Here is a 56,999-nt window from a genome sequence, read left to right as displayed (position 1 = left end):
TTGATGGTGCCCGCCAGCCCCAGCCGCTCGGTCACCGCCGCCACCGCGTTGAGCACGGTGAACGTGTCGGGCCTGCCCACCACATCCAGGTCGTGGATCCGCCCGCGGTGCTCGCGCAGCCGCAACCCCTCGGCCAGGAAGAAGAAGTCGAACAGGCCGCGTTCGGCGGTGCGCGCCAGATGCTCGAAGGACGCGAACTCGACCTGCGATCTCGACGCCGGGTCGGCCCAGACGGTGGTGTTGTTGACGCCGGGGAAATGCGCGGCGAGGTGGACTTGCTTGCGTGGTTTCGAGGTCACAGCGCTGCTCCTGTCGTGGCGTATCGGTTGAGTGGGCGGGGGAGACCGAGCCGGTCGCGGAGGGTAGGCGCCGGACTCGCCTCGGTGATTTCGCCGGCGTCGACGAGCTGCCCCGGTTCGGCCTCGGCGCGGTGGGCGGTGAGAGCGGTCAGCGTGGCGCGCAGGGCAATCGGTCGCAGGACAACTCCGTCGATGCCCGACCGAGTGATCTCCGCGAGCACGTCATCGAGTCCGGCGGCCGTGCCGACATGGTGGAGCCGATCGGTATCGAGGTGCGGCTGCGCGGCCCAACCGTCGAGTTCTGCTACCTCGGAGTGCGCGTCGACTGCCGAATCGGTCAGGTGCACAGGGAGATCCAGCAGGATCTGCACAGTGTCGGGGTCGCGGCCCGTGGCAGCGATGGCGGCGCGCAACACGGTGCGGCGTTCGGTGGCCGTGGGGAGATCGGTGGCGGTGATGCGGATGATGTCGGCGCGGCGGACCGCGACCTCGGCCGACTCGGGGTCGTCGGCGCGGACGGTCACGATCGGTTGGCCCTGGGGCGAGCGCGGGGTGATCGATGGGCCCCTGACCGAGAAGTTGTCGCCGGTGAAGTCGATGTAGTGCAGGCGGTCGCGGTCGATGAACCGGCCGGTGGGCACGTCACGGATCTCGGCGTCGTCCTCCCAGCTGTCCCACAGCCGGGTCACCACCTCGACCGCTTCGTCGGCCTCGTGCCACAGCGACTCGCGATCCTGAACATCCTTGCGGCCGAAGGCCTTCGCCTCGACTTCGGCCGTCGACACCGTCACCTCCCAGCCCGCGCGGCCCAGGCTCGCGAAGTCGAGCGCGGTCACGGCCTTGGACGCGTGGAACGGTTCGGTGTGGGTGACCGGTACCTGGGGGATCAGGCCGATCCGGCTGGTCAGCGGGGCGGTGCGGGCGGCGATCGCGACGGCGTCGAGCCTGCCTCGGGTCACGGCGGTGCCACCGGCCTGGATGCCGAACGAGTCGGGCAGGAACACGGCGTCGAACCCGAGCGTCTCGGCGGTCGCTATCACGGCCGTCCAGTAGCCGGCGGTGAACAGGTCTTCGGCGCCGGAATCGGCGCGCCGCCAGGACGCGGGATGCGTTCCGGTGCCGACCGTTTCGATGCCGAGGAACAGTCCGGTCTTGCTCATCGGGTGAGGTCCTTTCCGTCGAGGGGATCGATCCGGGTTCCCGGGGCGGGGATCGCCGCGAGTAGCTCCCTGGTGTAGGGGTGCTGCGGATCGGTGAACAGGGTTGCGGTAGCGCCGGTTTCGACGATGCGACCGTGGCGCATCACCGCGACGCGGTCGCTGATCCGGCGCACCACGGCCAGGTCGTGGGAGATGAACAGGTAGCCGAGGGCGAGTTCGGTCTGCAGGGTGTCGAGCAGGTCGAGGATCTGCGCCTGCACCGAGGCGTCGAGCGCGGAGACCGGTTCGTCGAGAACGAGCAGGTCGGGGCGCAGGGCCAGCGCGCGGGCGATCGCCACCCGTTGTCGCTGTCCACCCGACAGCTCGGCGGGTCTGCGCTTGGTGAAATCGGCTGGTAGCGCGACTTGTTCGAGGAGCTCGGCGACCCGTTTCGTGCGATCGCCGACGCCATAGGCGCGCAAGGGTTCGGCGATGATGTCGGCGACTTCCCAGCGCGGATCCAGCGATGAGTACGGGTTCTGGTACACCACCTGGAACCGTTTGCGCAGGGCGCGCAGCCGATTTCGGCGGACACTGGTGAGGTTGTGACCGTCGAAGGTGACTGTTCCGCTGTCCGCCTCGGTGAGCCGCAGTGCGATCCGGGCCGTCGTCGACTTGCCCGAACCGGATTCACCGACCAGAGCAAGCGTTTCGCCACGATCGAGACTGAACTCGACATCATCGACGGCGGTGATGCTTCCCGCTCCCGCATGGAATCGCCTGTGCAGCGCACGAACCGACAGCAGAGGTGTTTCCGCTCTGGGACGACGGGGCCGGAACTCGGTGGGCGACAACGCCGGAGACGCGGCCAGCAGCCGCTGGGTATAGGGCTGTGACGGACTGGTCAATACCTTTGCGGTGGACCCGGATTCGACAACCCGGCCCTGTTCTAGCACGACCAGCCGATCCGCCCGTTCGGCGGCCACGGCCAGGTCATGGGTGATCAGCAGCACCGCTGTGCCGCGCGCCGCGATCCGCTCGGCCAGCCGATCGAGTACCTGCCGGGCAACCGTCGCATCGAGCGCACTCGTCGGCTCGTCCGCGATGATCAACTCCGGACCGCATGCCAGCGCGATCGCGATCAGCACCCGCTGCCGCTGCCCGCCGGACAGCTCGTGCGGATACTGCCGTGCCCGCAGTTCCGGCTGATCCAGCCCGACTTCCTCGAGCAGATCCAGGGCCCGCAGTGCCGCTCCCCGCCGATCGGCCAGCCGGTGCACCAGCAGCGCCTCCGCCACCTGATCACCCACCCGCAGCACCGGATTGAGCGAAAGGCCAGGATCCTGCGGCACGAACCCCACCCGCGCACCCCGCAACCGCCGCAGCGCCTTCTCGTCGTCCGGATCGACCCGCTCACCGGCGAATTCGACCGTGCCCGACACGATCCGCGCCGAATCCCCGAGCAACCCGATCACCGCGTGCGCCAAGGTCGACTTCCCCGACCCCGACTCACCGACGAGTGCGACTACCTCTCCGCGTGCCACCTCGATCGACACGCCACGCAGCGCGGCAACAGATCCCGCGCCGGTTCGATACGCGATCCGCAGATCTTGCACCTGGAGCAAGGGCCGGTCCGCCTGTGTCGGACCTTCCGTCTGGTCGCTCATCGTGTTTCGGTCCTTCCCGCGAAGCGGCCCAGACGCTGGGCCGACAGCACCACGGCGACGATGACGAGGCCCGGCAGTGTGGTCAGCCACCAGGCGGAAGCGAGGAAGTTGCGGCCCTCCGAGATCAGCGAACCCCATTCGGGGGTAGGCGGTTTGGTGCCGTAGCCGAGGAAGCTGAGCGAGGACACCGCCAGCACGGCCATGCCGAATTCGACCGCGGCCAAGGCCAGGACGGGCTGGAACGCATTGGGGAGTACGTGCCGGACGAGCACCGCGTACCAGCGCACGCCGGACGCGTGCGCCGCCTCGACATAGGGCGCGTGCCGCACCCGCAGCACCTCCGAGCGCATCACCCTGGCGAAGTTCGCGATCAACGAGACACCCACGGCGACAGCCACATTGCGGGTGCCGAAGCCGAGCGCGGTGACCAGCGCCAGCGCGAGCAACAGTGACGGAATGGACAGCAGCACATCGACGACCCGCATGATCGCGGAGTCGACAATGCCGCCCGAAGCGCCGGACAGCAGCCCGAGTGCCGACCCGACCACCAACGCGATCCCGACCGCGGTCAGCGTGGCGGTGAGCGAGAGCCCCGCACCGTGCACCATCCGCGTGTACAGGTCGCGCCCGAGATTGTCGGTGCCGAACCAGTGTGCCGCGCTGGGTGCCTGGAACTTCTCCGCGGGTACCCCGGTCAGCGGATGACCGGACGCGAAGAGCGACGGCGCCACGGCCCAGCCGACCGCGACGGCCAGCACTACACCCGCCACCACCAGACCGAGGTGCGCGCGGGCCCACCGGGCAGTTCGGGAGGCTCGGTGCACACGCGGAACGGCGTGACCGCCTGCCGCTTCAGGCCGTTCGGTCAATACTGAGCGGCGCACGAGGATGTCAACCACGTTCACTCCTTTCGGTGTCGGTGTCGGAGCCCGTCTGGTCCGGGTCGCGGGGCTTTCCGGCGACGGCCACGGCTTCGGCGGGAGTACCGGCGACCGGACGACTGCGCCGCGTGCCGGTGATGCGTGGGTCGAGCAGCGGGTACAGCAGGTCGACCGCCAGATTCACGGCCACGAAGATCAGGGCAGAGAGCAGCACCACGCCCTGGACGACGGGGATGTCCTGATTGAGCACGGAGGTCTGGGTGAGTCGGCCCACGCCCGCACGGGCGAACACCGACTCCACCACCACCGACCCCGCGAGCATGGTGCCCACCAGCACACCGGCGATCGTGAAGGCGGGCACGCTCGCCAGGCGGGCGATGTGGCGGCGCTGCACCCACCACCGGGATGCGCCCTTGGCCAGTGCCACTTCGGTGAAAGGCTGACGCCAAGTCTGTTCCAGCCCGGCCGCGAGAACCTGGGCGAGCACCGCCCCGATCGGCAAGGCCAGGGTCAGCGCGGGCAGCAGGGTCCCGCGCAACCCGGTTCCGCCGAAGGCGGGGAACCAGTGCAGCCGAAAAGAGAACAGCTGCAACAGGAGTAGACCGGTCCAGAACGTCGGTACCGAAACACCCAGTGGCGGAAGTGCACTCAGGGTATTGCGCAGCCACGGTCGACGCGTGTAGGTCGCGGCGAAGGCGAGCGCCGTGCCACCGATCACGGCGAAAAGCAGTGCGAGAGCGGCCAGTCCGAGCGTGGGTGGTAGCGCGTCACCGAGGGCTTCGGTGACGGGTTGACCGGTGTTGATGGAGCGGCCGAGATCGCCGGTGAGGGCATTCCCGAGCGCGGTCACATACTGCTCCCACAGCGGCTTGTCCAACCCGTAGCGAGCCTGCAGTTCGGCGATCGCCGCCTGGTCGACAGGCGTACCGGCACCGGCGGTGTCGGCCGCCATCGACACCGGATCCGCGGGCAGCAGGTACAGCACGACGAACGAGATCGTGAACGCCGCCCACAGCACCCAGATCGCTTGCAGCACCCGCGAACCCAGGTACCGCGGTAGGTCGCCTACCACCACCTGCCCCCGCTGACGGACCAGCCCGCTCATCTCAGTGCCCGCTCAACCAGGTGTCGAAGAACTGCAGTCGCGCCGAGGCCTCGAACTTCAGGTCCTGGGTGTGCGCGGCCGCACCGATCGCTTGGGACAGCTCGATCGTGGGGATGTAGAGCCCGTTGTCGAGCACCTGCCGTTGCGCGGCTTCGAGCAGCTTCACCCGGGCCGCCGGATCGTTGGTGGCGAGCTGACTGTCCAGGGTCTGATCGAGCTCGGGAATCGGGCCACGTGCGTTGATGTTGCGACCGGCGAGGCCGAAGGACGTGCGCAGGATATCGCCGTCGGCGCGGGTGGAATTGCCGTAACCGGCGTCGATGTCCTTCGCGTTCTGCCGGGCGATGGCCTCCGGGGTGGACACGAGATCGAGTTTCAGCTCCACACCGACCTGGCGCAGTTGCTGCTGCGCCAGTTCCAGAATCGCCTGATTGCCCGCGAACACCTGGCTGAAGGTCACCGCGAAGCTCAGTCGCTCACCGCCTTTGGCCCGGATGCCGTCCGGGCCCGGCAGCCAACCCGCCTGCTCGAGAATCGACTTCGCCTTGGCCGGGTCGTAGGCGAGCCTGGCCGACTGATCCAGATATGCCGGGGTCGCCGACGCCAGGCTCGAGGTCGCCGGCTTGAACTGGGGACCGAGCACGGTCTCGACGAGCTGCTTGCGATCGATCGCGGGCAGCAGTGCCTGCCGGACCGCGGGATCACGCAGTGGGCCGCGAGTCACGTTGAGGGTCAAGCCGAACGGGGTGCCGGGATTCGATGTCGACAGGATCCGCCCGCCGACGGCCTCGATCTGTGGAGCGTCCTGGGGCAGCGCGTCGCTGACGGCATCCAGCTGGCCGGAGGCCAGGCTGCCGGTGCGCACACCCGATTCGGGGACGACGGTGAACTCGATCCGATCCAGGTACGCCTCGCCCTGATGGCCGAAAACGGCCGAGCCCCAGTTGTATCCGGCGCGCTTGTCCAGCGTCACCGAGGTGTCCTGCTTGTAGGAGGCGTAGGTGAACGGCCCGCTGCCGATGTTGTCACCCGCGCATCTGGCCTCGGCCGGTTTGGCATTGGTGGACTGCGCCAGGATGCCGAGCTGCGCGGTCGAGGACGCTTGCAGGAACTGGGCGTTCGGCGCACTGAATTCGACACGGGCGGTGAGCTTGTCGACCGCAGTCGTTCCGACGTAGCCGGTCAGGTAGCTGGCTCCCAGCTGCGCCTTGGCGGCACCGAGCTTGACGACCGCGTCGAAGGTATCGCGCACCGAGTCTGCCGTGAGCGCGGTGCCGTCGCTGAAGGTGACGCCATCGGCCAGCTTGAAGGTGAACACCTTGGCGTCGGGACTGACCTCCCAGCTCTTGGCCAGCCACGGGGTGATCGCACCGGTCTTCGGGTCCTGATCGGTCAGCGAGTCGACGATCTGGCGGGCCACATAGATGGTCTGGTTGGTGCCCGACTGCGCCGGATCCGAGCAGGTCGGCGCCCCGGACAGCCCGTAGCGCAACGTGCCGCCTGGCTGCGGCGGACCGGCCTGACCACCGGAGCCCCCGGTGTCACCGGCGCACGCGACAACTGTGGTGGCGGCGGCGAGTACACCCGCGAGAGCAGCAAGACGATGTCGGATCACGAGGTAACTCCAGAGAATTGACGGCCGGCGGCCAGGGGACGACTCGGAATGCGGCGGCGCAGCTCGGGCGCCACCTCGGCCTGGAACAGCTCGAGGCTGCCCAGGTAGTCGGATTCGGTGCGGCCGTCACGTTCGGCGGACAGGTGGATGACCTCGTGCCCGAACTGCTCGTGATAGCGGCCGACCTTGTCGATCACCTGCTCCGGGCTGCCGACCAGCGCCGACGAGCGGGCGATGAAGTCTTCGACGGTCTCGAACACGACCGGATTGCCGACCTTGCGCTGCAATGAGGTGCGCGCCTCGTAGAGCGGGCGAAACACCTCGACGGCCTCTTGCGAGGTCCGCGCGACGTGGAAGCCCGCGGTCCCCGCCCCGACCAGCGCATCGGCCGGGTCGTGACCGTAGTGCGCCCACCGCTCGCGGTAGTGCCGGATCAGCTCGGCGTACGGCTCGATCGGGTTGGTGACGTTCGCCGAGAACACCGGATCACCGTGGCGCGCGGCCAGTTCCACCGACTCCTTGCTCGTCGCGCTGCCATGCCAGATCCGCAACCGGGGCTGTAGCGGTCGGGGCAATGCCTTGGCGGCGGCGAGCGAGGGGCGGAACTGCCCCGACCACGTCACTTCCTCGCTGTCCCACAGCGCCCGAAACAGTTCGTACCCTTCACGATTGCGCTCCCACTGGTCATCGGTGGTGACGTGATAGAGCTGCGCCTGTGCCGCGCCGTTGCCCTTGCCGATGATCAGTTCGAGCCTGCCCTCGGACAGGTTGTCCAGGGTGGAATAGTCCTCGAACGCGCGCACCGGATCGAGCAGGCTCAAGGTGGTGACCGCGGTGAACAGGCTGATCCGCGAGGTGAGGGCCGCGATATGGCTCAGCACCACCGGGGGAGCGGCCGAGAGGAACGGATCCTCGTGGCGCTCACCGACAGCGAACCCGTCATAGCCGAATTCCTCGGCGCGCCTGGCCTGTTCGATCACCTCGTGCAGGCGATCGCGGGTCGTGGGAACCACGCCGGTGACCGGATCGGGTACCCGGGTGATCAGCGTCATCAGCAGGAACTTCATGAGCGGACTCCTAGCTTCTCGAATGACCTCATGCGGCAGGCTTCTTCGGCAGACCGGGTGGGTTGATCCGCGACTCGGTGACCTTCTCCGAATCCAGGCCCCAGCGATCGAGGACCTTCTGGTAACTGCCGTCCGCGATGGCATCGACCAGCGCCTTGTGCACGGCGGCATTGAGGCCGCTGTTCTTCTTGGTGAGCACCGCGATCTCGCCCTGCAGTGCCTCACCGGCGCCGGAGAAGGTGGCGATGAGCTTGGTCTCGCCGGTCGTCGTCGAGTGGTAGACGCCGGTGGGGTTCGGGCCGATGTAGCCGTCGAGACGTTTCGAGGCGAGCGCGAGGTAGTAGTCGGTGACCTGCTGGTAGTAGGCGATGTCGATCGGCGCCAGCCCTTCGGCGACGTTCTGTTCGTTCCACTTCACCAGCAGCTGTTCCTGGTTGGTGCCCGCGCCCACGCCGATTCGCTTGCCCACCAGGCTCTTTCGGTCGGTGAAGACGAGCGGGCTGTCCTCGGGCACCTCGAGCGCGACATTGTCCTTGCGGTAGGTCGCGAAGTCGTACTTCTCCTTGCGCTCCTCGGTGACGGTGACATTGGAGATGAACGCGTCCACCTCACCGGAATCGACGCGCACGAAGTTCTGCGACCAATCCGCCACCTGTGCGACCAGCTTCAGGCCGAGTTTGTCGGCCACCAGACTGGCGAAGTCGATTTCGGATCCGACGACGGTCTTGTCGTCGGTGGCATAGAACCGCAGCGGGGGCGCGGAACTGCCCGATCCGGTCACCAGGAGGGTGCCGCGATCGCGAATCGCCTGCGGCACCTCGGCGGCGATCGCGTCGACCTTCGCCACCCGCACCCGGCCCTCCTGGGTGGGCGAGAGGTCGAAGGTGACCGAACCCGCCTGGACGGTCTCGGCGGATTCCGGATCGGCGGTGCAGCCGGTGGTCAGCAGCGTGGCCGCCGAGATGATGCCGATCAGCGTGGAAAGCTTCATCAGTGTCGAAACCTGTTCGTGGGAAGGGATACTCAGCGCACGCGCGACAGGAATGCCTGCGTGCGTGGATGTTCGGGGCGATCGAGGACAGTGGCGGCGTCGCCTTGCTCGACGATCTGTCCTTCGTCGAGGAACACCACCGTGTCGGCGACCTCACGGGCGAACCCGATCTCGTGGGTGACGATCACCAGGGCGGTACCGCCGTGCGCGAGATCGCGGATCACCGCGAGCACCTCGCCGACCAGTTCCGGGTCGAGCGCGGAGGTGGGTTCGTCGAACAGGATCAGGCGCGGCTTCAAGGCCAGCGCCCGTGCGATGGCGACGCGCTGCTGCTGGCCGCCGGAGAGCCGGCGCGGGTAGGCGTCGGCGAAATCGGTCATGCCGACCCGGTCCAAGAGCTGTTTCGCCTCGGCGATCACCTCGGCGCGCGGGCGGCGCTGGGACGAAACCGGGGCGAGCACGATGTTGTCGAGCACCGTGAGATGCGGGAACAGGTTGAACTGCTGGAACACGAAACCGATGTGGCTGCGCTGGGCGCGCACCGCGTGGTCGGGCAGCGGGCGCAGGGTGTTGCCGCGCTGGCGGTAGCCGATCAGCTCACCGCCGATGTGCACCGTGCCCGCGTCCTGCGCCTCGAGATGGTTGAGCACCCGAAGCAACGTCGACTTACCCGACCCGGACGGGCCGATCAGCGCGACCACTTCGCCCGTGCGCACCGCCAGGTCGACGCCACGCAGCACCTCGGTACCGCTGTAGGACTTGCGAATTCCTCGTGCCTGCACCGCTGCGGTCATCGGGTGGCTCCTCGGGGTGCGGCGGCGATCTCGGTGACCTTGGCGCGGACCCGCTGCCACGGTGTCGGCGGCAGCTCACGCTGGGCGCCCTTGGCGTAATGCCGTTCGATGTAGAACTGGACGATCGACAGCGCGGTGGTGAGCACGATGTACCAGGCCGTGGCCACCATGAGCAGCGGCACCACCCGGCCGTTGCGGCCGAAGATCACCTGCACCTGGTAGAACAGCTCGGCGATCGCCATCACCGACACGATCGAGGTGCCCTTGAACAGGCTGATCACCTCATTGGCCGCGTTCGGCAGGATCGAGCGCATGGCCTGCGGCAACACGATGGTGCGGAACTGCCGCCAGCGCGGAATGCCCAGCGCGGCAGCCGCTTCCAGCTGGCCGCCGTCGACGGCGAGCAGGCCCGCCCGGATGAGCTCGGCCGAGTACGCCGCCTGATGCAGAGCCAGGCCGATCACTGCCGCGGTGAAACCACTGATGACACCGTTGACTTCGAAATCGAAGAACGCAGGTCCGAACGGAATACCGACGGAAAGGCGGGGATACAGGTAGGCGATGTTGAACCAGAACAGCAACTGCACGATCAGCGGGATCGAACGGAACGCCCAGACGTAGGTCCAGGCGATCACGCGCAGCACGGGATTGTTCGACACCCGCCCGATCGCCAGCAGGGTGCCGATCGCGAAACCGAGGACGGTGCCCCACAGGGTCAGCTCGATGGTCACCCGGAGCGCGGCCAGTACCGACTTCGCGGTGAAGTACTGGGCGAAAGTGCCCCAGTCCCAGCCCGGATTGGTGATCAGACCGTGTGCGAACTGGGCCACCACCACCAGCGCGACCGCCGCGACGACCCACCGCCACGGGTGCCACGATCCGGCGATCCTGGGAAGATCGGTCGCTGTGTCGGCGGATGCCGGTTCAGCGGGGGGAGCGTCGCCGGGCGGTGCGGGCGCGGTCTCGGCGCCGGATACGGCGGACGCGGTCATGGGAGTCCTTCGGAAAACACAAAATCTCCTCCATCGAACCCGGCAGAAGCACCCACACCCCGAAAGCGGGCGGGTTGCTGCGACGTCATCGAGCCAGGTCTCTCGGTCGCTCTGGATGGTTGCGCCCCGGCGCTGCGGCCTGAGCTGAATCAGCATGTGGCACATGCACGAGTGCGCGCAACGATAGAAATCAACGTGAGCGCAGAGGTTGGAACCGACCCGGGGCGCAGTCATAATTGCCCCGGTTCGGCGTGGTCGGTCGCCCGTGGGCGGACACCGGCCCTCGGCAGGGGTTCGCTGCGAGATTGCGACGCGCCGAACGGCCGGTTACTTCACCTGTCCGGATTCACCCACCGCACGCGGTAGCGTCGGCCTTCTCTGCGTCGATGAGGAGTTCGTCGTGATCAAGCCGCGTCGTTCCACCGCACTGACCTCGCTGACGGCCTGCGCCGCCGCGTTACTGCTGGCCGCGCCACCGGCCGCCGCCGAACCGGCCGCGCCGGTGACGCCCGCCGTCACCCGGGACGCGCCGAACGTCACGCCTGCCGCGGGCCCGGGCGATCTCCTCGGCGCCTACCAAACCGTCGTCGAGACGCTGAAGGCCATGGGTATCCAACCCTTCCTCTACCCCACGGTCGCCGCGAACTGCACCGGTGACGGCACGGGCCTTGTTCCCGCCGTCGCGGGCGCGGTACCGGGTCCGTGGCCGGCGAACACCCTCCCGATCCCCGGCGTCGACCTCGCGGCCGTGAAATCGGGCCAGACCCTGTTCACCTTCCTGCCCTACGGCCTCGCCCCCGACACCGCCGCCACGAAGACCTCCGGCATGCAGGTGGCCTGGCTCAATATCAGCACCGGCCGCGGCGGCATGGCCTCGATGGGCCCGATCGCCGACATCGTGCGCGCCATGGTCCCGCCCGAGGTCCCCGCCGAACTGCGCCCCCTCGCCGAAACCGCCATCCGCGACTTCCTCTTCGCCGCCATCCCCGTCGGCGGCGTCCGCGCCGTCCCCGTCGACACCGGCCGCGGCACCGTCCTGGCTGCCGTCTTCGGCACCACCGACAACGCAGGCCGCTCCTGCTTCTTCTTCCCGACCATCGGCATCACCGAGGTCGCCTGAAGCTCGCCGGTCAGCGTTAGGCTCAGCGGTATGAGCGAAGCCTACGACTGGTCGTGGCTGCGGAACGACGGTCGAGGTCGTCTCACCCGGTACGGTCACCGCCGATTGCGTCGACAAGCGAGCCGAGTACGCAAAGCTCGGCATCGCCCAGTACTGGATCGTCCGGATGGTCAACGACGACGGACTGGTCTCCTCCATCGAACAACTGCGTCTCACCTCTGACGGCAGATACGTCACCGAGCGAATCGGCCTACGCGGCCAGGACCCAGTCATCGCAGTCACCGCAATCGACCCGGTCAAGGTCGAAATCCCCTGGGCAGACCTGGATCTGGACATCGAGTAAGCGCTAGCTTCGACGGAAGCCGTCGGTGAGGCGCGGAGTCCCCACGGAAGTGATCACGTCGACGCAGGTGTCGACGAACTTGTTCTCGAGGGTTGCGTCCAATAGTGCATCGGCGAGATCCATCCGCGACGTATACCGGCCTGGAATGCTCGAGGGCGCCAGGGTGTAGTCGGTGATCGTGGCGCCGTCGAAGAGTCCGGAGGCGCGGACGATGGTCCAGTCGAGCCCACTGTTTCGGACGGCTACCTCCATGCGTCCCATATCGGCATACGCAGTCCGACCCAGCGCGAGCATGGCGGGGAGAAGCGCCGTTCGGAAAAGGAAAGTTTCGCCCGGAGCTGCTGTGCCGGCGACACAGACCGAGCTGACGCAGGCCAGCCGCCGAACGCTGTGTAGCGCCATTGCCCGCACGATGTTTCCGACACCTTCGGTAAAGATCGATACGGGCTTGAGGGTGTAATTTCCCCCGAGAACCGAGATCACGGCATCTTGCCCGGCTATCGTAGCCGCGACCGAGTCGCTGTCTCTCGCGTCCGTACGCACGACTTGCAACAGAGGATCCGAAATGGGGAAATCGTCGGGGCGGCGCACTGCGGCGGTGACCTGCTGACCCCTGCCTACCGCCTGACGAACTACATTGAGACCGGTTGGACCGCTGGCACCGAATACGACAATTTTCATTGCTGCCCCTGATATGTCGTGCGTATTCCACTGTGAGATTTATTGCGATGCAGTCGAGCCCGGTTCGGCATTGCCTACGGAGTACCCCGTTAGCAGGGGAACGACCAGTGCATCGATGATTCGCTCGTAGTATGTGCCGTCTACCGGCTCGCCCGAATCGAGTAGCCGGTAGAAAATCATCGCGGGCACCACATCCGCGATCAGCGCCGTGTCCGCACTGTCGGCAATCTCCCCGCGAGCGCGTGCGTTTTCGACAATGGCGGCATAGGCCGCGCGGCGCGGTTCGGCGATGACCTGCTCCACGGTTTCGCGCAGCTGCGGATCGCGGTTGATGGAGGCCGCGATCGCGGACAGAATCGCATCGCGCGGGCCGTCGCGGTCGAGATACATCGCGCCTACGGCGAGCAGATCGGATCGCAGACTGCCGGTATCGGGCAGTGGCTCAGTCCAGGCCAGCATCCGGACCGCGTCACGGACCAGCTCCGACTTGTCCTTCCAGCGTCGGTAGACGGTGGCGCGGCTCGCGCCTGCTCGTGCCGCGACGGAATCCATTGTCAGCCGGTCATAGCCGACCTCGGGAAGGATCTCACTGACGGCAGCCAGTAGTGCGACGTCGCGCTCGGGATCCCGGGGGCGACCGCCGGATTTCGGCCTGGTGGCATCGTCGGGTGGTAACACGTGGCGAGCATAACCCTTGTCTGTTTACGAAACAACTGTGTGCTGTATCGCATTTGTCAAAACGAAACGGTCGTCTACTGTTTCGGAAGTGGTCATACCGAGGGGAGCGTCATGAATGCTGGTCAGGGCGGGAGAATCGAAGGTGTCGAGTTGACTCGGCGCCGACTGTTAGCTGTCGGAGGGGGGCTCCTTGCCGCGGCGTGTACGACGAACGGCTCCGAGCCGACTACAACCGCCGACGACACCGGGCTACGTGCCGCCGTTCGGGGTCGCGTGCTCCTGCCAGGCGATGCGGGCTTCGAACAAGCCCGCACGCCATGGAATCTGGCCGTCGACCAGTCTGTCCGCGCCGTCGTCGAACTCGCCGACGCAGACGACGCGCCTGCGCTCATCCGATATGCGCGAGAGGTACGCCGGGCACTCACGGTGCAGCCGAACGGCCACAACCCGTCGTTTGCCGCGGACGGCACAATCCTGGTGCGCACCACTCGGCTGAACGAAGTTCGGATCGATCCCGCCACCCGAACCGCACGCGTGGGCGTCGGCGTCAACTGGGGTCAGGTACAGGCAGCAGCCAGTCAGCACGGGCTGACCGGCGTGGCGGGCAGTTCACCGGTGGTCGGAGTTGCCGGTTACACCCTTGGTGGCGGATTGAGTTGGTTCGCAAGGCGATTCGGGTGGGCATCCGATAGTGTCACCGCCTTCGACATCGTCGACGCCGATGGCCGAGCACGGCGAGTCACCTCGTCGTCGGATCCAGATCTGTTCTGGGCGCTGCGGGGCGGCGGTGGTGACTACGCCCTCGTTACGACGCTCGAGTTCACGCTGCACCCCGTGTCCGCCCTCTACGGCGGAAAGATGCTCTGGCCCATCGATCGCGCGCCGCGAGTGATGGCGGCCTTTCGGGAGATCACGGCGACGGCGCCCGACGAACTGACTCTCTGGTTCAGCCTGCTGCGCATGGACGGCGCCCCGCCGATGGTCGGCATCGACACCACCTATCTCGGTGACGCGACCTCGGGACAGGCCCTGCTGGGAGCGTTCGACGGCATCGACGGACGCATCGTCGACAACCGCAGACTCATGGCGCCAGCCGAGCTGGGCTCCATCGTCGGCGAACCCACCGATCCGAGTCCGATCCGCTCGCACGCTGAGTTGCTGAACGGGCTCACCGACGCCGATGTGCAAGCGCTGCTGACCACCTCCATGAACCCACTCGGGGCCATTCAGGTTCGCCACCTCGGCGGGGCGATCGCGCGGTCCTCCGACAGTCCACCAGGTGCCGTGACCGCCCCCTACTACTCGAGCTTCATCGGTGGTCAGCCGACACCGGAAGCAGGTGCGGCGACCGAGAATCGGATCCAGCAGTATCTCGGGGCGCTCGACCGGTCACGGGGCCGCCGAACGCCGCTGACGCTACTGAACCCCTCACAAGCGGCCATCGACGCCTTCGATCCCGGCACTCTGCATCGACTGCGCGCCATCAAGAGCAATGTGGATCCGAAAGGCTTGTTCCGCAGCAACTTTCCCGTTTCGGCCCCGGCCGCCGGGCGCTGAGCGTTGTAGCGCGTTTACGTCCCTGTCGGCCACGCGTCGCCGGACGCACTGAGTTGGACCGACATTCGAACCGAAACAGGGAGAATCGTGGTATCCCACCGTCAACCAGAAACGGCTGCTCCGCCGCATATCGACTCGATACAGGCCGACCCACGACGCTGGATCGCCTTCGCGACAACACTGGCGGCCGGCTTCATGGACCTACTCGATGTCACCATCGTCAACGTCGCGGTGCCGACCATTCAGGAAGATCTCGGTGCCCAGTACGCCCAGATCGAATGGATCATCGCCGCCTACGTGCTCGCCTTCGCCGCGATCCTGATCACCGGTGGGCGGCTTGGCGACCTGTACGGCCGTAAGCGAATCTTCATGGTCGGAATGGTGTTTTTCACGGTGGCGTCGGCGGCGTGTGGACTGAGCTCCGGCCCGACCATGTTGATTGCTTCCCGGTTCCTCCAGGGACTGGCGGCGGGTCTGATGGTGCCGCAGATTCTCGCGATTCTTCGCGAATCATTCCCCGAACGGGAACGTGCCAAGGCGATCGCGGTGTACAGCGCTGTGTGTGGGTCGGCGACGGCGGTCGGTCTGGCATTGGGCGCTCTGCTGGTGGAATGGGATCTGTTCGGCCTCAGCTGGCGGCCGATCTTCCTGGTCAATATCCCGATCGGCATCATCACGCTGATCGCCGCCTGGCGGTGGATGAAGGAGTCCCGATCGGTGTCCGCACCGCGCCTGGACCTGGTCGGCGTCGCGCTGGTCACCGCGGCCATCCTGCTGCTGACCTATCCGCTCACCGAGGGGCGCCGCCTCGGCTGGCCTGCATGGACTTTCGCCATGATGGCGGCATCGGCGGTGGCGCTGGTGCTGCTGATCAGCTACGAACGGAGACGCCGACGCATCGATGGGTCGCCGCTGATCGACCTCAGCCTCTTCCAGTCGCGTCCATTCACGCTCGGTCTTATCAGCTGGCTGTTGTTCTGGATCTGTTTCGGCGGGTTCTTCCTGGTATGGACGCTCCTCATGCAGGCGGGGCTGGGCTGGTCGCCCCTGCACGCGGGGCTCACCTCGCTGTTCTTCGCGGTCGCTACCGGGGTCGGTGCGGGTACTTCGGCCAGTGTGTTGGCACCCCGGTTCGGTAGACGTGTCCTGGTCACCGGTGGACTCGTCACCGGTGCCGGATTCGTCGGCTATGGCGCTCTGGTTCAGCACTATGGCGAGGCGACGACGACGTGGCAGATGATGATTCCGCTGGTCTTGATCGGCATCGGATTCGGATTCGTGGTCGCGCCGACCATCGACCTGGTGCTCGGCCAGGTACCCACCCGCGCCGCCGGAGCAGCCTCCGGATTGCTCAACACCGGACAGCAACTCGGAGTCGCGCTCGGTGTCGCGCTCGTCGGGATCGTCTTCTTCACCCAACTGGATCACGATTCCGCGCGGGGTGCCGATGAGGTGGCGGCACGAGTGCAGACCGAACTCGCGGCAACAGGTCTGCCCGGCCCGGTGCAGACCGAGATAGCCGCCGGATTCCGAGCCTGCGTCCGCGATCGATCGGCACAGGTCGATCCCACCGAAGAACCGGAAAGCTGCCGGGAAGCCGCAGCGGCCGATCCCTCCGTGACCCGCGTGCTCACCGAGGCCGGTGATCACGCCAAGGCGATCAACTTCGCCAATACCTTCCGCTACACGCTCTGGTATGGCGCGGGCATCATGCTCCTGCTGTCCTTTGGCTTCCTCGCGCTGCCGAGGAACGCGAAACTTGTCCACGACGGACTCGAAATTGTTGGTGCGACAACGGAGTTGAAGGAGTCAGCGAAGTGGTAGAAGCGCGGGCGCAGCAGACAATGCCATGCCATCCAGAGGACTTTCTCGAATTCGCGATGGACGTGGAACGATACGCCGAGGTCGATGACAAAATCGGCCGATTCGACTGGGTTCGCCGCGAGGGAAATCTCGTTGAATTCAAGTTCCGCCCGGAGATGCCGGGACTTCCCGGTCCTGCGCCGAAAATGATCGCGCAGGGACGGCTCACCCCCGGTAAGCGCGTGGATGTGGGACTCGCGCCGTTGCCGGACAGCCGACTTTGGCACGGATTGATGAAGTTCACTGCGAGCTTCGTCTGTGAACCCGTCGAAAACGGCACCCTGGTGACCAGAACAATGACGGCAGAGCTCATTCCGGCGCTCCGTTGGCTGGTCGATCCAATCCTGTGCCGCAACCTTCCCGGCAATATCGAGACCGAGATCGCGCGGGCCAAAGCCTATATCGAACGGCACGCTGGTCGCGTTTGACTGCGCGCAGGATTCCGGTCACCGCGCAACCACTCGCCATCGGCAACCCGAACTCGAACCGCGAAGTCAGGACGGGCGAGGCGGGTCGAATTCGGTCCGCAGGACTAATAGTCACAGGAGACAGCTGAATGTTCGAAATACAACTTCCAGCCGGTGTCATCGAATACGAGGACGCCGGTGGGGTGTGGCCGCGCTGGTCGGGGACGACTGCCACGGTCGACGGGGATCGCCGCGGCGTCGACGGGGAGTGCTGCTGGTCAGGCGCGGCGGGCGATGGTGTCGTCGGGTGTCACCAAAGGTCGCTGTTTCCAGCGCAATCGGCCGGTGCGGTGGCGGTGGTGGGAGCGGGTCCACAGGGTGAGGTAGTGGGCTATCCCTACCGGGTGGGCCAGTGCTGAGGCGAGGTCTGTGCAGGTAGGTGCCCGGCGGGTTTCGGTGGCGCGGGCGGTGAGTCGGCTCGTGACGGCGGCCAGGTAACCGAGAAGGCCTGCACGGCGGGTGCGGCCCCGGCCGAACAGGGCGGCCAGCGGAGGGATCCAATAGGCAAGGGCGGCAAGGATTCCGATGGCGGCGCCGGTGTCGAGACGGCCGCCGTAGGCCGACCACAGCCAACGCGTGTAGCCGTCGGTGAGTTCGGCTGTGCCGGTATACATTCGGGTTCTCGCGGCCGGGCCCGCGGTCACCAAGGCGGTGCGGTGGCCCGCTCGGCGCACGGCGCGCGCCAGGTCGAGATCTTCGGTGGCGCTGGCCGCGACGGCCGCGTGACCGCCACCCGCGCGGTAGGCCGCGGCGTCGACGGCGAGGAACTGTCCGCACGCGACGGCGGTGGACGGGCGCAGGCTGTGATTGGCGGGGCCGACCGGCAGGGTCGAGGCCCACGACCAGGCGAGCAGTGGCTGGACGAGGTGCTCGGTGGTCGAACCTGCTTCCTGCACCGGCCAGGCCGAGACCAAACCCGCTCCACGCCTGCGTAATTCGGCTACCGCCGCGGCCACGGCGTAGGGCGCGAGGCGAACATCGGCGTCGACGAAGACCACGGCGGCCGCGTCGGTGCGGGCGGCCAGGCGCGCGCACGCGGCGGCCTTGCCGGTCCAGCCGGGGGCGGGGTGCGCGGCGGAGCGCAGCACGGTGAAGCGCTCGTCGCCGGCGATCGCGGCCAGTGCGGCTTCGTAGGTGCCGTCGGTGGAGGCGTCGTCGAGGATCAGCACGTTCATGCGGGGGACGCCGGTTTGGGCGCGAAGGTCGGCGATCAGCGCGGGCAGGCGCGCAGCTTCATCGCGGGCGGGAACACACACCGTGACCGGTTCGATCACGCCCGCGACTCCGCGCGGCAGCGTACGCAAGGTGACCAGGTTGTAGACGGCGATGCTCGCGCCGAGCGCGGCCAGACCGGTGCCCGCCCAGGTCAGGTAGCGGGCCGCCGCGCTCATATCAGCGGCCCAGTCTGCGACTGGAGATCTCGCGCCACATCTCCGAGGGGGAGAAGCCGCCGCGCGGCGCGTTCGGCGGGCCGGGGTTGCGATCACGGAACGCCAGTCCCGCGATCAGCGCGGCCACCGCGAGGGTGATGCCGCCGACGATGCCCGCCCAGCCCGCGAACGAACGGGTGTTGGGGTCGGCGTACTTCACCTCGGCACGCAGGGTCGACACCTCGCCCGCGGGCAGCTTCCACGACACGGTGTTCTCGCTGTCGGTGGTCTCGCGGGTGCCGTTGGTCTTGGCGACGCGGGCCGGGAACGCTACGGAGAACTGCACGTCCGAACCCTGCGGCGGCAGCGATTCCAGATCAACCCGTCCGGTGAGACTCACCAGATCGCCATTGCGCTGGAATTCGAGCGTGAACATGCCCTGCGTCTGATCCGACAGCCCACCGAGCTGGCCGACCTCGCCGAAGGACAGATCGTCGAAGAACACCTGGGTGCCGATGTACCCGTCCTGGTTGTAGTTCTCCACCCGCACCTTCGCCGCCAGCTGCTCCGGCGCCTTCAGCTGCGGCCCCTTGTCCTCGGGCCCCGTCGGCACCACCGCGGCGACGATCCGCCCCGACACCCGGTCGTTCGACGACACCCCCATCGACACCTGCACCCGCAGGCACCCGGCCAGCGCGGGCACGAGCAGTGCCAGCAGGACGGCAACGGCCGCTACGCGCCGCGCGGGCACGAAACGACGCGGCGAAGGAACGGGCATGTCGGCGACGGGACTCGGCTGCACGGTTGACATCGTGCCAGGCTCGAGCCCGAGAGCCCACACGACGGGCCCACCGCGCACCGCGCACCGCGCCGATCAGGCCTTTTTCGCCCCGAATCGGGGTGTGTCGCGGCGGGGTCGGCGGCTCAGAACGCACGTCGCCCGCAGAAACAGAGGGATCCCGAGTAATCCCAGACCGGCGAAACCCCAGATCGCCGATGCCGGGAGGCCGAGGAACACCGCGTGCGCGAGGGTCGAGCCGAGCCAGGTCCACCCGAATACCGCGACCGGAACCGCCACCGAGGGGTCACCTGGTGGCGCGAGGAGCCGATCGAGCAGGGTGAGCAGCACCGCCATGATCACCGCGACGAGCGCCCAACCCAGGTAGTTCGTGTACGGGATCTCGGGCAGGCCGGGAAGCCCGGCGTCGGTGACCGACCAGGTCCACTGGCCGTCGGCGACCATCTGCGGATCGAGGAACAGATCCCAGCCGACCGCACCGAGGGCGAACAGTCCGACGCGCCGGGCGTTCGAGACGCTGGACGGGTCGGCCCGCTGCCCATCGGCGAGGATGCCCGCGACGACCCAGATCGGGTACAGCCCGCCGGTCCACGCCAACGGCACCGCCAGCGGGACATCGGCGAGCGCGGGCCCGAGCCGATCGACGGCATAGGCGTAGCTCCCGAAGGGAAACCCGGTCGCGGTGCCGACGATCTCGGCGGTGAGTCCCAGCCCGGACACGATGACGAAGAATCCGCAGGCCCAGCGCAATCCGCGAGTCGTCGCCGCGTGCGCCACAGCGGTCGCGGCCGACAGCACCACCACGACAACGGTGATCCGATCGCGCGTCACGCCGGCACTCAACGGGTAGGCGATCTGCACGAGCACCAGCGCCAGCGCGGTGACAGCGGGAATCGCCCGGCGGGGATCGACACTAAACCAGTCGCGCAGGCGGGCCGACGGGTCCGCCTTCATCGCTTGTACGGCAGGGTGAAGCGGCGCTTACGACGATCACCCAGGACCAGCTGAGCCGCGCTGCGACCGCTGGCCCCGGACACCCCACCGCCGGGGTGGGTGGACGCGCCGGTCAGATACAAGCCTGGAGCGCCCGGGACTCGCTGGCCCGACAACTCGGGCAGCGGACGCCACAGCATCATCTGATCGAGCGACATCTCGACATGCATCACATTGCCGCCGCGCAGACCCATCTCACGCTCGAGATCGACCGGCGTCTGCACGAATCGCTGACGCACCGACGAGGTGAAACCCGGTGCGTACCCTTCGACCTCGGCGACGATCCGATCCGCCTCTGCCTCGGCGTGCGCTGCCCAGTCGCTGCCATCGGCGAGTTCATAGGGATGCCACTGCGCCCACAGCGATAACTGATGTTCGCCGGCGGGTGCGATGGACGGGTCGAGCGCGCTGAAACTCATCGCGAGCACGACCGGGCGCGGCGGCAGCGAACCGGCGAGCGCGGCACCGTGTGCCAGCCGGAGCTGCCTGCGGTCCGAGACGAGGAACTGCAGACCACGGGCGGATTCGGTGGGGGAGACGCCGGGATATTCGGGTAGCCGATCGGTCGCCAGGCGCACCACCATGCCGATGCCGGGGCCGACCCGGATGCGGCGCTGCCAGTCGTCGAGGACAGCGGGGTCGAAATCGCCCGCGCGCAACAGGTCGAGGGTCGACAGAATATGAGAGCCCGCGATCACCGTGTCGGCGCGCAGCGTCCGGCCCGACTCGGTCGTCACCAGCCAACCGCTGCCGGATCGGCGCAGCGCGCTGACAGCGTCACCGGTGTGCAGCTCACCGCCGTCGGCACGCAGGCGTGCGATCAACGCCGCGCTGAGCGCCCCACTTCCGCCCACCGCGCGCCCGGGCGGCAAGGTGTGCATGAGCGCGGCGAACCCGGCCATCGGCGCCGTCCCCGGTTCCGACATCGGCGGACCCGACTGCGCGCCGAACCACGCCAGCGAGGCCTTGAGCCGTTCGTCGTCGAACCAGAAGTCCAGCAGCGCGTCACCGGACTGCAAGAACTCCCGCGACAACGCGGATCCACCGGCCCGCGCGTCCAGCCCCCAGAACGAGCGAACGAGTCTGCCCGGCGTCGGCGGCCCACCGAACGACCGCATCACCCGTGCGCTGCGCTCGCCCCACACCCCGACGAATCGGCGATATGCGTCAGCGTCCTTGACGCCACAGGCCGCCTCGATCGACGCGCAGGTCTCGCCGAGATCACGGTGGAACACGATCGGTGGGCGCACGCCGTCGGACGGCGTGAACCCCCATGGATCGCAGTCGAGATAGCGCAACCCGAACCGCTCGAGCTCGAGGTCCTCGATGATCCCGGTGTGCCGGATCATGATGTGCGCGGAAGATCCGCGATCGACGAGATGGCCAGGGAACCGCTCGACCGTCGACACCGCGCCACCGGGTACCTCGTCGCGCTCGAGTACCTGTACCCGCTGCCCGGCCCGCGCCAGATAGCAGGCCGCGACCAGTGCGTTGTGGCCGGATCCGACCACTACCGTCGTCACAGGTGCGCGGGGGGCATCGGCAGCCTGCGCCCGAGGATGGCGAACGGGCGGGTATCGCCCGCGAAGACGAAATTGCGGATCACATCGGTGAATCCGGCCCGCCGATACAACTTCCAGGCCCGGTTCGCCTCCTCCGGGACCTCCGGCGTCGACAGCAGCACGGCCGCCTCGGCGCGGTCGGCCAGCAATCGCTCGAGCAGCCGCGCCCCGATCCCACGCCCCTGCGCGGCCGGGTGGACGTGCAGCTCGGTGAGTTCGAAGTAGTCGGCGAGCAGGTCGCGGGCGGCGGCATCGGGCCACCCGCAGCGGCGCATCCCGGTCTGCACCTGCTGATGCCACCACTGGCGCGGCGCGCCGCTGTAGCCGTAGGCGATGGCCACGATCGGCGCGGTGCGCAGGTCGACGCCGCCCGAATCGTCGGGCAGCACCGCGGCGACCGCACGCCAGCCCGTCCTGGTGGTGTGTTCGGTCCACATCGGGGCGCGGTGGTGTTCGGTGCCACGGGGGTAATCCATGGCGGCGACATAGACCGACAGGGCGTCGTGCAGGCGTGCGCGCAGGGCGGCGACGCTGAGGTCGACGACGACGGGTGCGGGGGTGTGATTCGGCTTGACGGCTGTCATGGCTCTCGTCGGTGGCGCGCGGACGCGGAAAGTTGTCGGTGGGTGTCCCTATATTCAATCTCAATTCAAACGTTCGAATGTTAGTTCGATCAGTGCGAGGGGCGAAAGGGGCAGCAGATGGCTGGTCACAACGATGGTCGAGCGCACGCGGGCCACGATGGGCGCGCCGGCGGACTACTACGCCAGGCCGATGCTCTGCTCACCGATTCCGCCTGGGAGCACGAACCGGGCGAGCGGTTCCGCACCGCTTATCTGGCCGCGCTGCGTGGCGCGGGCTCGATGATCGCGCTCACCGGCGCCGACCGGGCACCGCGAGCACGGTCGCGCAGCGCCTGGGTGTTACTGAGACGCGCCAGCCCCGAGTTCGTGATGTGGGCCGATTACTTCGAGGCGCACTCGCAATTACGGGCCGCGCTGGAGGCCGGATTGGACCGCGCGATCACCGACACACAAGCAGATGAGTTCTGCTCACGGGTGGGCGCATTCCTCTACGACGTCGACGATGCGCTGGTAGCCGCGGCCAAGAGCCTCCCGCAGCCGAGTCGTGGCCGCGACATGACCGCTTAGTTATGACCGAGTAGGTGGTACGCCACCGATCGAACTCGTATTATGGGGAGCAGATAGCCGCCAAGGTCGGCTACCCGTCGCCTACCCGGAGGCGACCAGCCACGCCTAGTGCCGGGGGAGGTACCGTGCCACTCTCCGAGCACGAGCAGCGCATGCTCGAACAGATCGAGAGCGCTCTCTATGCTGAGGATCCGAAGTTCGCCTCGTCCGTCCGCGGCGGACGTCTTCGCTCCACGTCGAGTCGACGCAGACTCCAGGCAGCGGCGTTGTTCGCCGTCGGCCTGTTTCTGCTCGTCGCCGGCATCGCCGCCCCGTTCAAGCCGGGCGGTTTCCCGATCATCAGTCTCGTCGGATTCATCGCCATGTTCGGCGCTGGTGTCCTGCTGATGATCGGCAACTCGCGTCGCACCGCCCGACCGGATGCGACCGAGTCTCCCGCGGCGGGCAGCGGCCCGACGACGGGACCCACCGCCCGAGGCGGTCGCCAGCGCAAGTCCGGCGGCTTCTCCGAGCGCATGGAAGACCGATTCCGACGACGGTTCGAGCAGGAATAGCTCAGACCTAGCCGACTACGTTGGCGGCGCCACACCCACCACCGGGTGTGGCGCCGCCTTCGTGCGTCTATGGCCCGCTGACGCCGAAGCGCGTGGCCAGGGAAGTTCCCCCACCTTCCCCACCGCTCCCCACACTTCCCCCACGAGGCCACCCGCCCGACGGCGCACCTGCGATGTTTGCTGAACGTTGTCGGAACGAGGGGTTGCCGACCCGCGCGGGTTGCCCGAACACGGGATAACCGCGAATCTCAGTGATAGCTGGGATGACCTGCGGAATTGTGTTGGCGGGGAGCAGGATCACTCAGGGTTTCGATTGAAAGTGGGGGAAAGTGGGGTAATGTGGGTCGCGCACTACAGGAGAGGCCGTACGGCGAGGTGAATCCAGTAGGGAGGTGGCCGGGATGTTCCTCGGTACCTACACCCCCCGGCTGGACGACAAAGGGCGGCTGACGTTGCCTGCGAAGTTTCGAGACGATCTGGCGGGAGGGTTGATGGTCACGAAAGGCCAAGACCACAGCCTGGCCGTGTATCCCAAAGACGAGTTCACCGCGCTCGCGCGGCGAGCCGCGTCGGCGTCCCGAAGCAACCCGCAGGCAAGGGCTTTCGTTCGAGCGCTGGCGGCGGGCACCGACGAGCAACGTCCGGATGCACAGGGCCGGATCACGCTGTCGCCGGACCATCGGCGCTACGCGAACCTCTCGCGGGATTGCGTGGTGATCGGTTCGGTCGACTTCCTCGAAATATGGGATAAGCAGGCGTGGGAGACCTACCTCGAAGAACACGAGGAGGACTACGCGCAAGCCGGAGACGAGTCGCTGGGCGGAATCTTCTGACCCGGAGCACGCGAGTGCTGCGAGGCCTCTGCCCGGGCGTGGACCCTGACGTACTTCCCCGACGCCAGGTGCCTTGCCCCGGTCAGAGACCTCGAAGCATTCACAGCACCAACTCGTTCGACATGCACTTATTCGAAAGCACTGTGTGGCAAGGCGACCCGTCTGCGACGCGAGGCAGTATCCCGGGAGGTCGAGGTGAACCATGACGCCGAGAACCCCCGTCATGTGCCGGTTCTGCTCGAGCGCGCCGACGATCTGCTCGGCCCCGCGCTGAGCGAACCGGGCGCCGTCTACATCGACGCGACCCTCGGATTGGGCGGGCACGCCGAGCATTTCCTGCGCACGTACCCGCAAGCGCGTCTGGTCGGTCTCGACCGCGACACCACCGCGTTGCGGATGGCGGGCGAGCGCCTGGCGCCCTACGCCGACCGGATCACGCTGGTGCACACCCGCTACGACGGGATCCCGGCGGCGCTGGCCGAAGCGGGACTGGACGAAACCGGTTCCGTCTCAGCGATCCTCATGGACCTCGGGGTGTCGTCGATGCAGCTCGACGAGGCCGAGCGCGGCTTCGCCTACTCCGTCGACGCGCCGCTGGACATGCGGATGGACCCCACCACCGGGATCACCGCCGCCGACGTGCTCAACACCTACAGCCACGGCGATCTGGCCCGGGTGCTGAAAACCTATGGCGACGAACGGTTCGCGGGCAAGATCGCCTCGGAGGTGCTGCGCAGGCGGGCGGTCAAGCCGTTCACCACCAGCGCCGAACTCGTCGAGGTGCTCTACGCGACCATTCCGGCCGCGGCGCGCCGCACCGGCGGACATCCGGCCAAGCGCTCGTTCCAGGCGCTGCGGGTGGAGGTCAACGGTGAGCTCGACTCGCTGCGGGCGGCATTACCCGCGGCACTGGATTCACTGCGTGTGGGCGGACGGATCTGCGTCATGTCGTACCAGTCGCTCGAAGACCGGCTGGTCAAACACGAACTCGCGCCACGGATCGTATCCCGGTCGCCGATGGACCTGCCGGTCGAACTGCCCGGCATGGGACCGGAATTCCGGATGCTGACCCGTGGAGCGGAAAAAGCGACCGAGTCCGAGATCGAGGTCAATCCGCGATCCGCGCCGGTGCGGATGCGCGCGGCCGAACGAATCGCGGAGAGGTCAGGGAGGACACAGGAGGGGACACGATGAGCGTGCGGACGAGCACAGTCGCGGTGCCGAGCAAGACGGCCCGGCGCGTCGAGGCGGCCGAACGAGTGAAGTCCGGTGCGGCACAGCGGGCCTATGCCCGCAAGCGCACCAGGGAGCAGCTGCTCGACGGCATCGAACTGCCCGAACCGTCCTCGACGATGGCGGGGCGGATCCCGTTCGTCACCGCGATCATCGGACTGCTCGGCTGCGGCCTCGCCCTGACCCTGTTGCTCACCACCCGCGCCGCCGAGGACAGCTACCAGCTCGGTGACGCCAGGACGGTCAACCGCAAGCTCGCCGACGAGCGGGCCGCGCTGCAGCGCGAGGTCGCCGCCGCCGATTCCGCCCCCGAACTGGCCGCACGCGCACGCGAACTCGGCATGATCCCCGCGAAGGATCCGGCCCGGCTGGTGATCGGTGTCGACGGCGAGGTCACCGTGATCGGCAACCCGACTCCCGCGCAGGGTGCGCCGGTGCCGCCGCTGAACGGCCCGCCGACCACCACGCCGAACAGTCCGGCGCCGGGGCATGCCCAGGCGCAGGGCGAGCGTGTGGTGCCGGTCCAGCCGGGTGCGGCCGCGGCGAGCCCCGCCGCGCCCAACGGTGCTACGGCGAACGTGCTCGCGGCTCCCGTCACCACGACGGCCCCTGCCGTGAATTCGCCTCAAACCCCGGCCCCTGCCCCGGCACCGATCGCTCCGGTTACCGTGCCCGATCGGGTCGACGTCGCAGGTCAGGGTGAACCGCTGGCCTCCGCCGACACGCCACCGCCCGCACCGGGTGTCGTCGCCGACCCGGCGATCGCCGCGGATGCGCCGTTACCCGCTCCGGGTGCCGTCGCGCCGGGTCCCGGACTACGAGCGCCGGCGGCCGGATCGCCGAGCGAACAGCCGCAGGTGGTCGAATCGCAAGATGGTCCTCGATGAAGCAGAGCGGGCCCGCGTCGCAGCAGCGACGCGGGCCGGGCTCGTCGAGGGCCCCCCGCGCCCGCGCGCGCGCGCCGCGCGCCCCCCGAAACCTTCCCCGTGCACCCACACGGCGCCGCCACGTCGCGGGGCACGCTCCGACCTTAGTCGAGTCAGCAGCTCGATCATGAGAGCCGCGTCAGCCCCCAGCGGGGGCGCACGCAGCGTCGGTTTCAGACCAACAAGCCCTGGGCGTGAGGGGCGGAAAGGTGATCCGCTGAACTCGCCGACAGGCGCCGCGAGACAGGCTACTCGCGGGTTCTCGACAGGCCTCGGAGTTCAAAAACGTGGGGTTTCTGTGGGAATTGGCCAAAAAACGTCAAATCTCCGAAAATGCGAAACCCCCTCCGACCCAGGTCAGAGGGGGTTTTCACTGTCGGGCTGACAGGATTTGAACCTGCGACCACTTGACCCCCAGTCAAGTGCGCTACCAAGCTGCGCCACAGCCCGTTCTTGCCCCCGTCTCTGGGTGCTCGAAAAGATTACCTCACCTCTCGGCGAAGGTACTAATCGGCTGGTAGATGCACCTTTTTGCTGATCAGAAGGAGCCTCGGCCGCGATGCGGTGGAGCTGTTATCCCACCACACGGAGAGCGGGACCAGAACGGGACCGAAGGTGGTTCGAGAGCTTGTCGCCTGCATCGGTGACCTCCCGCCGATCCGGGTGTAGGTATCGCTCAGTTGTTCGACTGTCGGCATGGTCCGCGATCTTCTGGAGCAAGTGCAGGCTCACGCCGACATCGGCCAACCAGGTCGGTCCGGTGGTCCATACCCTACCCATCAATGCCCAATAGTGCTCAGCACCAAGCTTTTTCGCGAGACGACTGCTCTCAGCGATGCGCATGAATCGGCATTGATTCCGGCCAAAAGTTCCGGCAATGCCATCCAGGGATTCGCGACCAAGCGGCGTGAAGCGACGTTTGGCCCGTTGGCGGCGTTGGCGAACAACACGGGCATCATCGATTTCGGCGGGATCGGGTCAGAGTCACCGATCCGGACCCCGATAACCGCGTCGATTTGATCTGAGACCCACCGCCGGACAGCCACTTCCACGCTTCGGCGGCCCAGAGGAAGTCGCGGCGATGATCGGTCTTCTTGTCAGCGAATCCACCTTTTCGACCAGCTCGGAACTCGTACTGGACGGCGGTGCCACAGCAGGAGCCTCGTTCGTCGCGCCCTCATGAACGATGGGGAGCCGGCCACGACGGTCAATGGCATATCGACAGCGAACCAGGCCTACCGCTTGTCGCCCCGCTCAACGCCGCCGCCCGCATCCTCCGCCATCATCGTCTTGCTACCGTGGTGCGACAGTTGTCGTACGCAAGCGAGGTTGCCCGATTCTTCCGAGCTTTTCACCCGACCCCGCGGTCCCCTGACTGCGTCGTCCTCGAATGCTTCGGAGTGTGCCATGCCAACCCAGATCACCGCGCTCGCGGTCAGCAAGTCTTTCGACGGCAATCCCGTTCTCGCGGATGTGACATGTTCGCTTGACGTCGGCGAGCGCACCGGGATCATCGGCGAAAACGGCTCCGGCAAGACCACCCTGCTGCGTTTGTTCGCGGGGCGGGTGCAGCCCGATCGCGGCGAGATCGTCGTCCACGCCGAGGGTGGCGTCGGCTACCTCGCGCAAGACGAGCAACTCCCCCAGCACCTCACTGTGCAGCAGCTCATCGACCAAGCCCTCACCGAGCTGCGAGCGGTCGAAGCCCAGATGCGCCGCCTCGAGGTCGCGATGGCCGACGGCGACGAGTCCGGAATCGACGAATACGGTGAGCTGACACTACTTTTCGAACATCACGGCGGCTATGACGCCGACGCGCGAGTGGAACAGGCTTTCCACGGACTGGGATTGGGCCTGGTAGATCGCGACCGCACGATCGGCGAGCTATCGGGCGGCGAGCAGGTCCGACTACGCCTGGCCGCGGTGCTGGCGGCAGCTCCGGAACTGCTGTTACTGGACGAGCCGACCAACCACCTCGACGATGTCGCCCTGACCTGGCTGGAAGACCACCTGCTCACCCGGCGCGGCACGACGGTGGCGGTCTCCCACGACCGGGCCTTCCTCGAACGGGTGACAACCAGCCTGCTGGAGGTCGACGCGGACCGGCAGCGAGTCGTCCGCTACAACGACGGTTACCCAGGATTCCTGGCGGAAAAGGCGGCCGAGCGAGCGCGATGGGTGCAGGCGCACGCGCAATGGCTGGCCGATACCGAACGATTCCGCGAGGCCGCCGACTCCACCGCCCGCAGGGTGGCACCGGGCCGGGCGATGGCCGACAACAACAAGATGGCCTACAGCCGAGCCGGTGGACGGGTGCAGCAATCAGTGGCCAGCCGGGTTCGCAATGCGCAGGAACGGCTGCGGCGCCTGCTCGCCAACCCGGTGCCTGCACCGCCGCAACCCCTACGATTCGCGCCCACCCTGGCGACCGCCGGCACACACGGGACGGGGCTCGAGGCCACCGACATCTCCGTCGCGGGCAGACTCGAGCCGACCAGCGTGACGCTCGCCGCGGGCGACCGCCTGCTGATCACCGGCCCGAACGGCGCGGGCAAGACCACCCTGCTGCGCGTGCTGGCCGGTCAACTCGCACCCGACACCGGCACTGTCGCCCGGACCGGCAAGATCGGCTACCTCGCGCAGGAACCACCGCCCGCCGTCCGCGGACGCATGATGTTCGTCGCCTTCGCGCGCGATCGCCCGGGTGATCCAGAATTCCACGGCGACCAACTGCTCTCACTCGGCCTGTTCGACGTCTCCCAGTTCACGACGCGTGTCGAGGACCTGTCCACCGGCCAGCGCCAGCGCCTCGCCTTGGCGCGCTTGGTCACCGAACCCGTCGACGTACTGCTCCTCGACGAGCCGACCAACCACCTGTCGCCAGGTCTGGTCGAGGAGCTGGAAACCGCGCTCGCCCATTTCCCGGGAGCCATCGTGGTCGTCAGCCACGACCGGCGACTGCGCAGCCGCTGGGAAGGCACCCACCTCGCCTTACAGGCGTCGGCCTCCGTGTGAACTGCGTAGATATGCGGCCGCCCGCCACCGCCGTGGCCGAGACAACACGCGCCTACGCGAATCCACCGGCGCGGACCATCCGCGCGTAGAGGTCGTCGGCGCGCATCAATTCGTCGTGCGTCCCGACCGCCCGTACGCTGCCGTCGTCCATCACGACGATCCGATCGGCGTGCCGCACGGTCGACAAGCGGTGAGCGATCGTGACGACGGCGTGGGTGCGCGCCCGCACGGCGATCGCTTCGACGATCGATGCCTCGGTCAGGGTGTCGATCTGCGACGTCGCTTCGTCGAGAAGCAGCACGTCGGCGTCACCGAGCATCGCGCGTGCCATCGCGATCCGTTGCCGCTGCCCGCCCGAAAGGTCGGTGTCGCGAACGTGGGTGTCCAGGCCTTTCGGCTGGGCCGCGACGACCGAGTCGAGGCGGAGCAGGCGAAGAACCTCGGCCACCTCGTCGTCGGTGGCACCGCGCCGCAGGAACCGCAGGTTGTCGCCCAATGTGCCCGGCACCAAAGGGGATTCCTGCTCGACGTAGGCGATACGCGCGCGAACTTCCGACATCGTCAGGTTCCGGTACGCCACGCCGCCCACTGAGAGGGTCCCGGTGTCGGGTTCGACGAATCGCAGGATCGTCGAGAACACCGTTGTCTTGCCCGCGCCGGACGGGCCAACGATGGCGGTATGGCCGGTCGCGGGAATCCGCAGCGTCAATCCCTTCAATGCATGCGGTGCATCAGGTGCGTAGCGGACCGTGACGTCGTCGAAACGTAAGGCGGCGTCGGGCTCGGCGGTTGTCGCAGGCGCAGGCTCGTGCGCCACGTCTGCTTCGGAGTGCAGCGTCTCCATCTCCCGGATACGCATGGCGGCCGCGATACCCGACTGCATGGCCGTGATGTGCGTGGTCAGTTCCTGGATCGGTCCCATCAACGTGAACGCGTACAGCAGGAACGCGATCAGCGTCGAGACGGTCAGCGAACCGTTGTCGACGCGCCAGGCGCCGATGGCCAGGATCGCGATGATGGCGCCCTGCACGCCGGTCCACGCGACGGTCCATGCCGTTGCCGAGACGCGCACCGACTCGATCGCGTGCGTCCTGGCGTTGCGTGCGTCGGCGCCGATCAACGTGGCGATGCGGTGCTCGGCGCGGGCCGCTTTGACGGTGCGCACCGAACGCAGGCTGCCTTCCAGCACTCCGCCGAGGCGGCCGAGCGATTCCTGAGTTTGCGCGTCCGCCTTGGCAATTCGCGGCATGAGCGTTCCGAACAGCATGCCGACGACGACGATGGCCAGCACGGTGACGCCGAGGAGCATCATGTCGAGCACACCCATGAGGATCACGGTGCCCACCGTCAGGAAGGTGGCGTTGATGATGCCGATCACCGCCGACGACGCGGCCTCCTTGAGCAGCAAGGTGTCGGCCGTGACGCGCGTGACCAACTCGCCTGTGGGACGTGCCTGCACCGACGGAACCGTCGCGCCGAGCAGTCGTCGAACGAGCGTCGTGCGTGCGTCGAAGACGATATTCTCGGCGACGGTCCCGAGCAGGATCCAGTAACCCCACCCGAGTGCGGCGCCGATGACGAGCAGCACCAACAGGGCAAAGGTCGGGCCCATGATCGACGCGCCCGTACCGAGAGCGTCGAGGATCGATTTGGTCACCATCGGCGTCGCCATCACCGTCGCGGAACTGCCGAGGGCGAGTACGAGACCGATCAGCAGGGTGCGTGTGTGCGGTCGGGCATAGCCGATCAGGACACCCAGGTTCGACATGGTCATCGGTGGAGCTGTTTCGATGGGGGGAGCAATCGTCGTCACCCTTCAATGGAACAGCATTGTTCCATTTTAGTAAAGCGAATATCCAGACTGGATCTCCCTTATGCTGCACCTGTGGAGGAAGTCGAAGAGACCAGTGCCCGCGAACGCACCCGTCGCGCGATTCTCGATGCGGCAGTGGCGACGTTCGCGAAATCGCCCAACGCGTCGCTGACGGAAGTCGCCGAGAAGGCGCGCGTCGGGCGTACGACGCTGCACCGCTACTTTCCCGAACGATCCGACCTGATCACTGCCGTCGGGCGGCTCACCGAACAGGCCGTGGCCGACGCCTCGAAGCGTGCGCGCCTGGCTGACGGGACAGGGCTCGACGCGGTCCTGCGGCTGTGTCAGGAGTACTTCGAACTCAGCGATGTCCTGACGGTCATCTTCTTCACGTCAGGCGTGTACGACGAGACCATGTCGTGCCTGTCCGACGACGCCGCGATCGTGGCGATAGAACGGGGGCGCGACGACAGCTCGATCGACGCAGAGCTCGACGCCTCGTGGATCCTGAACATGATGTGGGCGTTGCTGTATGCCGCCGTCGACCACGTCAATCGGGGGTCGGCCAGCCGCATGCATGCGCAGACACAGGCGCTGACGAGTCTGCGCAAAGCGATACGTTCGCCCAGGTGACCGATACAACCCTGCGGTATGCCTGTTCGACGTGAGCCAACTCGGTCGATAAGGCGACCGCCCTCGGAGACAATGCTCGCCGACGATGACCGCCGAACCGCTGGCGGAATTCGTCGCGGGAGCGGTCGAACGGGCAATCATGATCCTGCCAGCGACCTTGATCTATGACGCCGGTCACACCGCCGACTCGCCCCTGTGAACTCTACTAAAGTCTCCAAAGGAGCCACCTGCGGCCTGTTTTTCGCCGCTATTTGTACTGTAGTATCAACTCGACGACCGAGCGAGAGGGGGCTCGAGATGTTGATGGTCGACGTACTCGGCCAGATGCGGATACGCACCGATTGCGACAGAGAAGGGGGATCCCACCGCTCCTCGATGCGTCAGGTCGTCGATAACAGCCACATGGGCACCGCGCTGGCGATATTCGCCTGCTCTCCGGGGCGAGTGGTGGAAATCGACCACCTGATCGAACTCATGTGGCACGGTCGACCCACTCGGACCGCTCGACAGAGCGTTCATGTCCAAGTCAGTAAGTTACGCAGGATTTTCACCGATCTCGGCGGTGACGGAAGCGCCGTCATCCGCAATGCCCGCAACGGCTATCTGCTCGACGACCGGCTGGTGACACTCGACGTCCAGCTGTTCACCGAACAAGTGCGCCAGGCACACTCGGCGCATCGCCTCAACGACGCCGCAGCCTCGCTGAAACTCTTCGACAACGCCCTCGCACACTGGCACGGAAAGCCGTTCTCCGGCATCGACCTGCCCCGCGAACTCGCACGGCACAGCGAATCCATCGAACGCATTCATCTCAGCGCCCGCGAAGGTCGCGTCGAAGTACTGATCAACATGGGCGCCGGACGGGAACTGATCCCCGAGCTCGAGTCCCTGATCGGACACGACCCTTTTCAGGAATTCCTGCACGGCTGCCTGATGATCGCGCTGTCCAGAAGTGGGCGACGCGGCGAAGCACTGCGCCTGTACCAGAATTTCGCCCGGCATCTGCATCGTGAACTCGGGATACCCCCCGGCGCTGAGATCCGGCATATTTTCGAGACCGTTCTCAGCGGCCGGGACGTATCCAGAATCTGGGTCAGCCCACTGGACCACGACCTCCACGAAGACGCAGGGGTCGCCTAGGCTATTTCTGTCGCAACCCGTCGATGACCTTCCACAGACCGCCGACGGTGTCGCAGGATCCGTCGACCAGGATGAAGTCCGGGATTGCCACCTGGAACTCCTCCTCGAGCGCGATCAGCAGATGGACAAGGGCGAGTGAATCGACTCCCACCGACTTCAACTCCGCTTCGGCATCGAAGGTCATATCGCGGGTTCGCGGGGGCAGGGCGCTACGCAGGTGCTTCTCGAATGCTGGGTCCCACGGGGAATTCTCGGTCATGGCAGATCTCTCCTGGTTGTTTCAAGGACGGATGCGGCGACCACCTGGTCGCCGTTGGTCACGATTTCCGCCGGTGCGGGGCGCGAAAGAAAGCCCATCAGGCTCGCGGAGATTCCGTAGGCGCCGACGTTCGGGATGGTGACGAGGTCGCCGGGCTCGGCGCCGGCCAGATCGGACCGGTGGTTGAGCACGTCGGCGGGTGTGCACAGGGGGCCGACGACGGCAGCCTCACCGGAATCGGAGCCGGCGGAGCCGACGATCGTGGCACTGATCGGTGGGACCCTGCCGATGCCGGACAGCCCGCCCACATGGTGAATTCCGGTGTCGGTGATGACGAATTCGCGGCCACCGCTGGATTTGATCTCGGTGACCTGGGCGATGAGCGTGCCACTGTCGCAGGTGAGATACCGGCCGGACTCGAACGCGACAACGGGAGCGCCGTCACGCCAGCCCGGGAACAACGTATCCAGCGCGTCGGACACCGCTGCCCGCAGATTCGGATAGGTCGGACGGACACCGTCGCGTCCGTAGGGCGCGGCGAACCCGCCGCCGAGGTCGAGCAATTCCACGGAGATGCCGAGGCGGTCCGCGAATGCCCGGGCATGGCTGATGCTGGCGACGATTTCGTTGATGAGCACGGTTTCGTCGACCACGTTGCTCACCGGGAAGAAGTGCAGGCCGACCACGTCGGCGCCGTCGATGTCGAGGTCGGCGGCCGTGAGCGTTGTCGTGGCGATGTCGATGCCGAATTGCGTTGCGGTGCCGGTCATTCGCATCGCGCTGTTGCCATGAGCCGCCGGTCCGTTGACACGCAGCAAGCACCGCGCGACGACATCGGCTTCGGTGGCGGCCTTCGCGACCCGGCGCAGATCATCGAGGGATTCACACGAGAAGGTCAGGACCCCGGCTGCGAGCGCGGTAGCGATCTCCCCCGCGGTCTTGCCCGGTCCGGTGTACAGCGCGTCGGCGACGTCGAAGCCCGCGCGGATCGCCGACGACAGCTCCCCCGTCGAACTGAGCTCGGCGTGGCAGCCACCGCGATGCAGAATCGACCCGATGTGATGGTTCGGATTCGCCTTGAGCGAGAAGTACAGGCGGCACGGCTCCGGGAGTAGCTCGAGGAGGTCGCTGTTCGCGCGCTCGACCAGTTCCTGGCGATGGATGTAGACCGGTGTTCCGTACTCGCTGGTGATCGACTCTAGTGACGGGTTCATCATTCCTTACCTTGGTACTGGCGAATGACGTTGCGCACGTCAATCTTTCCGTTGCTGGTGAGTGGAAGTGCGGAGACCACGACGCAGTCGTCGGGGATCTTCTGCGGTTCGAGGTGACGGGCCATTCCGGCCAGGACCACCGCCGGTTCTACGGTTCCGGTGATCACGACCAGGTACGGGGAATCGGGAGTGGGCGGCACGGTGACGGCTTGGCCGACGCCCGGCACCTGCTCGGCGGCGGCCGCGATCTCGGCGGTACTGGTGCGGACCCCCTTGACCTTGAAGATGTCGTCGCGGCGGCCCTGGATGTAGAGGTATCCGTCGGCGTCGACCCGGCCGTAGTCGCCGGTGCGCAGGAAGCGGCGCCCGTCCTCGGTTGTTCCGAAGACACCGTCGCTCAGGTCCGGCGGACCCCAATAGCCGTCCATCACGTGCGGGCCATAGGCGACGATCTGCCCGACGGTGTCGGCAGGCAGCGGCGCCCCGGATTCGTCGACTATCTCCACACTCGTGCCGGCCAACGGCCGTCCGACCGTGCCCGGACGGGTCAGGCCCGCGTCGGCCTCGGCGATGCTGACCCGTTTGCACTCGGTGATCCCGTACATCGCGATCATCGCGGCGGAAGGGAAGGCGGTACGGAGTTCGCTGATCCGGTGTTCGGCGAGGTCGGCACCGGTACTGGTCACCGAACGCACCGCCGGAGCAGGACCCCGGCGGGCCATCAGCGCCGACAGCATCGTCGCGACCGCCGGGACCAGCGGAAGCACCGTCACCTCGTGGGAGTAGATCGCCTGGAGCATGGCGCCGGGGCTCGAGCCGTCGGCGAGGACGAGCTCGCCGCGGGCCGCGAAGGTGAGCAACACCTGGTACAGGCCGTAGTCGAACGACAACGGCAACAGCATGGCGACACGATCGTCCGCCCGGTACCCGAGCCGTTGCGCGATGCCGGTCATGGCAGCGTCGACTGCCGCGGCCGGGCACCGAACGCCCTTGGGCGCCGCGGTAGATCCGGAGGTGTACATCAGACACACCAGATCCGCGGGGCCATGTCCGGTAACGGGCAGCTCCGGGGTCTCGGTGTCGTCGTCGATGGCGCCGAGGTTCGAGCCGTCGTCTACCACGAGTGCGGCGGAACAGTCGCGAACCACGGTATCGAGCCGGAGGTCGGTGGTGGCGGGGTGGAGCGGGACCGCGGTGGCGCCGAGATGCCACACGCCGAAGAGCAAGGCGATGGTCTCCGGCGTGGTCGCCGCTCGCACGACCACCCGATCACCCTGCCGGACACCGGATTCGGCCAGTGTCCCGGCCGCGCCCACCGCGGCACGCAGCAGTTGCGCGTAGGTGACGGTGCGATCACCGTCTCGGACGGCAGTGGATGTGCCCGCGGCCGAAGCCGCCGCGGCGAGGATCGAGAACGGGCCCCGATCGTGCGTCGTCGGATCGTTATCCATCAGTTCCCTCGTCTCGTGTGATGGGTGTGCGAGGCAGGATGGCCGCGACCGCGCCACACACGGCGAGCACCAGCGCGGCCTCGACGAGATAGGCGTTGCGGGACGCGGCGAGCAGAGCATCGAGTGCGGGCAGGCCTGCGTCGGTCAGCAGCGCACCGGGCGACGGCGCGTCCGGGCCCGCCCGCATCGAGTACGACACGGCCAGCGCGCTGCCGACCAAGGTGACACCGAGCGCGAAGCCGATCTCCTGCACCGCGTCATTGGCGGCAGTGCGGGTGCCGACGCGATCGGCGGGCGCCGTGGAGACGACCAGTTCGGTGGCGGTGGGCATGGCCAGACCGATACCGAGGCCCACGATGGTCATGGCGCCGATCACCAGTGGCACGCTCTGCGTACTCGCGGCCGCGGCAACACAACCCAGCGCCGTCGTGAGCAGGCCGGTGACGACGCCGAGCCGAGGACCCACTGCGCGGGCGAGGACCGGTGCCGTCACCGCGCCGACGATGGTGGCCGCCGTGGTCGGCAGTACCGCCGTGCCCGCGGCCAGAGCGGACAGTCCGTGTCCGGCCTGCAGGAGCTGGGTCAGCACGAACATCGCGCCCGCGACGGCGAGAAAGGCGGCGCCGTTGACCAACTGGCCCGCGATCGAGTCGCGGTCCAGGTCACCGAAGACCTCGCGTCGCCGGTGTTCTTGCGTGAGAACGGCGGCCAGGCAAGCCACCGCCAGCACAGCCACGATCGAAGCGGTCACGGGCACATCGGTCACCACGTTCAGCGCGGGCACCAAGGCGATCATCCCGACCGCGAACAACAGCGCGGTGGCCGGAGACAGCGCATCGCTGCGTTGCGCGGCGAGGGCAGGAATCACGGCGAGAACAGCGAGTGCGCACACCGCGCCGACGACGGCGGTCATAGCGAAGGTGGACTGCCATCCGTGCCAGGCGATCGCGGCACCGCCGCCGACCTGGCCGAGAGCCGTGCCGACCACAGTGATTCCGGTCCAGACGGAGATCGCGGCGGACCGGCGTGCCGCAGGCACGACCTGGATGATCGCGGCCAGCGAGGCCGGTGTCACCAGGGCCGCACCCGCGCCGAGCACGACACGGGCACAGATGACCACGGCCGGTGCGTCGGCGAAGAGCCCGAGAACACCCCCGGCCGCCGTCACGATCAAGCCCGCGACCAGTGTTCGGCGGGCACCCCACCGGCCGGTCAAGAACCCGGCGGGCACCAGCAGCGCCGCGAACACGGTGGAGTAACTCACCACGACGACCCGCATCCCGGTGCTGTCGAGGTCGAGGTCGGCCGCCAGGGCAGGCAGGGCGAGGTTCATCGAGGTGTTGTTGAACATCGCCACCGCGACCGCGACCGCGGCCACCGCGACGGCGGGCCAGTGGGAGCGCTCGACCTGCGCGTCAGGCGCTGTCGAACGCGTCGGCGCTGTCACCGAGCAGGTACGGAGACGGCGGCCGGGCGGCCGATGCTGACAGGCGGCTCATCGGTGCCGAGCCCGGTCCATTCGAGAACCACACAGGTGCAGGTGAATCCGGCTCCGCCGCCCACCAGGAGAATGCGATCGCCTGCCTGCAGCCGGGTGGTCGAGAGGAGATGTGCCAGGCCGACCATCTGATCGCTCGCGCCCATATGGCCGATCGTCTGGGCGAAGCGCCAGTTCGACCGTTCGATGTCGAACGCTGCCAGGCTGCCCAGTTGCCGATCGAACTTCGAGCGCCCCGCGGCCGGGACGATCACGTGCCTGAGGTCCTCCATTGTGGTGCCTGCGTCGGCCAGTACCGCCGAGACGGCATCGGAAATGGCCCCGAGCACGCGCGCCACGGCAGCGCGCAGGCCGCCGGTGGTGGCGAAGTGGTCGAACCTGGACTGCAGAACCAGCTGTTCCGCGGGGGTTTCCAGGGAGAAGTGCGGGCCACGGATCACCGGTTCGGCGTCGTTACTCGCGACCGTGTGTGTCGCGACGATCCGCAACGGTGAGGGGGTCTTGCCGATGATCGCCGCCGCGGCACCGTCGCCGTAGACGATGCCGGTTTCGGTGCTCCAGCGATCGAATCGGTTGCCGGTGAAGCGGTCTGCCGTGGTGACCATGATGTCGCCACCGCCTGCTGTCAGGAGTCGGGCCGCGAGTTCGAGCCCGCTCAGCCCGACGTTGCACTGCTGTTGCAGGTCGAAGGCGTGGGTGCGCGGATGGGCGACCTGGTCGGCGACGAACGATGCGGAAGGCCACATTTCGGCGCCCTGGTACCAGAGACCCCCGTGGAACAGGGTGTCGATGGATTCGGGAGCGGTTCCGGCGGCGTCCAACGCACATCGGCCCGCTGCGACCGCCATCTCGACAGCGACGAGGTCGCGTTCGATACAGATGCTCTCGTATCCGTCGTCGGCACAGGTGTCGGCATCGTAGCGGCCATCGGCCACCGCGTCTGCCGTCGACACGGCATTCGGGAGCCAGGCTCCGATGCCGCGGATATAGGTATCGTCAAACTTCATCAGTGATCACGCTCTTCTGTGAATTCGGAACAGATATCCGGTGAATTCCCGGAGTTTCTCCGAGCGTTCGACAGGCACCCGAATCGGGTACTGCGAATCCGCTTCGAACCATACGGTGCAGCACTCTTTCCACAAACGGGCAATTATTGCCGCGTAAGAATCGGGTTAGTTCACCATCAGCGCGTAATGTGGCGATTAGCCGACCGCTCTAATGTGGCCGATATGAGCTACCGAAATATCCAGAACTCCTACCGGACCGCGACTTCGGCGTGCCTTGCCGTGGCAGGCGTCGCATTGGCGGCGTACCCACTGCTTCGGCCCTACTCGGATGAGAAAACGCTGTCCGGCGCGGCCGCGTTCGCCTCCAACTCGTGGGTGTTCGCCCATCTCCTGGCAGTCCTCGGGTTCGCGCTGATCGCCGGCGCGATGCTCTTCGATGTTGCCTCCCGACCGGCCACCCGCAACGGTCTGCGCGTGGCCGCGGCGGCGACCGGGGTCGTCGCTGTCACCCTGCTGAGCTTGTACTACGGGTTCGAATGCTTCGCGCTCAACGAGATCGGCAAGGCAGCGCTCGAAGCGAACTCGGACCAGGGCATGGCACTGGCCGACCGGATCCGCAACCATCCGGCCGCGCTGACGCTGTTCGGACTCGGCTGGCTCGCCCTGGGTGTGGCCGTCACGCTCTGGGTTGTGGCTCTTCGATCCGGTTGGGCCCCCATCGCTTTCGCGGCCCTGGTGTGGCTCTACCTGCCGCAGTTCTTCCTGCCGTCCGCCGGCCGGATCGGGCACGGCGTCCTGGTGCTGATCGCAGCCTTTGCCACCGCGTGGGTTCTCTACTCCGAATCGGACCGCGAGCAGGAGACCGCCGCAGGCGCCCTGGCCTAATCCAAGCCCTGAACTGCGAGTTTAGGACTGATCTAGGGCCACCTTAGCGCGACCCCTCAGAGTCTGTTGTATCGCACAACAGGCAACGGAGGGCATATGGACAAGCTCGAGGTCATCGCCATCGAGTCGGCAGCCACCGGTGTCGTCCGGGTGGACCTGAGGGCCCCCGACGGTACCCGGCTGCCGGACTGGACCCCGGGTGCGCATATCGCTGTCGAACTCGATGGACGGTCCCGCCAGTACTCGCTGTGCGGTTCTCGCCTTGACTGCGATCAATGGAGTATCGCCGTTCTGCGGGAACCCGAGAGCCGTGGCGGGTCGGCATATATTCACGAGCATCTCACCGTCGGTGAGTTGATCGCCTATAAGGGCCCGGAAAACCGTTTCGAATTCACCGGCGCCGCCCCGCACACGGTATTCATCGCCGGTGGCATAGGCATCACCCCACTCATTCCTATGATGGAACACGCGTGGGAACTCGGCCTTTCGTGGAGTCTTTATTACGGCGGCCGCACCCTCGGGTCGATGGCATTCACCGCCGAATTGTCCGACCGGTATCCCGGCCGCGTAGTAACGCGCCCGCAGGACGCCGAGGGGCTGCTCGACATCGATGCGATCATCGGCGGCCTGGACGATTCCACCGAGATCTACTGCTGCGGGCCGACCGGTCTCATCGACACCGTCGAACAGACCGGCGCGGCGAACGGCATTCAGGTACGCACCGAACGCTTTCACGCTGTCCCCGCCGATGACAAGGCGGACAACGGCTCCTACCTCGTCGAACTGGCCGAGAGTGGTCGCGAGATCACCGTTGCCGAGAATTCGAGCTTGCTCGACGCCCTGCGCGAGCACGGGATAGATATTTCCTCCTCGTGCGAGGAGGGCACCTGCGGCACCTGCGAGGTTCAGGTGCTCGCCGGTGCGATCACCCACCGTGACTGTGTGCTCTCCGAAGATGAGCGTCGATCCGGCGAAACCATGATGGCCTGCGTCTCGCGGTGCGCGGGTCCAGTCCTGCGCCTCGCGCTCTAGCTCTTCCTCACGTAGTCGCCGACCCACCACCGATCCGGTCGTAGAAGGAACAAACGCATGTCGAACGCAACCTATCTGTCGTACTTCCATCAGCGAGTGCAGTCGACCCCCGACAAGCGGGCTCTGGTATTCCTCGACGAAGCGGGCACCGAACTGGTCGAACAGTCGAAGACCTACGCCGAGTTGGACTCCGAGGCCCGCTCGATCGCGGTCGCGGTGTCGGAGGTCATCGAGCCCGGTGATCGCGCCCTGCTGCTGTTCGCCCCTGGTCCGGCGTTCGTCTCGGCGTTCGTCGGTGCGCTCGCGGCCGGCGTGGTCGCGGTCCCGGCGCCCATCCCGGACGGGAAGGAAAAGGGCGTCGACCGGCTCGCCGGCATCGTCGCCGACGCCGACGTACGGGTGGTCTTGACACAATCCGAGCTCGCTCCCCTGGTCACCGCATGGGCGCAGACGGTGCGCCCGGATCTCGTGATCCTCGTGGTCGACGAGGTCGTCGCCGATTCGGACGCCTGGATCGCGCCGACGATCGGCGAGGACTCGATCGCGTTCCTGCAGTACACCTCCGGGTCGACCGGCGACCCGAAGGGCGTGATCGTCACCCACGCCAATCTCGTCGCCAACGAGATCGAGATCCAGGCGGCCCTGCACACCGACCAGGACATCATCATGGCGGGCTGGCTGCCGCAGTTCCATGACATGGGGCTGATCGGGATGATCCTGCATCCGCTGTTCCTCGGCGGCACCACGGTTTTCATGTCGCCGGTGACCTTCATCAAGCGGCCGGTCCGGTGGATCCAGGTGCTCGATCGCTACCGTGCCACGATCAGCGTGGCACCGAACTTCGCGTTCGACTTCGTCGCCCGCCGGGTGGACGACGACGCGATCACCGATATCGATCTGAGCTGTGTGCGGTCGGTGCTCAACGGGTCCGAGCCGATCCAGGCCGAGTCCATCGACAAGTTCCTGGCCAAGCTGGGGCCCCGCGGGCTGCGACGATCCGCGGTGATGCCGGTCTACGGGATGGCCGAGGCCACGCTGTTCATCACCGGCACGCCGGTGGACAACGAACCGGTCATCTTCGATGTGGACGCGGAAGCGTTCGCGGGCAACGTGTTGCGTCCCCCGGCGCAGGGATCCGGCGCTCAGGTCAGGACGCTGGTCGGCAGTGGCAGGCCGATCACGTTGCAGGTCGCCATCGTCGACCCGGACACCTTCGGAGAAGCCGAACCCGGCGCGGTCGGCGAGATCTGGGTGCACGGCGCGAGTGTCGCCGCAGGCTACTGGAACATGCCGGAGAAGAGCGCGGAGAGCTTCGCGGCCGAGATCGTCGGGCGCGAGGGCGAAAAGTGGCTGCGCACAGGAGATCTCGGGGCGATGGTGGAGGGCAACCTCTATGTCACCGGCCGGATCAAAGACACCATCATCGTCAACGGCCGCAACCTGTACGCCCACGATATCGAGCGGGCGGCACGCACCGTCTCCCCCGCCGTCGCGGCCGGTGTCGGCGCGGCGTTCACGGTCGGTCAGCCCGAACGACTCGTGCTGGTGCACGAGATCCGCCCCGAACTGCTCGCCGACACCGCGCATGCCGAGGTGATCTCCCTGATCCGCGATGTGGTCCGGGCCGAATTCAGCACCCCCATCGCCGAAGTCGTGCTCGTGAGCAAGGGTTCGGTCGCCAGGACCACAAGCGGCAAGATCCGCCGGGTGCAGATGCGTGGCCTGTACGAAGCCGGCCGGATCACCGCACTGACCGAACAGGTGAGCGTGTCATGACAGCGCCGACGACTCGCGACGATCTGCTCGACGACCTCGGAGTGGACGACATCCTCGGTGCCGGTGCGGAACTCGACAACCCGGCGGGACACAGTGCGTTGAACACCGCCGACCGGATCGATGAATTCCCCACCGGCGCGGTGGCGCTGCTCGACGACAACCGCGTGTTCGAGTACTACGTTCCCGTCGAATACGGTGGCAAGCTCGACGATTACGCCGCGACCATGAACATCATTCGCACGGTCGCGGGCCGCAGTGTCACCCTCGCTGTGGCACACGGCAAGACCTTCCTCGGCGCGGTGACCGTGTGGGTCGGTGCCGACCAGGCGTTGGCACAGCGGGTCGCCGACGTGATCCTGGCCGGGACGGCCGTGAGCTGGGGCCTCACCGAACGCGGACACGGCAGCGACCTGCTGTCCGGGGATATGCGCCTGACCCGCGACGAACAGGACAACCTCGTTCTCGACGGCGAGAAGTGGCTGATCAACAACGCCACCCGGGGTGGCGCGCTGACACTGCTGGTGCGCAGCAAGCCAGAGGGCGGTCCGCGCGGATTCGACCTGGTGTTCTTCGACAAGTCGCGCCACGACACCCACCGGCCGGTACCCAAGGAACTCACCCATGGGATCCGCGGCGCCGACATCAGCGGAATCCGGATCGACTCCGCGATCGTCGACGAGGCCGATCTGGTGGGCCGTACTGGCACCGGACTCGAAACCGTGCTCCGCGGACTGCAATTGACGCGCACGCTGTGCTGTGCGCTGTCGCTGGGCGCGGCGGACAGTGCGCTCGAGGCGGCGATGGAGTTCGCGCGCACCCGAAACCTCTACGGCCGCAAGCTCATCGAGCTGCCCGACGCATGCCGGATTCTCGGCGAGGCACTGGCCGACCAGTTCTTGAACGAGGCGTTCGCCTTCGTGGTCGCCCGATCCATCCACGAGCTCCCCGCCGAACTGTCGGTCCATTGCGCGGCCGCGAAGTTCCTCGTCCCGACCCGCACCGAAGCCATGATCCGACGGCTGCGTGGGCTGGTCGGTGCCCGATCCGTCCTCGACGGCGACGACCGAGTGCTCGGCCGGATCGAACGCGATCACCGCATCGTCTCGCTCTTCGACGGCAATACGGTGGTCAACCTGTCGTCGATGATCAGCCAGTTCTCGCTGGTATCAGGGAAGGGCGCGCTGCCCGCCGACACGATGGCAGCGACCTGCCGTATGGACCGGGACCCGGAGCCGGTGGAGTACGCGCGGCTCAGCTTGCTGGCCAAGCGCGGGTCGAGCGCACTGCGGTCGCTGGCGGCCCTCGCGGAAGCGACCGCACAGGACCACGGGACACCCGACCCGTTGCGGGCGCTCATCGCCGAGACGAGCCGGATCACCGACGACGAAACGGCAAGGGCGGCCGGACAACCGCTCAACGCCGCCGACACCCCGAACTCGTCGTTCGTCGTGGCCGAACGTCTGTCGCTGTGCCTCGGTGCGGCCTGTGCCATCCACTTCTGGTACGCCAACCGCGACGACCACGCCGGACACCCGCTCTGGCACGACGGACTGTGGCTCGAAGCCGTACTCGGCCGGGTGCTCGGCGCGCTGCGCGGTGACACCGGCGAGTTCGACAGTACCCATGGGTCGACCGATCGACTGCTCGCCGCGGCGCTGGAACTGTTTGGCGCGCAACGAATCAGCGTGCTCGGCGACGCCGGACATCGCGCGACGAAGGCAGGAACACAGTGACCTCGACACTCCCCATCACCGCCTGCGGCGAGTCGATCGAGTCGGCGCTCGGCGACCCCTTCGACGCGGCAGGCCCGCTGCCCGCCGACGCCGTTCTCGCGGCCGACGAAGCAGGCCGCCTCGCCGACGGTGCCGAGGACCTTCTCGACACCGCCCGACTCAACGCCGCCTTCGTCCCCGCTGAACTCGGTGGCACGCTGCGCTCGGTACCGGAACTGATCGGCGCCCTGCGTCCGGTGTTCGCCCGCGACGCCTCGCTGGGCCTCGGCTACGGCGTGACCACGCTGATGGCCGGGCTCAATGTCTGGACCGCGGGCGACGCCGCCCAGCAGGCCGCACTCGCGAACACCATCCTCGACGGCGGCAAAGTATCGGTCGCCTACCACGAACTCGACCACGGCAACGACTTCTCGTCCAACGAGATGCGGGCGGTCGAATCCGAGGGCGGCTACCTACTCGACGGCCGCAAGGAAGTCATCAACAACGCCGAACGGGCCAGTGCGGCAGTGGTTTTCGCGCGGACCGACGACAAGCCGGGACGGTCGCATTCGCTGTTCCTCGTCGACCTCGCCGACGCGGCGCACACCGTCCGCCGACTCCCCAGGTTCTCAACGACCGCGTTGCGCGGAGTCACCCTGAGTGGTTTCGACTTCGACCGGCATCCTGTCCGCGCCGCGGATCTGGTCGGGGCGCGCGGCACCGGCGCCGAGATCGCGCTGCGATCGTTCCAGGTGAGCCGAACAGTGATGGCGAGCGCCGGGATCGGCCCGGTGGACATGGCCTTGCACATCGCGTCCTCGTTCGCCGCACAGCGCGTCCTGCGCGGCCGGACGGTGGATTCACTGCAGCACGCCCGCACCAATATCGCGCTGGCACACGCTCTTTTGCTCGCCACCGATGCCATGGTCGGCTCTGTCGCACGTCGCATCCACAGCAACCCCGACGCGGTGGCCACCCACAGTGCGGCCGCTAAATACCTTGCCCCGCAACTGCTGGAACAGGCCATGGAGTACCTCGCAGTGGTGCTCGGCGCACGGTTCTACCTGCGCTCCGGCCCGTCCGGGCTGTTCGGGAAGCACTTCCGGGATGTCGGCCCGATCGGCATCGGGCACGCGGGCGGCACCTCCTGTCTGCTGACCGTCCTGCCACACCTGCCCCGCCTGACTCGCGATGCCGATACCGGTACCTCGGCGGAGCTCCTGTTCACTCCGACCACCGCCGGCGCGGGAATCCCGTTCGACCGGTTGCGGATCGGAGTCCCGGTCGGTGATCCCTATCTGGCGGGATTGCCGTCCGCGCTCGCGGCGCTCGACGACGCCGGATCCGGCGGTGGTGGCAGCGTGGCCACCACCGCCCGGACGCTGCCCGCCTTCGGCGACGCGGCACGTGGTCTGGCGCGGACCGAACTCGGGATCGACGCAGGGCCGCGCCCGATGGCCGTGGCCGCCCGCTACTGCGAACTGCTCGGGATCGCCGCGGCCACCGGTCACCACCTGGTCCACCCCGGCCCGTTCACCGCCGCGTGGGCTCGGCTGGCCGTCGCGGCGATCGAAGCCCGGCGCACCGGCCTGCGACCCGACGTCGACATCGCCGACGTAGACATCGTTTTCGACGAACTCACAGATCGCACCCGAACGGGGCGAAGCCACTGCCTCGACGCCGCACCGGTACTCCGCTCGATACCCCAGGAGAAGCAATGACCGACCTCAGCCCGGTAACGACCGAAGCCGACATCGCCGACTGGCTGGCGACGAAGGTAGCGGGATACCTCGACACGACCGCCGAGGCGATCGACCACGACCGTTCGCTCGCCGAGTACGGGCTCGACTCCGTCTACGCCATCACCCTGTGCGGCGAAATCGAGGACACCCTCGGCATCGCCGTCGAACCGACACTGGCCTGGGACTACCCCACCGTCAGCGCGATGGCCGAGTTCCTGGCCGCCGAAACCGGGCCACAGCAATGACTTCCGCACCGATGAAGACCGCGCAGTCGACGGTGGACGTGGTGGGCATCGACTGCCGCTTCCCCGCCGCCGACTCGCCGGAGGACTTCTGGGATCTGCTGGTGCGCGGCGAACACGGTGTCAGCGCAGTGCCACCGCAGCGGTGGTCGATCGACGATTTCTACGACCCCGACGGCGGACCGGGACGGGCCAACACCCGGTTCGCCGGTTTCATCGACGATCCCGAAACGTTCGACTGCGAGTTCTTCGGCATCGCGCCCGTCGAGGCGAAGGCGATGGACATCCAGCAGCGGATGGTGCTGCACACGGTGTGGCGGGCGCTGGAGAACGCCGGCCTCGATCCACGCTCGGTGCGCGGCAGTGACACCGGCGTGTTCGTCGGCGTCATGTCCAGCGACTGGGGCACCCTGCATCTGGCCGACTACGCGGGCATGTCGGCCCAGCGTGGCGTCGGCAACGGCTTCTGCATGATCGCCAACCGGGTGTCCTACCAGCTGGATCTGCGCGGCCCGAGCCTCGCGGTGGACACCGCCTGTTCGTCGTCGCTGGTCGCGGTCCACATGGCGGCCAGCGCCCTGCGGAACCGCGAATGCGATACCGCCGTCGTGGTCGGCGTGAACCTCATGCTCACCCCGGCGCTGTCGGTGTTCTACACCCAAGCCGGGTTGTCCGCCACCGACGGGCGCTGCCGCCCGTTCAGCGGCAACGGCGGCGGCATCGGCCGCGGCGAAGGCGTCGGCGCGGTGGTGCTGCGCCGCAGCGAAGACCGTCCTGACGACGCGCCCGAACCGTATGCCCTGATCGCCGGTTCCGCCGTCGGCCAGGACGGCCGGAGCAACGGCTTGACCGCTCCGACCCGCTGGGGTCAGGAAAGGGTGATGACCAGGGCTCTCGCTGCCGCGAACCGCACGGCGGAGGACCTGGACTTCATCGAAGGACATGGCACCGGGACCACCCTCGGCGACATGGTGGAGGTCAGGGCGCTGCGCGGCATCGTCGCCGGTGAACCCACCCGCACCCGGATCCTGGGTTCGGTCAAGGGCAATATCGGGCACTGCGAGGGCGCCGCGGGCATCGCGGGGTTCATCAAAGCCTGTCTGGCACTGGACAAACGCATCGTGCCGCCGACCTTGTTCGCCGACGAGGAGAATCCGCAGCTGGATCTCGCGTCCCACGGGCTGCGCCTGGCCGTCGGCGCCGAACGGCTCGGTCGCGGCCAGTTGTACGCGGGCGTCAGCAGTTTCGGTTTGGGCGGGACGAACGCGCACGTGGTGCTCGCCTCACCGGAACGGACGCGCCGCCCCAAGGGCAAAGGCACACTCGGTGTGCTAACGGTGACGGCCAACAACGGTGATGCGCTGGCCCGCAACCTGGCCGCCGTCTCCGCGGGCATCGAAGCCAATGACTGGCTGCGGCAATGCTATTCGAGTAACCACGTCAAGTCCGGGCTCGGTGTCCGCATCGCGATCCCCGCGACCGGTGCGAGCGCTCTGCTGGAAACCCTGGCGCAGGCGGACCGGCGGGCCGCGGCGGCTACGAAAACGCCGCGCGGGGCGCGGATCGTCTTCGCGTTCACCGGACAGGGCGCCCAGTACCGGCGGATGTGCGTCGATCTGATGCACCGTCTCCCGGCCTTCGGCACCCACCTCCAGGATGTGGACTCCGCACTAGCGGAGATCACGGGTTCGTCGATCATCGCTGCGATCGAGTCCGGTACCGACGCGCAGGGGCGCTCGCTCGACGACACCGCGGTCAGCCAGCCCGCGCTGTTCGCCGTCCAGATCGCGCTCGTACGAACCTTCGCCGACTTCGGAGTACGCCCGGCCGCCGTGATCGGGCACAGTGTCGGCGAATTCGCCGCCGCGGTCTGCGCGGGGCGGATGGCATTCACCGAGGCGGCTCGACTGGTGTCCGCGCGTGGTGAGGCGATGCAGGCCGTGGCCCGCGGGGGCGCCATGCTCGCCGCGGACTGCGGGTACGACACCGCGCTCGCTCTCGCCGAGAGCATCGACGGTGCCGGCATCGCCGCGGTCAACGGGCCTTCGTCGGTCGTCTTCGCCGGCGCCGCGGACGCCGTCGATACCATCGCCGAGAAGCTGCGTGCCGATGGTGTCCGGGTCAAGGCACTCACCGTGTCGCACGCCTTCCACTCGGCGCTGATGGCGCCGGCGCGGGCCGCGGTACGGGATGCCGCGGCCCAGGTCACCGCGGGTGCCGACGATGCGGTACGGCTCCCGATGGCCTCCACCGTGACCGGCGCACTGCTGGAACCGGGTGACCTGACACCCGAGTACTGGGCTCGCCAGGTGACCGAACCGGTCCTGTTCGACCGGGCGGCGCGCGCCCTGGCCGATCTCCGGCCGACCCATGTGGTCGAAATCGGCCCGCGCGGTGTGCTGTCGGGCATCCTGCGGGCCTCGGCCGCGCTGCCGGACAGCACGATTCTCACCCCGATCCCCGGCGAGAAGTCCGACGGCCTGGAGTTCGCGGCGACGCTGGCTTCGCTGTGGGAATCGGGCGTGGACATCGGCTGGAGTGCCCTGTACGACCGCGGCGATCACCGGATCCGGCGTCTGCCTGGCTACGTGTTCAGCGATGGCGAGCGCTTCCTCGTATCGGCGGCCAGTGCCGGCCTCACCGCGCCGGTGCGAGCCGTCGCCGGACAGCACCCCGGTCGGCCGGCGAAAACGGTGGCGAGCACCACTGATCCGGCGCAGACGGACCCGTCGAGCGTGCACAGCGCGGTGACCGCCGTCCTCGGCGACATCGGCGACTACCGTCCGGCCGATCTGCGGCCGGACCAGGATCTTCGCGACGACCTCGGCTTCGACTCGATCACGATCATGCAATTCGCGGATCGGATCGCCCCTCGTCTCGGCTTGGCAGCGGCGCCCGGACCTGAGCAATTGCACAGCGACATCAGGACGGTGGGGGAACTGGTGGAACTGGTGACCACGCTGATGAAGGAGAACCAACGATGAGCGCCCATGCCAATATCCTCGGCACCGGGACCGCACTGCCCGGTCCCGCGATCGACAACGTCACGCTGTCACAGCGATTCGGCGCCAACGCGCAATGGATCGACCTGTTCGTCGGCACGAAAACCCGGCACTTCGCCGTCGACATCGAGACCGGAGCACGCACCTCGACGCTGAGCGCGCTGGCCGCCTCCGCCGCCTCCGCGGCGATGGCCGACGCCGACGTCGACGCGGGCGAAATCGACTTCATCGTGCTCGGCACCGCCACCCCGGACCATCTCATGCCCACCTCGGTGAACCTGGTCGCCGACGCGCTGGGGATCGACCAGGTCCCGACCTATCAGCTGCAGTCCGGCTGCGCCGGTGCGATCGCCGCGCTGGACGTGGCGATGTCGCGGCTGTCCCCGGAGTCGCCGACCGGCCTGGTGATCGGTGCCGATGTCTGCGTCAAACATCTGCGCCTCGACCGCGACGCCAACAGCAAGATGTCACCCGCCGAACTGGTGAACTACGTGCTGTTCGGCGACGGCGCGGGTGCGGTGGTGGTGTCCTACGACGACGCCGGTGCGCGGATGCGGCTCTCGCACGTGATCAACCGGTTCACCGGTCGCGGTCGCGCCCCCGGTCAGCAGATCGAATGGTTCGGCATCGCCGACCGTGACAGCGACATGATGGCTCTGAACGAGGACTACAAAGCCATCGAGGCCCTGGTTCCCGACATGGCGGCCGAGGTGGTCGCCGAACTGCTCAGGACGACCGGCTGGGACCGCGACAGCATCGATTACCTGATGCCGCCCCAACTTTCGGGCCGGATGACCGACAAGATCGTGCGGCAACTGAACGTCGCGTCCGCGAAGGACATCTCCGTCGTCGCGTCGACCGGTAACAACGGCAATGCGCTGCCCTTCCTGCAACTCGACGAGCTGGCCGGCCTCATCGGCCCCGGTGAACGTGCCGTCCTGGCGGCCATCGAGTCGAGCAAATGGATCAAGGGCGGCTTCGTCGTGGAGGGTCTGTCGTGAGCACGAACCTGCTCGAGCACGCCAGAGGGCTGCGGCGATCCGGTCGGCTGGAAGCGCGGCTGGACGAGATCATCGCGGGACTGCCCGACCAAGACGACGACACCGTGTGCCGGATCGGCCAACTGCTGGTCACCGCCGACGCCGGTGCCGTGGCCGAGAACCATCCCGCGCTGCCGACCGCCACTGTCAGCGTCATCGGCAGTTCGACGCTCGCCCCGATCCGCGCGCCGCTGGCGGGCATGCTCGGGTTCCGCGGATTCGTGCCGACGATCCACGTCGGTGACTACGCCCAGTACATGGCCGAGCTGCTCACCGGCGTCGACGGCGAAGCCGAGGCCGATGCCATCGTCTGTGTCCTGGACGGTCAGGAAGTGTTCCGCCGCCTCCCCGCAGTGTGGACACCGGAGCAGGTCGCCGACGCCTGGGCGGCCGTACTCGACGAACTCGTCGTCGCGGTGAGCGGTCTTCGTGAGCGCAGCACCTGCCCGGTGCTGCTCACCACCGTCGAGTTGCCACCGCGCCGGATGGCCGAGATCGTCGACATGACCTCGCGTACCCAGCTGTCGCTGGTATGGCGGGAAGCCAACAGCAAGCTGCTGCGCGTGTCGCAGGAGCTGCCAGGGGTGTACGTGATCGACTCCGCGCCGATCGTCGCCCAGGCAGGCTCGCTCGCTGACGAACGGCTGGCCGCCTACGCCCAGATCCGTTTCTCCGAAAACTATTTCACCGAACTCGGTCGCGAGATCGCGGCGATCGTCGCCGCCTTGCGTGGTCGGACCAGCAAATGCCTGGTCGTCGACCTGGACGGGACGATGTGGGGCGAGGTGCTCAGCGAGGTCGGTCCGACCGGTGTGGTGTCCGGCGAAGGCCCGGTAGGCGAGTGCTTCTCGGCGATGCAGGGTGTTGTCCGCCATCTGGCGGCGCAGGGCGTACTCCTCGCCATCAGCAGCAAGAACGACGACGAGCTGGTGCGAACCACGTTGCGGGACAACGCGAACGTCGATCTCGCTGAGGACGACTTCGTCGCGATCGCTGCCAACTGGGAACCCAAACCGAACAATATCGAGGCCATCGCGCAGGGCCTGAACATCGGCCTCGATTCGCTGGTCTTCGTCGATGACAGTATCTCCGAACGGGGTTCAGTGCGTACCGCGCTGCCGTCGGTGCGGGTGGTCGCGGTCGACCACAAGGAGCCGGCGCTGCACGCGCACGCGGTGCTGCGGGCCGGCTACTTCCGGTCACTGCACGTGACCGCCGACGACCTCGAGCGCGCCGAGCGGTACCGGGCCGAAACCCAGCGGCTGGAATTCCAGCGGTCGGCCGGGTCGATCACCGACTATCTGGTGGGGCTGGCGACTCGGATCGACATCACCGAGCCCACTGATGCCGAGGTGGCCCGAATTTCGCAGATCACCCTGCGTACCAACCAGTTCAACACCACCACCGTGCGCCGGGACCCGGGTGTGGTTGCCGCACTGCGTGACTCGGCCGACTCCGCGGTGTTCGGTGTTCGTTGCACCGACCGGTACGGCGACCACGGGCTGATCGGCGCGGCGTTCGTCGACATCACCTCGGACGCTTGGCATATCGACAACTTCGCGATGTCGTGCCGTGTGCTCGGCCGCAACGTCGAAGACGCCGTGATCGCGTGGATCTGCCGACGAGCCAAGGACGCGGGAGCATCCGCGGTCACCGGCACGTTCCTCCGCTCACCGAAGAACGCCAAAGCCGCCGACCTGTTCGCCGGCCTCGGTTTCAGCACCGTCTCGCAGTCGGCACAGGACGCGAGCTACCGGCTCGAGCTCGGCGACCCGCCGCAGCTGCCCCCGCATATCGAGGTCGCCGACCACCACGCCCTGATCGTTGAAGGAGTACCAACGCCGTGACCGAATCGGAATTCGTCGAACTCATCGTGAACGAAACCGGACTGCTCTATGTCGCCGAAGATCTGGACACACCGTTCGACAGCCTGAACGAGTGGGACTCGGTCTATCTGATGAAGCTGCTCACCGGGATCGAATCGATCACCGGGAACACCCTCGAGATGAGCGAACTGATCGAGGTCACTTCTCTCGGTGACCTGTACCGGGCCGTCGCCGCGCAGGCCGCGTCATGACCGACACGCAGGTCACCCCGCTGGCGCGGGAGCGGCGCCACACGTTGGCCTTCCTGGCCAATGCCCGGACCGCGGGCGCGGTCTACCTCGATACCGAGGTAGACGCAACCGCGCTGACCGAGCACCAGCGCCAGGCGGAGCGCAAGATCTCCGTCGTCACCTACGTGATGTCAGCGCTCGCCCGCACCCTCACCGAGTATCCGCAGGCGAACGCGACCATCGGCGGGCTGTGGGAATCCGAGGTGACTTTGCACCGCACCGTCGATGTCAAACTGGCGCTGGACAAGACGATCAACGACGTGCGCTGTGCCGCGTCGGCGGTGGTGCCCGACGTCGCCGCGATGTCGCTGGATCAGATCCAGGACCAGGTCGAGCGGCTGCGTGACACGGCTGCCGAGGAGCTCGACGAACTGGCGGGCATCCGCACCCTGCACCGGTTGCCGCTGTCGGTGGCCCGGGTGGTCTTCGCGGCTGTCACCCGTAAGTCGGGCGGACCGGCGCGAATGGGCACCGTCGCACTCAGTTCGCTGGGACACGCCGAGGTCGCACGGTTCTTCTCCTACGGCGGGACCACCGTCACGATCGGGCTCGGCCGGATCACGCGCAAACCCGTCGCAGTCACCGTGGACGGGACGGAACAGATCGTCGTTCGCCCGACCCTGCCGCTCAGCCTGACCTTCGATCACCGGGTCATCGACGGCGCACTCGCCGCCGATGTGCTGTCCGCGCTGGCCAGGCACCTGCGCGAACCCGACAGCGAGCAGCCATGACCCGCGGGGCCCGCTGGACCGAGGTCGGCACCCGCTGGGATCTGGGCGCCGACAGCCGGATCCGGCTGGCCACCATCACCGACTGGCTGCCCTTGACCACACCGCCGGAAACGCAGCTACGCGCGGTACTCGGGACCGCGTTCGACCGCTGGAACGCGATGACCTGTGCGTTCGCGCGGGGCCGGATGTTCGCCTCACGCGCCCTGCTGCGGGCAGTCGTCGCCGACCGTCTGGGCTGCGATGCCGGCGAGATCGACATCCACACCGAACCCGGTCGGCCGCCACAGGCACGGTGGGGCACAGCGCCCGCGCCCGTCGCCATCAGCCTGTCGCATACCGGTGACACCCTGGCAGTCGCAGTGGCGGACAGCGGCGCGCACGACGATGGCATCGGCGTCGACATCGAGGCGAGCGACCGGCCGATCTACACCCCCACCTTTGTCACCGCCGTCGCCCATCCGGATGAACTGGCGCAGCTGGCCGACCTCGACCCGGATGAGCGCAACGACGCGCTGGTCGCGCTGTGGACGATGAAGGAATCCGTGCTGAAGGCCCGCGGCACCGGACTGACCGTTGTGCCGCGGCGGATCTGCGTCGGCCTGCCCACCCGCGACACCGCCTCGACCACCCGGGATGTCGCGGCGCCGGACGGGCACCGCACCCGAATCGGGACCACCACACACCACGGTCTGCGGATCAGCGCGGCACACCACTGGAGGAAGCATGCATAGCCTGGCCGAACGCGTCGATCTGGTACGGCTGCATGCCGCGGCCCAGGGACTGCCGAGTCAGCGAGCCGAGCAGATCCTGGCGACGATCGACACCCTCGACGACGGCCCGGCGGGCTGGTCCACGGTGTGGCTCGCGGCCGGTCGACGCGAATACGACCAGCAGCGCTACCGCGACGCGGTGCCGTATCTGAACCTTGCCCGGTTCCCGTTCGTCGCGACCCCTGACGCCGCCACCGCACACGAACTGTGCGTCGACGCGTTCGGGAGCTGGGCCGCTTCCGCCGGTGTGCGCCGGGTGCTCCTGCCGGTCGCGGGCAGCGAGGTGCCGGTGTGGCTCGCCGAACGGAGCCAGGCACCGTGGGGCAACGCCGGCGATGTGCTGGTGGTGTGCGGCGGGATCGTCAGCATCAAGGAGCAGTGGTCGCGGTTCGTCGAGCTCGGCCGCCGATTCGGCATGACGGTGGTGCTCACCGAACTTCCCGGTGTCGGCGAGCACCCCCTCGCGTACCGGGACAGTTCCGGTCAGGACCTGAGCGAGCTGTTCGACGAACTCGCCGCGGTGACCCCGGTGCATCGAATCTTCGCCTCTGCCATGAGCTTCGGTGGCACCGTGGCGCTGCGGGCAGCGGCACAGGACCCGCGAATCGAGCGGATCTTCTCGGTCGGGCCGCCGATGCGGCACCTGTTCACCGACAGCGACTGGTGGCAGCAGCTCCCGGAGACCACCAAAGACGCACTGGCGAAGACGACCGGCATCGCGGTGGACCGGCTGCCCGGCGAACTCGGCCGGTTCGCCGTGACACCGGGCGAGCTCGCCCGGATCACCGCCCGCGTCACCGCCGTCGCCAGCCGACGCGACGAGATCGTGCCACCCGAGGACGTGACACTGCTCGTCACCGAGCTCCGGCGCGCGAGCGTCTTCGCGTTCGACGACGTACACGGATCGCCGAACCATATGCCCGACATCGCGCTGACCCTGGCCGGTGAGCTCGCCGACTTCGCCGGCGTCCCTGTCGGCTTGAAACATCTTCCGCCGCTGATCCGGCGGGCCAGGGGCCGTGCCACCGCCGTCACCGCCCGCACTCCCTTCGTCGATGCTCGGAGCACCGCATGACCGATCAGACCGAAGCCGTACTCACCCGGCGCGCACCCACTCGGGTCGAACCCACGCGGGTCGACCAGCGCGGACAGCAGCCCACCAGCACACCGCTGAAGATGCTGTGTTTCCACTACGCGGGCGGTGCCCCCACCGCGTTCCGGCCTTGGCGCGACCAGGTACCGGACGGGGTCGAACTGACCGCGGTGGAACTCCCGTCGAGCAAACCGATCGGCGGACGCCGGGTCCACGAGACCATCGAATCCGTCGTCGACTACGTCGCCGACCGGTATGCCGACCGCATGACCGGTGACTACGTCCTCGTCGGCCACAGCATGGGTGCGCTGCTTGCCTACCTGGTCGCGCGCCACCAGATCGAACAAGGTCTCGAACCGCCGACCGGTCTGGTCGTCGCGGCCTTCTCCGCACCACAGCTCGATCCCCTCTCCATCGGCGTCGACACCCTCGACGACGCGGCCTTCGCCGCGGCCCTCGCCCGGTTCGGCGGCGTACCCGATGCGCTGCTGCGTCGGCCGGAATGGCTCGCACCGCTGTTGCCGACCGTGCGCGACGACCTGCGCATGTGCGAACGGTTCCGGTTCGTCGCGCCGGCGGACGAGTTCACGGTGCCGACCCACGTCATCGGCGCCACCGAGGACCGCCTCGTCGCTCCCGATCGGGTCGACGCGTGGCGCGACATCGGCACCGACGTCACGCTGTCGTTCCTCGACGCGGACCACTTCTTCTCCGGCGGTGCCGCACACACCCTCCGCGACACCGTGATCGACAAAGCCATCGAATTCTGGGGTCGCCGCGGTAGCGACCGCGCACCCCACACTCTCCGTCGAAAGGCCAGTTAATGACCACGTACACCACCGATATCGCGATCATCGGGGCCGGCCCCGGCGGTTTGTCGGCGGCGGTCGCGCTCAGCCGGGCCGGGCTGTCGGTGACGGTCGTCGAGAAGACTCTGACCACCGAGCGTTCCTTCCGCGGTGAGTCCCTGTCGCCGGATGCCGTCGCCCTGCTCGACGGCCTCGGCGTGCTCGACGACATCACCGCGTCGGGCGCCCTGGTGACCAGGAAGCTGGAGATCTCCGAAGGCGGGCACCTGCTGATGTCGGCGGACTTCGCCGATTTCGACTACCCGCAGCCGTATCCGCGCGAGGTGCCGCAGCCGACGCTGCTCAACGCGCTGGAGAAGGCCGCAGCGGAGTCGGACGGTTTCCGGATGCTGCGCGGTGCGAACGTGACCGACCTGATCGTCGACGACGGCCGCGTGCTCGGCCTGACGTTCACCGATGCCGACGGCGACCACGAAGTGCGTGCCGCGTTGGTCGTCGGCGCGGACGGCCGGTATTCCAAGACCGTCGCCATGTCGGAGCTGGACTACGAACGGATCCAGCTCGACCGGGACGTGGTGTGGATGCGCACCCCGCTGCCCGAACAGTGGGACACCGAGACCTATCGGATCAGGATGCGCGGCGCCGACCACGGCCTGTTCATTCCCACCTACCCCGATATGGTGCGGGTCGGCTTCAACATTCCCAAGGGCAGCCTCGGCGAGCTGCGCAAGAGCGGCATCGCCACTCTGCACGAGCGGATCTCGGATCTGGCGCCGGAGCTGTCGGACCTGGTCCGCGAGCACGTCACCCGGTTCACCGACACCTCGACCCTCGATATCTTCACGTCCCGGATGCCGCGCTGGTCGCGCCCGGGTCTGGTGTTCATCGGCGATGCGGCGCACACCCTGTCACCGGTGCTCGGCCAGGGCGTGAACCACGCGCTGATCGACGGTGTGGTGCTCGCCGAACTCGTGTCGACCGCGTTCGGCGCCACGGAAGGCCGGGACGCCCGGCTCGATACCGCGGTGTTGGAGTTCCAGGGCGTGCGGGAGCCCGATGTCGCGGCGTCGCGCGGTCTGCAGTTGCGTCAGGAGTGGCTGTTCTCGATCGGGCACCCGGTCGGGGTCGCCGCGCGCAGTTCGCTGTACCGGGCGCTGAACATCGTCAAACCGTTGCGGGTGCGGATCCTGTCCAACGCCTACTTCCGGTTGCAGCGTCAGCGCGGCGACCTCCGCAACGCGAAGGCATAGCTCACCTACTGAAGACGACACTGCCCCTTTTGGCTCTCGAAACCCTCAGGGGGAGTGTCGGGTTGGGGGTCGGTGTGGGGGTGGGGGCG

The 56,999-nt window shown here is 67.6% G+C and carries 51 protein-coding genes, 1 tRNA gene, 1 pseudogene and 1 riboswitch (1 of these 54 running past the window's edge); of the genes and pseudogenes, 29 read left to right on the top strand and 24 right to left on the bottom strand.

The window, feature by feature from the left end:
• The 10 genes in view from ACFWPX_RS16580 to ACFWPX_RS16535 are tightly spaced (at most 32 nt apart) and all read right to left on the bottom strand, a layout consistent with a single transcriptional unit that may run on beyond the window.
• Positions 1–299, bottom strand: partial view of an NtaA/DmoA family FMN-dependent monooxygenase gene (locus ACFWPX_RS16580; RefSeq protein ID WP_378928095.1) — the start only. Its footprint begins 1,069 nt before the window's first position; 299 of the gene's 1,368 nt are visible here — the first part of the coding sequence; its start codon is at positions 297–299; the stop codon falls past the left edge of the window.
• A complete protein-coding gene (locus ACFWPX_RS16575; RefSeq protein WP_378928094.1) occupies positions 296–1,459 on the bottom strand; it encodes an LLM class flavin-dependent oxidoreductase in 1,164 nt (387 codons plus the stop codon). Before ACFWPX_RS16575 ends, ACFWPX_RS16580 begins: the two co-directional genes overlap by 4 nt.
• Entirely contained in the window at positions 1,456–3,105 is a 1,650-nt protein-coding gene (locus tag ACFWPX_RS16570) for a dipeptide ABC transporter ATP-binding protein (RefSeq protein WP_378928093.1), read from the bottom strand. Before ACFWPX_RS16570 ends, ACFWPX_RS16575 begins: the two co-directional genes overlap by 4 nt.
• Positions 3,102–4,004: an ABC transporter permease gene (locus ACFWPX_RS16565; RefSeq protein WP_378928092.1), complete on the bottom strand. Its 903-nt coding sequence runs from the start codon at positions 4,002–4,004 to the stop codon at positions 3,102–3,104. The genes ACFWPX_RS16570 and ACFWPX_RS16565 overlap by 4 nt, the downstream gene beginning before the upstream one ends.
• Positions 3,997–5,091, bottom strand: coding sequence for an ABC transporter permease (locus tag ACFWPX_RS16560; RefSeq protein WP_378928091.1), 1,095 nt, complete (start codon positions 5,089–5,091; stop codon positions 3,997–3,999). The genes ACFWPX_RS16565 and ACFWPX_RS16560 overlap by 8 nt, the downstream gene beginning before the upstream one ends.
• A 1-nt stretch (position 5,092) precedes the next feature.
• Positions 5,093–6,706 carry an ABC transporter substrate-binding protein gene (locus ACFWPX_RS16555; RefSeq protein ID WP_378928090.1) on the bottom strand — a complete coding sequence of 538 codons (1,614 nt, stop codon included), beginning with the start codon at positions 6,704–6,706 and terminating at the stop codon, positions 5,093–5,095.
• Positions 6,703–7,773, bottom strand: coding sequence for an LLM class flavin-dependent oxidoreductase (locus ACFWPX_RS16550; protein WP_378928089.1), 1,071 nt, complete (start codon positions 7,771–7,773; stop codon positions 6,703–6,705). Before ACFWPX_RS16550 ends, ACFWPX_RS16555 begins: the two co-directional genes overlap by 4 nt.
• 28 nt (positions 7,774–7,801) lie before the next feature.
• Complete coding sequence (locus ACFWPX_RS16545) at positions 7,802–8,764, bottom strand: ABC transporter substrate-binding protein (protein WP_378928088.1); 963 nt, start codon at positions 8,762–8,764, stop codon at positions 7,802–7,804.
• Positions 8,765–8,796: 32 nt separating this feature from the next.
• The gene (locus ACFWPX_RS16540) at positions 8,797–9,558 is read right to left on the bottom strand and encodes an amino acid ABC transporter ATP-binding protein (RefSeq protein ID WP_378928087.1); all 762 of its coding nucleotides are present in this window, start codon (positions 9,556–9,558) and stop codon (positions 8,797–8,799) included.
• On the bottom strand, positions 9,555–10,550 hold the full coding sequence (locus ACFWPX_RS16535; RefSeq protein ID WP_378928086.1) for an amino acid ABC transporter permease: 996 nt from the start codon (positions 10,548–10,550) through the stop codon (positions 9,555–9,557). Before ACFWPX_RS16535 ends, ACFWPX_RS16540 begins: the two co-directional genes overlap by 4 nt.
• Positions 10,551–10,577: 27 nt before the next feature.
• Positions 10,578–10,672, bottom strand: a riboswitch (SAM riboswitch).
• A gap of 278 nt (positions 10,673–10,950) precedes the next feature.
• Here ACFWPX_RS16535 and ACFWPX_RS16530 point away from each other — a divergent pair.
• The gene (locus tag ACFWPX_RS16530) at positions 10,951–11,670 is read left to right on the top strand and encodes a hypothetical protein (protein ID WP_378928085.1); all 720 of its coding nucleotides are present in this window, start codon (positions 10,951–10,953) and stop codon (positions 11,668–11,670) included.
• Positions 11,671–11,752: 82 nt separating this feature from the next.
• Positions 11,753–12,013, top strand: a pseudogene (locus ACFWPX_RS16525) (hypothetical protein); the annotation flags it as partial.
• 3 nt (positions 12,014–12,016) lie between these two features.
• Here the strand turns inward: ACFWPX_RS16525 and ACFWPX_RS16520 are convergent.
• Complete coding sequence (locus tag ACFWPX_RS16520) at positions 12,017–12,694, bottom strand: NAD(P)-dependent oxidoreductase (protein ID WP_378928084.1); 678 nt, start codon at positions 12,692–12,694, stop codon at positions 12,017–12,019.
• Between the two features lie 39 nt (positions 12,695–12,733).
• Positions 12,734–13,372 (bottom strand): TetR/AcrR family transcriptional regulator, encoded by a 639-nt coding sequence (locus ACFWPX_RS16515; protein ID WP_378928083.1) that lies wholly within the window; start codon positions 13,370–13,372, stop codon positions 12,734–12,736.
• On the opposite strand from ACFWPX_RS16515, the gene ACFWPX_RS16510 reads away from it, so the two are divergent.
• The 3 genes from ACFWPX_RS16510 to ACFWPX_RS16500 all read left to right on the top strand — a co-directional run bounded on the left by ACFWPX_RS16510 (position 13,373) and on the right by ACFWPX_RS16500 (position 17,220).
• Positions 13,373–14,929: an FAD-binding oxidoreductase gene (locus ACFWPX_RS16510; RefSeq protein ID WP_378928082.1), complete on the top strand. Its 1,557-nt coding sequence runs from the start codon at positions 13,373–13,375 to the stop codon at positions 14,927–14,929.
• Between the two features lie 87 nt (positions 14,930–15,016).
• Positions 15,017–16,753, top strand: a complete 1,737-nt coding sequence (locus ACFWPX_RS16505; RefSeq protein ID WP_378928081.1) for an MFS transporter — start codon at positions 15,017–15,019, stop codon at positions 16,751–16,753.
• Positions 16,747–17,220, top strand: coding sequence for an SRPBCC family protein (locus tag ACFWPX_RS16500; protein WP_378928080.1), 474 nt, complete (start codon positions 16,747–16,749; stop codon positions 17,218–17,220). The genes ACFWPX_RS16505 and ACFWPX_RS16500 overlap by 7 nt, the downstream gene beginning before the upstream one ends.
• Before the next feature lie 257 nt (positions 17,221–17,477).
• Here the strand turns inward: ACFWPX_RS16500 and ACFWPX_RS16495 are convergent, their stop codons facing one another.
• The 5 genes from ACFWPX_RS16495 to ACFWPX_RS16475 form a co-directional block, all read right to left on the bottom strand.
• On the bottom strand, positions 17,478–18,650 hold the full coding sequence (locus ACFWPX_RS16495; RefSeq protein WP_378928079.1) for a glycosyltransferase: 1,173 nt from the start codon (positions 18,648–18,650) through the stop codon (positions 17,478–17,480).
• A 1-nt stretch (position 18,651) separates the two neighbouring features.
• The gene (locus ACFWPX_RS16490; protein ID WP_378922656.1) at positions 18,652–19,407 is read right to left on the bottom strand and encodes an LppM family (lipo)protein; all 756 of its coding nucleotides are present in this window, start codon (positions 19,405–19,407) and stop codon (positions 18,652–18,654) included.
• A gap of 96 nt (positions 19,408–19,503) precedes the next feature.
• Positions 19,504–20,382, bottom strand: coding sequence for a carotenoid biosynthesis protein (locus ACFWPX_RS16485; protein ID WP_378928078.1), 879 nt, complete (start codon positions 20,380–20,382; stop codon positions 19,504–19,506).
• Entirely contained in the window at positions 20,379–21,944 is a 1,566-nt protein-coding gene (locus ACFWPX_RS16480) for a phytoene desaturase family protein (RefSeq protein WP_378928077.1), read from the bottom strand. The genes ACFWPX_RS16485 and ACFWPX_RS16480 overlap by 4 nt, the downstream gene beginning before the upstream one ends.
• Entirely contained in the window at positions 21,941–22,567 is a 627-nt protein-coding gene (locus ACFWPX_RS16475) for a GNAT family N-acetyltransferase (protein ID WP_378922617.1), read from the bottom strand. The genes ACFWPX_RS16480 and ACFWPX_RS16475 overlap by 4 nt, the downstream gene beginning before the upstream one ends.
• A 117-nt stretch (positions 22,568–22,684) precedes the next feature.
• Here ACFWPX_RS16475 and ACFWPX_RS16470 point away from each other — a divergent pair, with 117 nt between their 5' ends.
• The 5 genes from ACFWPX_RS16470 (at position 22,685) to ACFWPX_RS16450 (ending at position 26,641) form a co-directional block, all read left to right on the top strand.
• Positions 22,685–23,134, top strand: a complete 450-nt coding sequence (locus tag ACFWPX_RS16470; protein WP_378636670.1) for an SAV_6107 family HEPN domain-containing protein — start codon at positions 22,685–22,687, stop codon at positions 23,132–23,134.
• A 125-nt stretch (positions 23,135–23,259) separates the two neighbouring features.
• Positions 23,260–23,688: a DUF3040 domain-containing protein gene (locus tag ACFWPX_RS16465; RefSeq protein WP_378922615.1), complete on the top strand. Its 429-nt coding sequence runs from the start codon at positions 23,260–23,262 to the stop codon at positions 23,686–23,688.
• A 401-nt stretch (positions 23,689–24,089) separates the two neighbouring features.
• The gene (gene mraZ, locus ACFWPX_RS16460; protein WP_056816815.1) at positions 24,090–24,521 is read left to right on the top strand and encodes a division/cell wall cluster transcriptional repressor MraZ; all 432 of its coding nucleotides are present in this window, start codon (positions 24,090–24,092) and stop codon (positions 24,519–24,521) included.
• A gap of 195 nt (positions 24,522–24,716) precedes the next feature.
• Complete coding sequence (gene rsmH, locus ACFWPX_RS16455) at positions 24,717–25,715, top strand: 16S rRNA (cytosine(1402)-N(4))-methyltransferase RsmH (protein WP_378921492.1); 999 nt, start codon at positions 24,717–24,719, stop codon at positions 25,713–25,715.
• Positions 25,712–26,641, top strand: coding sequence for a hypothetical protein (locus ACFWPX_RS16450; RefSeq protein ID WP_378928076.1), 930 nt, complete (start codon positions 25,712–25,714; stop codon positions 26,639–26,641). The genes rsmH and ACFWPX_RS16450 overlap by 4 nt, the downstream gene beginning before the upstream one ends.
• Before the next feature lie 415 nt (positions 26,642–27,056).
• Here the strand turns inward: ACFWPX_RS16450 and ACFWPX_RS16445 are convergent.
• A tRNA-Pro gene (locus tag ACFWPX_RS16445) sits at positions 27,057–27,130 on the bottom strand.
• A 342-nt stretch (positions 27,131–27,472) separates the two neighbouring features.
• On the opposite strand from ACFWPX_RS16445, the gene ACFWPX_RS16440 reads away from it, so the two are divergent.
• Both ACFWPX_RS16440 and abc-f read left to right on the top strand, forming a co-directional pair.
• Positions 27,473–27,700, top strand: a complete 228-nt coding sequence (locus ACFWPX_RS16440; protein WP_378928075.1) for a hypothetical protein — start codon at positions 27,473–27,475, stop codon at positions 27,698–27,700.
• Positions 27,701–28,087: 387 nt separating this feature from the next.
• Positions 28,088–29,695: a ribosomal protection-like ABC-F family protein gene (abc-f, locus tag ACFWPX_RS16435; RefSeq protein WP_378928073.1), complete on the top strand. Its 1,608-nt coding sequence runs from the start codon at positions 28,088–28,090 to the stop codon at positions 29,693–29,695.
• 52 nt (positions 29,696–29,747) lie between these two features.
• Here abc-f and ACFWPX_RS16430 read toward each other — a convergent pair whose 3' ends face one another.
• Positions 29,748–31,469, bottom strand: coding sequence for an ABC transporter ATP-binding protein (locus tag ACFWPX_RS16430; RefSeq protein ID WP_378928072.1), 1,722 nt, complete (start codon positions 31,467–31,469; stop codon positions 29,748–29,750).
• A 111-nt stretch (positions 31,470–31,580) separates the two neighbouring features.
• On the opposite strand from ACFWPX_RS16430, the gene ACFWPX_RS16425 reads away from it, so the two are divergent.
• Together ACFWPX_RS16425 and ACFWPX_RS16420 are read left to right on the top strand one after the other, a co-directional pair.
• Positions 31,581–32,141 (top strand): TetR/AcrR family transcriptional regulator, encoded by a 561-nt coding sequence (locus ACFWPX_RS16425; RefSeq protein ID WP_378928071.1) that lies wholly within the window; start codon positions 31,581–31,583, stop codon positions 32,139–32,141.
• A 195-nt stretch (positions 32,142–32,336) separates the two neighbouring features.
• Positions 32,337–33,281, top strand: coding sequence for a BTAD domain-containing putative transcriptional regulator (locus ACFWPX_RS16420; RefSeq protein WP_378928070.1), 945 nt, complete (start codon positions 32,337–32,339; stop codon positions 33,279–33,281).
• Between the two features lies 1 nt (position 33,282).
• Here ACFWPX_RS16420 and ACFWPX_RS16415 read toward each other — a convergent pair whose 3' ends face one another.
• From ACFWPX_RS16415 to ACFWPX_RS16395, 5 genes are read right to left on the bottom strand one after another with little or no spacing between them, the layout of a single operon-like run.
• Positions 33,283–33,540, bottom strand: a complete 258-nt coding sequence (locus ACFWPX_RS16415) for a phosphopantetheine-binding protein (RefSeq protein ID WP_378928069.1) — start codon at positions 33,538–33,540, stop codon at positions 33,283–33,285.
• Complete coding sequence (locus tag ACFWPX_RS16410) at positions 33,537–34,754, bottom strand: type III PLP-dependent enzyme (protein ID WP_378928068.1); 1,218 nt, start codon at positions 34,752–34,754, stop codon at positions 33,537–33,539. The genes ACFWPX_RS16415 and ACFWPX_RS16410 overlap by 4 nt, the downstream gene beginning before the upstream one ends.
• Positions 34,754–36,205, bottom strand: coding sequence for a class I adenylate-forming enzyme family protein (locus ACFWPX_RS16405; protein ID WP_378928067.1), 1,452 nt, complete (start codon positions 36,203–36,205; stop codon positions 34,754–34,756). Before ACFWPX_RS16405 ends, ACFWPX_RS16410 begins: the two co-directional genes overlap by 1 nt.
• Positions 36,198–37,652, bottom strand: a complete 1,455-nt coding sequence (locus ACFWPX_RS16400) for an MFS transporter (protein WP_378928066.1) — start codon at positions 37,650–37,652, stop codon at positions 36,198–36,200. The genes ACFWPX_RS16405 and ACFWPX_RS16400 overlap by 8 nt, the downstream gene beginning before the upstream one ends.
• On the bottom strand, positions 37,649–38,710 hold the full coding sequence (locus tag ACFWPX_RS16395) for a ketoacyl-ACP synthase III family protein (protein ID WP_378928065.1): 1,062 nt from the start codon (positions 38,708–38,710) through the stop codon (positions 37,649–37,651). The genes ACFWPX_RS16400 and ACFWPX_RS16395 overlap by 4 nt, the downstream gene beginning before the upstream one ends.
• A gap of 222 nt (positions 38,711–38,932) precedes the next feature.
• Here ACFWPX_RS16395 and ACFWPX_RS16390 point away from each other — a divergent pair, with 222 nt between their 5' ends.
• The 15 genes from ACFWPX_RS16390 to ACFWPX_RS16320 all read left to right on the top strand — a co-directional run bounded on the left by ACFWPX_RS16390 (position 38,933) and on the right by ACFWPX_RS16320 (position 56,910).
• Positions 38,933–39,595 (top strand): hypothetical protein, encoded by a 663-nt coding sequence (locus ACFWPX_RS16390; protein ID WP_378928064.1) that lies wholly within the window; start codon positions 38,933–38,935, stop codon positions 39,593–39,595.
• Between the two features lie 96 nt (positions 39,596–39,691).
• Positions 39,692–40,627, top strand: a complete 936-nt coding sequence (locus ACFWPX_RS16385) for a PDR/VanB family oxidoreductase (RefSeq protein ID WP_378928063.1) — start codon at positions 39,692–39,694, stop codon at positions 40,625–40,627.
• A 57-nt stretch (positions 40,628–40,684) separates the two neighbouring features.
• On the top strand, positions 40,685–42,403 hold the full coding sequence (locus tag ACFWPX_RS16380) for a fatty acyl-AMP ligase (protein WP_378928062.1): 1,719 nt from the start codon (positions 40,685–40,687) through the stop codon (positions 42,401–42,403).
• Entirely contained in the window at positions 42,400–44,136 is a 1,737-nt protein-coding gene (locus tag ACFWPX_RS16375; RefSeq protein WP_378928061.1) for an acyl-CoA dehydrogenase family protein, read from the top strand. Before ACFWPX_RS16380 ends, ACFWPX_RS16375 begins: the two co-directional genes overlap by 4 nt.
• Positions 44,133–45,836 (top strand): acyl-CoA dehydrogenase, encoded by a 1,704-nt coding sequence (locus ACFWPX_RS16370; protein WP_378928060.1) that lies wholly within the window; start codon positions 44,133–44,135, stop codon positions 45,834–45,836. The genes ACFWPX_RS16375 and ACFWPX_RS16370 overlap by 4 nt, the downstream gene beginning before the upstream one ends.
• Positions 45,833–46,102, top strand: a complete 270-nt coding sequence (locus tag ACFWPX_RS16365; protein ID WP_378928059.1) for an acyl carrier protein — start codon at positions 45,833–45,835, stop codon at positions 46,100–46,102. The genes ACFWPX_RS16370 and ACFWPX_RS16365 overlap by 4 nt, the downstream gene beginning before the upstream one ends.
• Positions 46,099–49,083, top strand: coding sequence for a type I polyketide synthase (locus ACFWPX_RS16360; RefSeq protein ID WP_378928058.1), 2,985 nt, complete (start codon positions 46,099–46,101; stop codon positions 49,081–49,083). Before ACFWPX_RS16365 ends, ACFWPX_RS16360 begins: the two co-directional genes overlap by 4 nt.
• A complete protein-coding gene (locus tag ACFWPX_RS16355) occupies positions 49,080–50,102 on the top strand; it encodes a 3-oxoacyl-ACP synthase III family protein (RefSeq protein ID WP_378928057.1) in 1,023 nt (340 codons plus the stop codon). The genes ACFWPX_RS16360 and ACFWPX_RS16355 overlap by 4 nt, the downstream gene beginning before the upstream one ends.
• Positions 50,099–51,988: an HAD-IIIC family phosphatase gene (locus ACFWPX_RS16350; RefSeq protein WP_378928056.1), complete on the top strand. Its 1,890-nt coding sequence runs from the start codon at positions 50,099–50,101 to the stop codon at positions 51,986–51,988. Before ACFWPX_RS16355 ends, ACFWPX_RS16350 begins: the two co-directional genes overlap by 4 nt.
• Positions 51,985–52,218 carry an acyl carrier protein gene (locus ACFWPX_RS16345; protein WP_378928055.1) on the top strand — a complete coding sequence of 78 codons (234 nt, stop codon included), beginning with the start codon at positions 51,985–51,987 and terminating at the stop codon, positions 52,216–52,218. Before ACFWPX_RS16350 ends, ACFWPX_RS16345 begins: the two co-directional genes overlap by 4 nt.
• Complete coding sequence (locus ACFWPX_RS16340) at positions 52,215–52,988, top strand: 2-oxo acid dehydrogenase subunit E2 (RefSeq protein ID WP_378928054.1); 774 nt, start codon at positions 52,215–52,217, stop codon at positions 52,986–52,988. Before ACFWPX_RS16345 ends, ACFWPX_RS16340 begins: the two co-directional genes overlap by 4 nt.
• The gene (locus tag ACFWPX_RS16335) at positions 52,985–53,719 is read left to right on the top strand and encodes a 4'-phosphopantetheinyl transferase family protein (protein WP_378928053.1); all 735 of its coding nucleotides are present in this window, start codon (positions 52,985–52,987) and stop codon (positions 53,717–53,719) included. The genes ACFWPX_RS16340 and ACFWPX_RS16335 overlap by 4 nt, the downstream gene beginning before the upstream one ends.
• Positions 53,712–54,833: an alpha/beta fold hydrolase gene (locus ACFWPX_RS16330; protein ID WP_378928052.1), complete on the top strand. Its 1,122-nt coding sequence runs from the start codon at positions 53,712–53,714 to the stop codon at positions 54,831–54,833. The genes ACFWPX_RS16335 and ACFWPX_RS16330 overlap by 8 nt, the downstream gene beginning before the upstream one ends.
• The gene (locus tag ACFWPX_RS16325) at positions 54,830–55,675 is read left to right on the top strand and encodes a thioesterase II family protein (protein WP_378928051.1); all 846 of its coding nucleotides are present in this window, start codon (positions 54,830–54,832) and stop codon (positions 55,673–55,675) included. The genes ACFWPX_RS16330 and ACFWPX_RS16325 overlap by 4 nt, the downstream gene beginning before the upstream one ends.
• Positions 55,675–56,910, top strand: a complete 1,236-nt coding sequence (locus ACFWPX_RS16320) for an FAD-dependent oxidoreductase (RefSeq protein ID WP_378928050.1) — start codon at positions 55,675–55,677, stop codon at positions 56,908–56,910. Before ACFWPX_RS16325 ends, ACFWPX_RS16320 begins: the two co-directional genes overlap by 1 nt.
• Positions 56,911–56,999 lie beyond the last annotated feature (89 nt).

The sequence above is a fragment of the Nocardia sp. NPDC058518 genome (assembly GCF_042719655.1).
GTDB lineage: Bacteria > Actinomycetota > Actinomycetes > Mycobacteriales > Mycobacteriaceae > Nocardia.
This window is presented reverse-complemented; position numbering and strand designations above follow the sequence as displayed.

What these genes read in the sequence shown, in the direction of transcription:
- ACFWPX_RS16575 (WP_378928094.1), bottom strand. Translation starts at nt 1,459, where the DNA reads ATGAGCAAGACCGGACTGTTCCTCGGCATCGAAACGGTCGGCACCGGA.
- ACFWPX_RS16570 (WP_378928093.1), bottom strand. Translation starts at nt 3,105, where the DNA reads ATGAGCGACCAGACGGAAGGTCCGACACAGGCGGACCGGCCCTTGCTC.
- ACFWPX_RS16560 (WP_378928091.1), bottom strand. Translation starts at nt 5,091, where the DNA reads ATGAGCGGGCTGGTCCGTCAGCGGGGGCAGGTGGTGGTAGGCGACCTA.
- ACFWPX_RS16550 (WP_378928089.1), bottom strand. Translation starts at nt 7,773, where the DNA reads ATGAAGTTCCTGCTGATGACGCTGATCACCCGGGTACCCGATCCGGTC.
- ACFWPX_RS16545 (WP_378928088.1), bottom strand. Translation starts at nt 8,764, where the DNA reads ATGAAGCTTTCCACGCTGATCGGCATCATCTCGGCGGCCACGCTGCTG.
- ACFWPX_RS16540 (WP_378928087.1), bottom strand. Translation starts at nt 9,558, where the DNA reads ATGACCGCAGCGGTGCAGGCACGAGGAATTCGCAAGTCCTACAGCGGT.
- ACFWPX_RS16535 (WP_378928086.1), bottom strand. Translation starts at nt 10,550, where the DNA reads ATGACCGCGTCCGCCGTATCCGGCGCCGAGACCGCGCCCGCACCGCCC.
- ACFWPX_RS16520 (WP_378928084.1), bottom strand. Translation starts at nt 12,694, where the DNA reads ATGAAAATTGTCGTATTCGGTGCCAGCGGTCCAACCGGTCTCAATGTA.
- ACFWPX_RS16495 (WP_378928079.1), bottom strand. Translation starts at nt 18,650, where the DNA reads ATGAGCGCGGCGGCCCGCTACCTGACCTGGGCGGGCACCGGTCTGGCC.
- ACFWPX_RS16490 (WP_378922656.1), bottom strand. Translation starts at nt 19,407, where the DNA reads ATGCCCGTTCCTTCGCCGCGTCGTTTCGTGCCCGCGCGGCGCGTAGCG.
- ACFWPX_RS16485 (WP_378928078.1), bottom strand. Translation starts at nt 20,382, where the DNA reads ATGAAGGCGGACCCGTCGGCCCGCCTGCGCGACTGGTTTAGTGTCGAT.
- ACFWPX_RS16475 (WP_378922617.1), bottom strand. Translation starts at nt 22,567, where the DNA reads ATGACAGCCGTCAAGCCGAATCACACCCCCGCACCCGTCGTCGTCGAC.
- ACFWPX_RS16470 (WP_378636670.1), top strand. Translation starts at nt 22,685, where the DNA reads ATGGCTGGTCACAACGATGGTCGAGCGCACGCGGGCCACGATGGGCGC.
- mraZ (WP_056816815.1), top strand. Translation starts at nt 24,090, where the DNA reads ATGTTCCTCGGTACCTACACCCCCCGGCTGGACGACAAAGGGCGGCTG.
- ACFWPX_RS16450 (WP_378928076.1), top strand. Translation starts at nt 25,712, where the DNA reads ATGAGCGTGCGGACGAGCACAGTCGCGGTGCCGAGCAAGACGGCCCGG.
- abc-f (WP_378928073.1), top strand. Translation starts at nt 28,088, where the DNA reads ATGCCAACCCAGATCACCGCGCTCGCGGTCAGCAAGTCTTTCGACGGC.
- ACFWPX_RS16430 (WP_378928072.1), bottom strand. Translation starts at nt 31,469, where the DNA reads ATGACCATGTCGAACCTGGGTGTCCTGATCGGCTATGCCCGACCGCAC.
- ACFWPX_RS16415 (WP_378928069.1), bottom strand. Translation starts at nt 33,540, where the DNA reads ATGACCGAGAATTCCCCGTGGGACCCAGCATTCGAGAAGCACCTGCGT.
- ACFWPX_RS16410 (WP_378928068.1), bottom strand. Translation starts at nt 34,754, where the DNA reads ATGAACCCGTCACTAGAGTCGATCACCAGCGAGTACGGAACACCGGTC.
- ACFWPX_RS16405 (WP_378928067.1), bottom strand. Translation starts at nt 36,205, where the DNA reads ATGGATAACGATCCGACGACGCACGATCGGGGCCCGTTCTCGATCCTC.
- ACFWPX_RS16395 (WP_378928065.1), bottom strand. Translation starts at nt 38,710, where the DNA reads ATGAAGTTTGACGATACCTATATCCGCGGCATCGGAGCCTGGCTCCCG.
- ACFWPX_RS16390 (WP_378928064.1), top strand. Translation starts at nt 38,933, where the DNA reads ATGAGCTACCGAAATATCCAGAACTCCTACCGGACCGCGACTTCGGCG.
- ACFWPX_RS16385 (WP_378928063.1), top strand. Translation starts at nt 39,692, where the DNA reads ATGGACAAGCTCGAGGTCATCGCCATCGAGTCGGCAGCCACCGGTGTC.
- ACFWPX_RS16380 (WP_378928062.1), top strand. Translation starts at nt 40,685, where the DNA reads ATGTCGAACGCAACCTATCTGTCGTACTTCCATCAGCGAGTGCAGTCG.
- ACFWPX_RS16375 (WP_378928061.1), top strand. Translation starts at nt 42,400, where the DNA reads ATGACAGCGCCGACGACTCGCGACGATCTGCTCGACGACCTCGGAGTG.
- ACFWPX_RS16365 (WP_378928059.1), top strand. Translation starts at nt 45,833, where the DNA reads ATGACCGACCTCAGCCCGGTAACGACCGAAGCCGACATCGCCGACTGG.
- ACFWPX_RS16360 (WP_378928058.1), top strand. Translation starts at nt 46,099, where the DNA reads ATGACTTCCGCACCGATGAAGACCGCGCAGTCGACGGTGGACGTGGTG.
- ACFWPX_RS16355 (WP_378928057.1), top strand. Translation starts at nt 49,080, where the DNA reads ATGAGCGCCCATGCCAATATCCTCGGCACCGGGACCGCACTGCCCGGT.
- ACFWPX_RS16340 (WP_378928054.1), top strand. Translation starts at nt 52,215, where the DNA reads ATGACCGACACGCAGGTCACCCCGCTGGCGCGGGAGCGGCGCCACACG.
- ACFWPX_RS16335 (WP_378928053.1), top strand. Translation starts at nt 52,985, where the DNA reads ATGACCCGCGGGGCCCGCTGGACCGAGGTCGGCACCCGCTGGGATCTG.
- ACFWPX_RS16330 (WP_378928052.1), top strand. Translation starts at nt 53,712, where the DNA reads ATGCATAGCCTGGCCGAACGCGTCGATCTGGTACGGCTGCATGCCGCG.
- ACFWPX_RS16325 (WP_378928051.1), top strand. Translation starts at nt 54,830, where the DNA reads ATGACCGATCAGACCGAAGCCGTACTCACCCGGCGCGCACCCACTCGG.
- ACFWPX_RS16320 (WP_378928050.1), top strand. Translation starts at nt 55,675, where the DNA reads ATGACCACGTACACCACCGATATCGCGATCATCGGGGCCGGCCCCGGC.